The 57,671-nt window shown below is 61.1% G+C and carries 45 protein-coding genes (1 of these 45 running past the window's edge); 3 read left to right on the forward strand and 42 right to left on the reverse strand.

Going from position 1 to position 57,671, the window contains the following annotated elements:
• From Q0367_RS09840 to Q0367_RS09920, 17 genes are all read right to left on the reverse strand, one after another.
• Positions 1 to 3,057 (reverse strand): LamG-like jellyroll fold domain-containing protein (locus tag Q0367_RS09840; protein WP_298981958.1); only part of this gene is annotated, 3,057 nt, incomplete at its 3' end.
• Between the two features lie 333 nt (positions 3,058 to 3,390).
• Entirely contained in the window at positions 3,391 to 4,740 is a 1,350-nt protein-coding gene (locus tag Q0367_RS09845; RefSeq protein WP_297637014.1) for a long-chain fatty acid--CoA ligase, read from the reverse strand.
• The gene (locus Q0367_RS09850; protein WP_298981962.1) at positions 4,709 to 7,126 is read right to left on the reverse strand and encodes a hypothetical protein; all 2,418 of its coding nucleotides are present in this window, start codon (positions 7,124 to 7,126) and stop codon (positions 4,709 to 4,711) included. Before Q0367_RS09850 ends, Q0367_RS09845 begins: the two co-directional genes overlap by 32 nt.
• Positions 7,127 to 7,137: 11 nt before the next feature.
• Positions 7,138 to 7,839 carry an SDR family NAD(P)-dependent oxidoreductase gene (locus Q0367_RS09855; RefSeq protein ID WP_297637008.1) on the reverse strand — a complete coding sequence of 234 codons (702 nt, stop codon included), beginning with the start codon at positions 7,837 to 7,839 and terminating at the stop codon, positions 7,138 to 7,140.
• Entirely contained in the window at positions 7,839 to 8,159 is a 321-nt protein-coding gene (locus tag Q0367_RS09860; RefSeq protein WP_297637005.1) for a hypothetical protein, read from the reverse strand. Before Q0367_RS09860 ends, Q0367_RS09855 begins: the two co-directional genes overlap by 1 nt.
• A gap of 120 nt (positions 8,160 to 8,279) precedes the next feature.
• Complete coding sequence (locus Q0367_RS09865) at positions 8,280 to 9,860, reverse strand: glycosyltransferase family 39 protein (protein WP_298981970.1); 1,581 nt, start codon at positions 9,858 to 9,860, stop codon at positions 8,280 to 8,282.
• Positions 9,861 to 9,891: 31 nt separating this feature from the next.
• Positions 9,892 to 11,232: an NAD(P)/FAD-dependent oxidoreductase gene (locus tag Q0367_RS09870; RefSeq protein ID WP_298981972.1), complete on the reverse strand. Its 1,341-nt coding sequence runs from the start codon at positions 11,230 to 11,232 to the stop codon at positions 9,892 to 9,894.
• A gap of 136 nt (positions 11,233 to 11,368) precedes the next feature.
• Positions 11,369 to 12,427 (reverse strand): non-hydrolyzing UDP-N-acetylglucosamine 2-epimerase, encoded by a 1,059-nt coding sequence (gene wecB, locus Q0367_RS09875; protein WP_298981974.1) that lies wholly within the window; start codon positions 12,425 to 12,427, stop codon positions 11,369 to 11,371.
• Position 12,428: 1 nt separating this feature from the next.
• Entirely contained in the window at positions 12,429 to 12,803 is a 375-nt protein-coding gene (locus tag Q0367_RS09880; protein ID WP_298981976.1) for an EamA family transporter, read from the reverse strand.
• 65 nt (positions 12,804 to 12,868) lie between these two features.
• Positions 12,869 to 13,693 carry a glycosyltransferase family 2 protein gene (locus tag Q0367_RS09885; RefSeq protein ID WP_298981978.1) on the reverse strand — a complete coding sequence of 275 codons (825 nt, stop codon included), beginning with the start codon at positions 13,691 to 13,693 and terminating at the stop codon, positions 12,869 to 12,871.
• Between the two features lie 13 nt (positions 13,694 to 13,706).
• Complete coding sequence (locus tag Q0367_RS09890; protein WP_298981981.1) at positions 13,707 to 14,744, reverse strand: Gfo/Idh/MocA family protein; 1,038 nt, start codon at positions 14,742 to 14,744, stop codon at positions 13,707 to 13,709.
• Between the two features lie 9 nt (positions 14,745 to 14,753).
• Positions 14,754 to 15,845: a DegT/DnrJ/EryC1/StrS aminotransferase family protein gene (locus Q0367_RS09895; RefSeq protein WP_298981984.1), complete on the reverse strand. Its 1,092-nt coding sequence runs from the start codon at positions 15,843 to 15,845 to the stop codon at positions 14,754 to 14,756.
• Positions 15,842 to 16,483 (reverse strand): acyltransferase, encoded by a 642-nt coding sequence (locus tag Q0367_RS09900; RefSeq protein WP_297636981.1) that lies wholly within the window; start codon positions 16,481 to 16,483, stop codon positions 15,842 to 15,844. Before Q0367_RS09900 ends, Q0367_RS09895 begins: the two co-directional genes overlap by 4 nt.
• Positions 16,452 to 18,110, reverse strand: a complete 1,659-nt coding sequence (locus Q0367_RS09905) for an O-antigen ligase family protein (protein WP_297636978.1) — start codon at positions 18,108 to 18,110, stop codon at positions 16,452 to 16,454. Before Q0367_RS09905 ends, Q0367_RS09900 begins: the two co-directional genes overlap by 32 nt.
• Before the next feature lie 341 nt (positions 18,111 to 18,451).
• Positions 18,452 to 20,155, reverse strand: a complete 1,704-nt coding sequence (locus Q0367_RS09910) for a radical SAM protein (RefSeq protein ID WP_298981987.1) — start codon at positions 20,153 to 20,155, stop codon at positions 18,452 to 18,454.
• Between the two features lie 77 nt (positions 20,156 to 20,232).
• The gene (locus Q0367_RS09915) at positions 20,233 to 21,498 is read right to left on the reverse strand and encodes a glycosyltransferase (protein ID WP_298981990.1); all 1,266 of its coding nucleotides are present in this window, start codon (positions 21,496 to 21,498) and stop codon (positions 20,233 to 20,235) included.
• Positions 21,499 to 21,560: 62 nt separating this feature from the next.
• Positions 21,561 to 22,316 carry a DapH/DapD/GlmU-related protein gene (locus Q0367_RS09920; RefSeq protein ID WP_298981992.1) on the reverse strand — a complete coding sequence of 252 codons (756 nt, stop codon included), beginning with the start codon at positions 22,314 to 22,316 and terminating at the stop codon, positions 21,561 to 21,563.
• A gap of 577 nt (positions 22,317 to 22,893) precedes the next feature.
• Between Q0367_RS09920 and Q0367_RS09925 the strand changes: the two genes are divergently transcribed.
• Positions 22,894 to 23,088: a hypothetical protein gene (locus tag Q0367_RS09925; protein WP_298981994.1), complete on the forward strand. Its 195-nt coding sequence runs from the start codon at positions 22,894 to 22,896 to the stop codon at positions 23,086 to 23,088.
• 213 nt (positions 23,089 to 23,301) lie between these two features.
• Here Q0367_RS09925 and Q0367_RS09930 read toward each other — a convergent pair whose 3' ends face one another.
• The 8 genes from Q0367_RS09930 to Q0367_RS09965 all read right to left on the reverse strand — a co-directional run bounded on the left by Q0367_RS09930 (position 23,302) and on the right by Q0367_RS09965 (position 32,663).
• Positions 23,302 to 23,814 (reverse strand): hypothetical protein, encoded by a 513-nt coding sequence (locus Q0367_RS09930; RefSeq protein ID WP_298981997.1) that lies wholly within the window; start codon positions 23,812 to 23,814, stop codon positions 23,302 to 23,304.
• Between the two features lie 17 nt (positions 23,815 to 23,831).
• Positions 23,832 to 25,529, reverse strand: coding sequence for a polysaccharide biosynthesis tyrosine autokinase (locus Q0367_RS09935; protein WP_298982000.1), 1,698 nt, complete (start codon positions 25,527 to 25,529; stop codon positions 23,832 to 23,834).
• A gap of 26 nt (positions 25,530 to 25,555) precedes the next feature.
• Entirely contained in the window at positions 25,556 to 27,940 is a 2,385-nt protein-coding gene (locus Q0367_RS09940) for a hypothetical protein (RefSeq protein ID WP_298982003.1), read from the reverse strand.
• Between the two features lie 8 nt (positions 27,941 to 27,948).
• On the reverse strand, positions 27,949 to 28,632 hold the full coding sequence (gene gmhB, locus Q0367_RS09945) for a D-glycero-beta-D-manno-heptose 1,7-bisphosphate 7-phosphatase (protein WP_298982005.1): 684 nt from the start codon (positions 28,630 to 28,632) through the stop codon (positions 27,949 to 27,951).
• On the reverse strand, positions 28,622 to 29,212 hold the full coding sequence (locus Q0367_RS09950) for an SIS domain-containing protein (protein WP_297636941.1): 591 nt from the start codon (positions 29,210 to 29,212) through the stop codon (positions 28,622 to 28,624). Before Q0367_RS09950 ends, gmhB begins: the two co-directional genes overlap by 11 nt.
• Positions 29,213 to 29,271: 59 nt before the next feature.
• Positions 29,272 to 30,252 (reverse strand): GHMP kinase, encoded by a 981-nt coding sequence (locus Q0367_RS09955; protein WP_298982008.1) that lies wholly within the window; start codon positions 30,250 to 30,252, stop codon positions 29,272 to 29,274.
• A gap of 117 nt (positions 30,253 to 30,369) precedes the next feature.
• Complete coding sequence (locus Q0367_RS09960; protein ID WP_298982011.1) at positions 30,370 to 31,101, reverse strand: nucleotidyltransferase family protein; 732 nt, start codon at positions 31,099 to 31,101, stop codon at positions 30,370 to 30,372.
• Between the two features lie 59 nt (positions 31,102 to 31,160).
• Positions 31,161 to 32,663 (reverse strand): sugar transferase, encoded by a 1,503-nt coding sequence (locus tag Q0367_RS09965; protein ID WP_298982013.1) that lies wholly within the window; start codon positions 32,661 to 32,663, stop codon positions 31,161 to 31,163.
• Between the two features lie 483 nt (positions 32,664 to 33,146).
• Between Q0367_RS09965 and raiA the strand changes: the two genes are divergently transcribed.
• Positions 33,147 to 33,716 carry a ribosome hibernation-promoting factor, HPF/YfiA family gene (gene raiA / locus Q0367_RS09970; RefSeq protein WP_297636930.1) on the forward strand — a complete coding sequence of 190 codons (570 nt, stop codon included), beginning with the start codon at positions 33,147 to 33,149 and terminating at the stop codon, positions 33,714 to 33,716.
• 66 nt (positions 33,717 to 33,782) lie between these two features.
• On the opposite strand, the gene Q0367_RS09975 is transcribed toward raiA, so the two are convergent.
• From Q0367_RS09975 to Q0367_RS10000, 6 genes are all read right to left on the reverse strand, one after another.
• Positions 33,783 to 34,814: an isochorismatase gene (locus tag Q0367_RS09975; protein ID WP_297636927.1), complete on the reverse strand. Its 1,032-nt coding sequence runs from the start codon at positions 34,812 to 34,814 to the stop codon at positions 33,783 to 33,785.
• A gap of 509 nt (positions 34,815 to 35,323) precedes the next feature.
• A complete protein-coding gene (locus tag Q0367_RS09980; protein WP_298982016.1) occupies positions 35,324 to 37,981 on the reverse strand; it encodes a sugar-binding domain-containing protein in 2,658 nt (885 codons plus the stop codon).
• A 60-nt stretch (positions 37,982 to 38,041) separates the two neighbouring features.
• Positions 38,042 to 38,962, reverse strand: a complete 921-nt coding sequence (locus tag Q0367_RS09985) for a glycoside hydrolase family 43 protein (RefSeq protein WP_298982018.1) — start codon at positions 38,960 to 38,962, stop codon at positions 38,042 to 38,044.
• Positions 38,963 to 39,077: 115 nt separating this feature from the next.
• Entirely contained in the window at positions 39,078 to 39,923 is an 846-nt protein-coding gene (locus Q0367_RS09990; RefSeq protein ID WP_297636918.1) for a carbohydrate ABC transporter permease, read from the reverse strand.
• 20 nt (positions 39,924 to 39,943) lie between these two features.
• Entirely contained in the window at positions 39,944 to 40,882 is a 939-nt protein-coding gene (locus tag Q0367_RS09995) for a carbohydrate ABC transporter permease (RefSeq protein ID WP_297636915.1), read from the reverse strand.
• Positions 40,883 to 41,100: 218 nt separating this feature from the next.
• Positions 41,101 to 42,489, reverse strand: coding sequence for an ABC transporter substrate-binding protein (locus tag Q0367_RS10000; protein ID WP_298982021.1), 1,389 nt, complete (start codon positions 42,487 to 42,489; stop codon positions 41,101 to 41,103).
• 349 nt (positions 42,490 to 42,838) lie between these two features.
• Here Q0367_RS10000 and Q0367_RS10005 point away from each other — a divergent pair, with 349 nt between their 5' ends.
• Entirely contained in the window at positions 42,839 to 43,876 is a 1,038-nt protein-coding gene (locus tag Q0367_RS10005; protein ID WP_298982023.1) for a transcriptional regulator, read from the forward strand.
• Positions 43,877 to 44,200: 324 nt separating this feature from the next.
• On the opposite strand, the gene Q0367_RS10010 is transcribed toward Q0367_RS10005, so the two are convergent.
• The 11 genes from Q0367_RS10010 to Q0367_RS10060 all read right to left on the reverse strand — a co-directional run.
• Positions 44,201 to 45,700 (reverse strand): alpha-N-arabinofuranosidase, encoded by a 1,500-nt coding sequence (locus Q0367_RS10010; RefSeq protein WP_298982025.1) that lies wholly within the window; start codon positions 45,698 to 45,700, stop codon positions 44,201 to 44,203.
• A gap of 125 nt (positions 45,701 to 45,825) precedes the next feature.
• Positions 45,826 to 46,695: a carbohydrate ABC transporter permease gene (locus Q0367_RS10015; RefSeq protein ID WP_298982027.1), complete on the reverse strand. Its 870-nt coding sequence runs from the start codon at positions 46,693 to 46,695 to the stop codon at positions 45,826 to 45,828.
• Positions 46,696 to 46,748: 53 nt separating this feature from the next.
• Positions 46,749 to 47,678: a carbohydrate ABC transporter permease gene (locus Q0367_RS10020; protein WP_297636881.1), complete on the reverse strand. Its 930-nt coding sequence runs from the start codon at positions 47,676 to 47,678 to the stop codon at positions 46,749 to 46,751.
• A gap of 140 nt (positions 47,679 to 47,818) precedes the next feature.
• Positions 47,819 to 49,219, reverse strand: coding sequence for an extracellular solute-binding protein (locus Q0367_RS10025; protein WP_298982029.1), 1,401 nt, complete (start codon positions 49,217 to 49,219; stop codon positions 47,819 to 47,821).
• Positions 49,220 to 49,338: 119 nt separating this feature from the next.
• Positions 49,339 to 50,337 carry a LacI family DNA-binding transcriptional regulator gene (locus Q0367_RS10030; protein WP_298982031.1) on the reverse strand — a complete coding sequence of 333 codons (999 nt, stop codon included), beginning with the start codon at positions 50,335 to 50,337 and terminating at the stop codon, positions 49,339 to 49,341.
• Between the two features lie 585 nt (positions 50,338 to 50,922).
• Positions 50,923 to 52,428 (reverse strand): alpha-N-arabinofuranosidase, encoded by a 1,506-nt coding sequence (locus Q0367_RS10035; RefSeq protein WP_298982033.1) that lies wholly within the window; start codon positions 52,426 to 52,428, stop codon positions 50,923 to 50,925.
• A 3-nt stretch (positions 52,429 to 52,431) separates the two neighbouring features.
• On the reverse strand, positions 52,432 to 53,493 hold the full coding sequence (locus Q0367_RS10040) for an ABC transporter ATP-binding protein (RefSeq protein WP_298982035.1): 1,062 nt from the start codon (positions 53,491 to 53,493) through the stop codon (positions 52,432 to 52,434).
• Complete coding sequence (locus Q0367_RS10045) at positions 53,490 to 54,482, reverse strand: ABC transporter ATP-binding protein (protein WP_298982037.1); 993 nt, start codon at positions 54,480 to 54,482, stop codon at positions 53,490 to 53,492. The genes Q0367_RS10040 and Q0367_RS10045 overlap by 4 nt, the downstream gene beginning before the upstream one ends.
• Positions 54,483 to 54,485: 3 nt before the next feature.
• Positions 54,486 to 55,343 carry an ABC transporter permease gene (locus Q0367_RS10050; RefSeq protein ID WP_298982039.1) on the reverse strand — a complete coding sequence of 286 codons (858 nt, stop codon included), beginning with the start codon at positions 55,341 to 55,343 and terminating at the stop codon, positions 54,486 to 54,488.
• Between the two features lie 14 nt (positions 55,344 to 55,357).
• The gene (locus Q0367_RS10055; protein WP_298982042.1) at positions 55,358 to 56,368 is read right to left on the reverse strand and encodes an ABC transporter permease; all 1,011 of its coding nucleotides are present in this window, start codon (positions 56,366 to 56,368) and stop codon (positions 55,358 to 55,360) included.
• A gap of 89 nt (positions 56,369 to 56,457) precedes the next feature.
• Positions 56,458 to 57,671 carry the 3' portion of an ABC transporter substrate-binding protein gene (locus Q0367_RS10060; protein ID WP_298982043.1) on the reverse strand. Its footprint extends 769 nt past the window's final position, so 1,214 of the gene's 1,983 nt are visible here — the last part of the coding sequence; the start codon falls outside the window, past its right edge; the stop codon is at positions 56,458 to 56,460.

Raw genomic sequence — 57,671 nt, forward strand, 5'->3', positions numbered from 1 at the left:
CGCCGTGTTCGTCGGCGTCGGCGAAGGCCCCGGCGTGGGGGTATTGGTGGGCGTTGGCGTATTGGTCGCCGTGGGCGTGTTCGTCGGCGTCGCCGTCGGCCCCATGTCGGGGAACGGATAGCCGGTCACCCAGGCGGGGTCGGCGGCGTCGGGCTGGTTCGAGGCGCCGAGCGTGGCGTTGTTCGGCGCGCCGGCGCTGTCCGCAGCGCTCTGTCCCGCCCCTTCATCGAAGCGCCACAGATCGACCGTGTTGGCATCCACAGCGTGCGGCGCCGTCGGAACGGCAAAGTTGCCTGTGTAGCGCACAACGTTGGAGATGCGCACATCGTCCAGCGCGCCGGCGAAGGCCGGATAGCCTGCAAACGCGCCCATCTGCACCAGCGGCCCTTGCGTCAACGTCGGGCCGGCGGCGCTGGCGGTGGAAGCCTGTCCGTTGACGAAGGTGCGAATCGCGCCGGCGCCGTAGGTGGCGGCGACATGGTGCCAGACGCCCGCCTGCAACACGGTGGGGTGAGTGTTCGATTGCCAGCCCTGATTGGTGCGCACCCAGAAGACGATGCGCCCGTTCTCCATCTCAACCGACCAGCCGCTGTCGTCGTCGCCGCCCAACACGACGATTCCCGTTTCGTTGGCCGCAGCGGGCCGCAGCCACATCTCAACGGTCACAGGCCCGCCGCCGACCGTGGCGCCTGCGCTCAGGAAGTCGTTCACGCCGTCGAACTGCAGGGCGAAGTTGCCGCCGGGGGCTGACGTGGGCGTCGGCGTTGCAGTTGGCGGGATCGGAGTGGGCGTCAACGTCGCCGTCGGGTCCGGCGTGGGTGTATCCGTAGGGGTCGGCGTTGACCCGCTGAACTGGACGCTGACTTGGCGCACCTCAGGCGACTGAAGCGCGTTGGAGGAGGTCAGGTCCAGACGATACTGGAAGTAGCGCGCAGGTGGGCTGGCGATGACGCCGCCGCTCACCGCCGCCCAGTCGCTCCAGTTGACGCCGTCCACCGAGATGCGCGTGAACGCTGCGACCCCCGTCCCGGCGGGCGTCAGTGCATCGAGCGCCATGGCGCTCCAGGGCGCGCTCTGGCCCGCGTCGAACACGCAGGAAGTGTATGAGCCAGCCGCAGGATACTGCCCGACGCGCGCCCAGTCCACGTTCATGGGGCTGGCGCCGAAAGTCGTCGGCGTCTGATGGTAGATAAACGCCCAGGTGTTGAGCGTGGGCACGCCGGGGATCGTCCCTTGCAACGCGCCGTTGACATAGAAGCGCGATTCAGTCATATCCCACTCGATGCGGAAGACATGGTACTGCGTCAGATCGATGGTGGGAATGTCGACGTCGATGAGCGGCTGCGTCTCACTGCCGTCGCGACCGCGGATGTACGTCGTGTTCGTGTCGCGCGTGACGAAGATGCGCAGCGCGCTGTCCGCCGGGAAGGTGCTGCCGTAGTAAAGCGGCGGCAGCTCTCGATAGAAGCCGATGTCCGGCCAACCGGCGTAGCCGCCGTTGACGCGCTGCTGGGCGCGCACCTCGATGAAACGCGGCTGATACGGCTGAAAGTTGATCTGCGACCGCAGCAACGAGCCGTCGAGCGTCACCACGCCGTTCGAGACCACGGGCGGCGCGGTGTACCAGGTGTTGGCGTAGCCGATCAGCCAACGGTTCGTATCGATGGAGGCGCCGTTGAAGTAATCCTCGACCGTGGCCGGCAGGCGCACTTCGCCGCCGTCGGCGTCGCTGACGCTGACCGTGCTCAAGACGGCGCACGACGCAGCGAACTCGCTCGCAGAGGTCTGGATGAAACCGCCCGGCCCGACAGGGATGAAGGCCGGCGTCGGCGTAAAGGTGGGCGTGTTGGTCGGCGTCGCCGTCGGTGTAGCGGTGGGGGTGTTCGTGGGAGTAGCGGTGGGCGTCGCCGTAGGTGTGTCGGTCGGTGTGCCGGTGGGCGTCTCGGTCGGCGTCTCGGTCGGCGTCGGCGTGTTGGTGGCCGAGCCGACGGGCGCATTTTGCAACGTGACGCTGCGCACCTCCGGCGAGCGCAACACATTGGTCGTCGCCAGGTCGAGTCGATACTGCAGATACCGGCCGGCCGGGCTGACGATGGTCGCGCCGCTCGTCTGCGCCCAATCGCTCCAATTCACGCCGTCGTCGGAGGTGCGCGTCCACGCCGTCACCGCCGCGCCCGCAGGGAGGTCGGCGTTGAGCGTCAGCGTCAGCCAGTCGACCGGCTGACCGGCATCCTGCGCACAGGAGACAAAGCTGCCGTTCGTCGCATATTGTCCGGCGCGCACCCAGTCCACGCGCAGCGGGCTGACCCCGTAGGTCGAAGGCGTCTGGCTGTAGAGAAAGGCGTAGGTGTCGAGCGTGGCCGCGCCGGGCGTCATCGCCTGCTGCACGCCGTTGACGAAATAGCGCGTCTCTGCGCCGTCCCATTCAATACGGAAAAGATGATATTGCGCCAGATCGACGGTGGGCAGATCGACGCTGTAATAGGGGCTGGGGCTGACGCCGTCGCGCGCCGCGACATAAAGAGTGCCGTCGGTGCGGGTGATGAAAAGACGAAACGCCGTCGTCGCCGTCGGCGCATTGGGATCCAGCGGAGGCAGGGCGCGGTAGTACCCCAGGTCGATCGGCCCGATTGCGCCGCCGTCGCTGCGCGCCTGTGCGCGCGTCTCAAAAAAGCGCGGCTGCGTCCCTGCAAAGCTCATCTGGGAGCGCAGATACATGGCGTCCAGCGTCACCGCCCCATTGGCGACTGTCACGGGCGCCGTATACCAGGTGTTGGCGCTGCCGACGAGCCAGCGACTGCCATCCACCTGTGAGCCGTTGAAGTAATCTTCGAGCGTCGCCGCCAGACGCAGCTCGCCGCCGAGCGCGTCGCTCACGCTGACGTTTGTGGCAGTGGCGCAGCTAGGAGAAAAATCGGCGGCAACGTCATGTACGATGACGCCGCTTTGCTGCGCCTGCGCCGTTGCAATTGGCAGGATGCGCAGCCCCACCAACGCTCCTAGCAGCCCCAAGATTGTGGCCAAGGCCCCCAGCTTGCGCATAACGTTCGCGTGCATTGCCACCCTCTTTCCCCAGACAAACATTCTGTTCTGGTCCGTGCGCGCCATGGGTAGATTCCTTCGTTGAATTCGTAAAGGGCGCGGATACGCCTTCGAGTAAAGCACGCGTTCGCAATGCGCCTGTCGAGCAACAGTGAGTTTGAAGAAACGCCGACGCGCCCAATCGGCTCCCACCGATTGTCCGTCACAGCATATCATGAATTCCAGCGTCAACGGCTTACAGTTCGCTGACAGCATGTTGAGGAATCGAGGCGCGCAGATCGGTGCACTTCGGCGAAACGACCTGGCGCCTTGCATGGTTCGGCTTTGCGAGAATGAGAGGAGCGCCCCTCATCGGCGCACGCGTTTATAGCGGGCGTTGAACTGCTCGTCGTCGACGATCTCGACCTTGACGGGAATTTTGTAGGAAGCCAATCGCTCTCGGCAGAAGGCGCGCATGCGTTGTCGAAAGGCTTGCGCCGGCTCGGGCTGCGCCAGGTTGACGCGAGCGGTGACGATGGCGCCGGTGAGCGGGTGCGGCTCGCCGACGACGACGGCGTCCACGACGTTTTCCATCTGCAACAACACGCTCTCCACCTCGGCGGGGTAGACCTTCTGGCCGCCGACGTTGATGATCTCGGTCTTGCGTCCCAGAATGCGGATATACTCGCCGTCCACCTCGACCATGTCGTTGGTGTTGAACCAGCCCTCTGCGTCGAAGGGGCTGGGCGCGTTGAGGTAGCCCAGCATGGCCGAATGCGCTTTGATCCAGAGCACGCCGTCGACGACTTTGGTCTCGAATCCTTCGCCGCCCACTTTGACCCAAAGCGAGCCGGAGTCTTTGGATTTGGAGCGCAAAATGCCCAGCTCCGAAAGACCGTAGGTCTGTTGCAGCTTGATGTGCGGGAAGAGTTCGTGCAGACGAGTCAGCGTGCTTTCCGGCATCACTTCGGTGCCGTAGGTGATCAGCTTGAGCGAGGAAAGGTCATAACGCTCGTACGCGTGCGACATCAACAACAGGTTGAGAAAGGTCGGCGACGTCGGCAACATCTCCGCCTTGTGGCGCTCGATCGCCTGGCAGACGACTTCAGGATCGCGGTCGCGCAGCGAGATCACGACGCCGCCGTTGGAAAGCGTGTACAGCAAGGTGTTGACGCCGCCGATGTGGTCAAGCAGCAAAAAGGTGATGGTGCGCATACGCTGGCGAGGCGTCTTGAATTTTTCGAGCAGCCGCGCAAAATTGTGCAGCGCAGCCTTGCTCTTGCCGGTCGAGCCGGACGAGAAGAGCACAAGCCCGGGGTCGCCCGTCTCGCGCAGCGCAACGATGAGCGCGTTGTCCGCCGTGCGGCCCGTGCGCGTGAACTGCCAGCGGTCCTGCTCGTCGATATGGACGATCGACTCGACCTGCGCAATCTCCAGAAACTCCTCACGGTGCGCCTCCACCGCTTTGGTCAAGGGCACGACGATGACCCCGCGTTCGATCAACGCCAACAACAGAGAGACCGCTGCGGGCGAGTAATCGCCTTCCAGCGTCACCACCTCGCCAGGGGCGACCCGATGCTCGTCCAGGAAAGCGTTCCAAAAACGCACGCGCTCGAGAAGCTCGCCATAGGAGGTCGTGCAATCGTTCCAGATCAGCGCAGGCTCCGTCGCCCACCCGGCCATGCGCTCAATCAACCACTGAATATGCTGCCGGTGCATAAATTTTCTCCACTCGGGTCTCACGCAGCGCAGGCGCCATCCAGGCCGCCACCCCGTAGATCAGCGCCGCCGCAATCAAGGAAACCGTAAAGCTTGACATCATGCTCACAAGGATCACCGCCGTTGAGCCAAGCACAGAAAAGACGCCGTTCATGCCCCACGCCCAGGAGACCAGCGCAGGCGCCGCCTGTCCGACCTCGCGGATGCCGGTGGGGAACGGCATGCCCATGAAGAAGGCCAGCGGCGCAATCAACAGGACGCTGGCGATCACGCGGGCAGCGTCGGACAGCCCCAACAGCGCAGAGAACGCAGCAGGCAACGCCCATACATAGAGCAGAATCAGAGCGGAGACGACCAGGATCATCTTGGGCAATTGCGTCTGCACCCTCAACAGTCGACGCCCCAGCAGGCTGCCGCACGCCGAGAAGCACAACATGCTGAAGATCGTCGTCGTGATCGCCAACGTCGGGTAGCCGATGAAGAGCGTGAAGCGCTGGATCAACACGATCTGCACGAACATGTACGCCATTCCCAAGGCGCTGAAGTAGGCGAGCATTTTGCCGGCGTTGGGCGTCGCCAACCCTGCGCGCTGGTTGCGCCAAAGCGGGTAGACGATGAACAAGATGGCGGCCGCCAGGCTAAACCCCAGCATCGTCAGCAGAATGATGTTGCCCATCGGCACGCGCGCGCTCAAATTGCCGGTGCGCGCCCCTCCTTCCAACAGACGATCCCATTTGAAATAATTGTAGTAGAAAGGATGGTCGTCGGTGACCGGATAGATATTGAAGGGGTAACGCTCCTCAAACACGCGAGGATTGCGCGCCGCAAGATACTGGGCGTAGGCTGTGCCTCGTGGGGTGAAGGGATCGTGCAACACGGTGAAATTGTTTTCCAGCGCCCACGCCTCCAATCGCTCAACCTGAGCCAGGGTGAAAGGCGAGGGCGAGACCAGCAGGTTGATGGCCGACTGCGTATCGTTTTCAATGACGAGAATATGCGCAGCCGGATCGCCGACCCCGCGCCTGCGCAACGCCTCCGCCGCCAGCCCGGTCAGCCGTAGGGTCTCGATCGGCGGGTCGGTGGCCGCACGCGTCCAGGAGAAAACGCCATTGGGCGTCAATCGCTTCAAGGCCAGCTCGAAGGCCTCGACCGTATAGAGATAGGACTCGGAAAGCACATAAGCGCCCGTGTTGAGCGCAGCGATGTTGTCCAGCCCGATGCCCTGGATCACGTCGAAACGCTCGTTTGTGCGGGTGAGGAAGCTGCGCCCTTCGGCGGTCAACACCTCTGTCTCACCGGAGGCCAGGTTGCCTGTGAAGGCGGCGTAGCGATTCACCACCAGATCGACGACATCCGAATTGAGGTCGATCGCCACGATGCGCCGCGCGTTGTGGAGCTTCGCCAGCAGAATGTCGATGCCGCCGCCGACGCCCACCAGCAAGGTCGAGGGTTGAGGCTCGCTCAGCAGGTAGGGTGCGCTGATGATGGCGTGGCGCAGGAAATTGAATTTCGCCAGGTCGCCGTCATACGCAAAAAGCCCCGTCATCGAGGTGCCGTCCAATGTAACGAAGTGAAGCCGATAGGTTGCACCCTCCGGCTGGTGAACAAGGCCCCGTTGACTCACGCCGCCCACGATCATCGGCTCGGTCACTTCGACCGCGCGCGTGACGTCCACGCGCGCCACCGGATTCCAGCGCGTGTATTCCGGTCGCTCGGCGCCGCTGACTTGCAACGCCCAATGCAAAGGTTTGGATTCGGGCACGGGCAGGTAGATCGGTTGAACCAGCGTAGCGATCAGCAACGTCGCCTGCGCCGCCGCAGCAAGGCCGGTTGCGATGCGCCACCGCCTATCCACGTCGAAGAGCAACGCCGCCGCAGCCGCCAGCAGAGCCGTCAGCAGGATGGCGCTCGGCGCGCTCAAAAAATGAACCACCCAGATCACGCCGAGCGTGCTGACGCCCGCGCCCAGCAGATCGGCGAAGTACAGGCGATGCGCGTGATAGGACCACACGCTGAACGCGCCGGCGATCACCAGGCCGCCCAGGGTGAAGGTTGTGAACAGCCCTGCGAAATAGATCGCCAGCCCCGCCAGCGTGCGCGGCAAGTCTTCTATGCGCAAAGGATCGAACTGCACAAAGGAAACGATCGCCAGCATAGCCAGGATGCTCAGGCTGAAGGCCAGCGCCAACGGCCCCAACCGCGCCCGAATCACTTCATGTCGCCACTGCCGCACGGCCAGGAAGACGCCCGCCGCGCCGCCGCCCAACAGCGCCACCCCCACCACCAGATAGGTGAAGTGATGCCAGATCATGATGGAAAAGATGCGGGTGAAGATCACCTGCAACGCCAACACGCTGGCCGAAATTAACGCCACGCCTGCATACATCCAAAATCGCCTCACCCCACACCCCCCAGTGTAATCACCTGACCGGTGATGTAGTCGCTCTCCGGTCGAACAAAGAAGTCGATCACGTTCGCCACATCTTCAAAGCGCCCCAGCCGTTTGATGGCGAGCCGCTCGATGATGGCGTCGATCTTTTCCTTCGGCACATTGCGGATCAGATCGGTCTCGATCGGCGTCGGCGCCACGACGTTGGCGGTGACGCCATAGGCCGCCACCTCGCGCGCCAGAATCTGCGTGAAGGTGACCACGGCGCTCTTCGAGGCGGCATAGAGCGCCTCGCCCTCCAGCCGCAGCGGCACGGCCACCGTACTGATGTTGACGATGCGACCGTAGCGGCGACGCTGCATCAGCTTCACCGCCTCTCGGCAGAGCAAAAAGACGCCCTGCATGTTGGTGGCGAAGATGCGCTCGGCGGTGGCGGCCGGCGTCAGCAGCACATGGTTCATCGACGCAATGCCGGCGTTGTTGATCAGCACGTCGAGCCGGCCGAACTCCTTGCCGATCGCCGCCATCATCTTGCGCACACCCGCCTCGTCGGTGACGTCGACGCAGAAGTGTCGGTAGCGCTCCAGCGTCCAATCCGGCTCGCTGCGACTGCAGCCAACCACCTGTGCGCCGCGGCGGACGTAATGCTCCGCCAGAAAACGGCCGATGCCTTTGCGCGCGCCAGTGACCAACACCACAGAGCCTTCCATCACCCTTGCTCCGCCGCCAGCTGCATCACATAGTCGGCCAGCGTCGCCACCGAGAGGAAGGGGCTGCGCGTCTGCGACATAGCGCGGTCGTCCGCCAGGACGACGACAAGGTCAAAGGCCTCCTCCAGCCGCTGCTCCACCTCGACGATCAAGGTCACCAGCCCCATCGAGTCGAGCGCCGCCGAGCGTCCGATCAGCCGCGTGGTTTCATCCAGCGCAGGCAATTCCGCCACGCCCTGGCTTTCCAGCACATCGCGCAAGGCGGAGAGGATGACGTTCACTACTTCGCTTCGATTCAAATTCACCGTTGTGCTCTGCATAAATATCCTTTGCGTCAATGTTTTCTCTGCGTAAAAAATGATTGCCGCTGTGTGTGGTTTCTCTTGCAGGCGCCCGACGCGCCGCCGACGGCGTGACCTTCGACCAATCGCTGCATCCCGTCATGGGGTGCGGCGGCGATACAGCTCGAATTGCCCCAACGCCTCGACCCGTTCATAGCCGGCCTCCTGCAGCCGCTCCACCGGGTAAACGTTCACCCACCGACCGAACTCGCCGATGAGCACAAAGTCCGGCGCCAGCTCGGTGAAATCGTACAGTTCGGCGACGGGCGTTTCGCCCAGCCACACCTGGCGCACGGCGCGGTTGAGCAGCAACTGCGGCGGGTAGTGATAACGATGGTCGGTCAAAAAGCCCATCTGCGGCTCCCAGGTCTCGACCAGCGCGTCGAGTGGAACCTGCCGGTTCATCACCGCCGCCATCTGCGCTGAATCATCCGGCGGTGCAGAAGCGATCGTCCAGGTCAGCCGCGCCGCCGGCGCTGCAATCATCACGACCAGCCAGAGCAAGGCCGCCAGCCCGCCGTAGCCGACCGCTCGTCGCCCCCGTTGCGCAGCCTGCCATAAGCGTATCGGGCTGAAATTCGCCGTCAGGTCTCGAAACATCCACGCCACAAAGAAGGCGGAGAAAGCCAGGCCCACGAAGGCATAGCGCAGCCAGCTCACCGACGCCACCACATACCAGCTCAGGTTGATAAGCGTAAGCAGATAGAGGATCGCCAGTTGCTGGCGTTGCTCCTGAGACAGATTGACCTTGCCCGGTGGGCGCAGCAACGCGTAGCCGGCGTAGAGCAAGGCGGGGAAGAGCGTCCACAGAAAGCTCTTGGCGCTGAAGAGCTCGCCGAGCGCGCGCATCATCAGCGTCGGCGAGAAGACGGCGGCCGCGCCGGCGGTGAACTCGCGCAGCATCGCCAGGTTTTCGCCGATCGTGGCCGGCCCCAGGTAGACCAGCGTGAACAACTGCCACGCCCCAAAAATTAAAGCAGTGACAATGCCCGGGATCAGAAAGATGCGCTGCGGCAGCTTGAAAAAGAGCCAATTCAGCCCCCAGGCGACCAGCAAAGTGGCGCCCAACACCAGCAAATATTGGTACTTGGTGACGACGCTCAGCCCCAGCAGCGCGCCGACGGACGTCAGCTCCCACCAGCGGCTGCGCCGCCAGCGCGTGAACCATAGGAGAAAACCGGCCGCCATGAAGGCAAGTCCCGGCGCTTCGCCCAGCACCTGGCGACCGTACTCGACCATGCCGATGGCGGGCGTGGCCAATAATAATGCAGTGGCGACCAACGCGCTGCGCAGGCCGAGCAGGTGACGCGCCAACAGAAACATCCACAGCGTCGCCGCCGCCAGGTAGAGCACCATCACCAGCCGCGCCTGCAACAGGCCAATGCCGAAGAAATGAAACGCAGCCGCAATCGGCAACATCACCGTCGGTCCTACGCCGATGGTTGGCCCATAGTGGCGAAGCCCTTCGCTGCTGTAGTCGGCGTAGACGCCCATCGTCACCAGCGCCTTGGGCACGTGCAGGTGCGAGCCTTCGTCGAACCAGGTCTTAGGATAATCGGTCAGGTTGTAGAAAAACAGGAAGAGGATCAAGAGCGCAGCGACGGCGACGGCGAGTCGCTTCGCCCACACACCGATCCGCTCGACCTCCTGGCCAGGCTGCGACGTGGTTGAAGTCATCATGGCAATTCCCCTTGCGCACTCGTCAGCCGACTCAGGCGAACGCCTGGGCTGACTGTTGAAGCAGCCGATGTTGGACGACTTCTGCGGCCGCATGTCCGTGACGGCTCACCGATTCGCCGTTGGTCAGCGCAGGGTAGATCTGCGCGGTCGTCACCAGAAACAGTCGCTCCACCGGCGTCTCCACCTGCGGGATGAGGTGCACGGAGTTCAAGCCATGCAACGGTTCGACGTAGCGCTCGCGGTGCACCAGGAAATAGCGCACCGAGGCCGGATCAAATTGTGGGAACATCACGCGCAGGTGCTCCATCCACATCGCTTTGATCTCTTCATCCGATAGACGAATAAGAGGGCTGTTGGGCGCGGTGTACTTGGGCAGATAGACGAGATGATGGCCACCCACGTATGCAGGATCAATATACGAAGTCGTCTCGATCACGCCGGTGAAAGGAATGCGCGGGTCTGTAATGTTGAGCGTCCAGTAGCCGGTCAGCGGCCGATCCAACACGAGCAGCGGGCAGACGATGCCTAGATACTCGGTCTGCGCAAGAAAGTCATGATATTCCTGCGGCGCAGAGGGGATCAGACGTCGGAAGATGGGAACCTGGGAAGTGACCACCACGCCATCGCAGCGATGGACGCCACCCGTCAGACGCACGCCGGTCGCGCGCGGCGCAGCGTCTCCTTCGATGCAAACTTCCTGCACAGGCGTCGAAAGGTGAATGCGCCCGCCGTTGGCTTCGATGCGCCGCGCCATCGCTTGAATCAGCGTGATGTAGCCGCCGATGAGGTGACCGGCCATCTCCTTCTGGCTGGCGCCCTGTCGCGTCGACTTGACGCGCACCAGCCGCGACCAGATCCACGTGGCGGGCACGTTGCGAAAATCGCCGTCAAACTTGGCGGCCAACATCGGACGCCAGATGTTTTGATAAGTGTTTTTTCCGCTGAGCCGGATCAACCACTCTTCGACGCTGACGCCCTCCAGCTCCCGCCAGTCTTGAATGCGCTGCGCCGCCAGCACAGTCAAGCCCAGGCGAAAGCGATCGATCCAGCCGAGAGGGGGGAAGCGCAGAAACTCGATGATGTTGTTCATCGAATAGAGGGCGCCGTTATGATAGAAGCCGGTGCGCGTCTCCCGAAAGCGGAGCTGATCGGCGACGCCCAGCTCCGTGCACAACGCGTGCAGATGCGCATCGCTCGATAGGATGGCGTGATAAAAGCGATCGACCTTCACCCCGTCGGGCAAGGTCAACGGCCCCGCCAATCCGCCGAGGGTGGACGACGCCTCGAAGACGTCGACGGCGACGCCCTCTTTGCTCAGGTAGTAGGCGAGCGTGATCCCCATGATCCCGCCGCCGACAATGGCAATCTTCAACGTTCCTCCAGACATCTTGCTCTTTCCAGGGACGGCGCCTGTTCGGTTTGTCGCGTGGTGCGTGTTCCGCGCAGCGCACCATTGTGTGACGCAACACGGAACACACCATCCCATCAAGCGCATCCCAGGCTGGCGCTCAGCCTTGTTTTCCCAGGATTTCTGCGATCTGCTCCGCCGCAGTCCCATCGCCGAGCACGGGCGGATGCTCGGCGGGCGGCTGAAAGGTGCGCCAGGCTGCAACAATCTTACGGCAATCGGCGCCGACGAGGAGGTTCCAACCCACCTCCACCGTCTCGGTCCATTCGGTCTCTTCGCGCAGGGTGAGGCAGGGTTTGGCGAAGTAATACGCCTCGCGCTGCACGCCGCCGGAGTCAGTGGCGATCAGGCGGGCGTTTTCTTCGAGCACCATCATGTCGTAATAGCTGGCCGGCTCCGTAAGCAACACATGCGGCGCAAAGCGGGCGTCGATGGCCTGCAACGCTTTACGCGTGCGCGGATGCACCGGGAAGACGATCCGTTCGCCGACTGCGTTGAGCGCCTCGACGATGCTGCGCAGCCGCTGCGGGTCGTCGGTGTTGTGGGCGCGATGCACGGTCACCAGGGCATAGCGGCCCGGTTCGAGCCGCAAACGTTCGAGGACGTTGGACTTTTCACGCGCAAGCGCGCGATGGTGCAACGACGCGTCGAGCATGACGTCGCCGGTGATGTGCACCCCTTCCACGATGCCCTCGCGCGCCAGGTTGGCGGCGGACTTGCTGCTCACGCAGAAGCAGAGGCTGGCCAGATGGTCGGCGATGATGCGGTTGATCTCCTCCGGCATCGTGCGCACGAAGCTGCGTTCGCCCGCCTCGATGTGTACGACCGGAATGCCCAGCTTGCTCGCCGCCAACGCGCCCGCCACCGTGGAGTTGGTGTCCCCGCGCACGATGACCGCATCGGGCTTCTCCTTGAGCAACACCTCCTCCATGCCCACCAACATGGCCGCCGTCTGGCGGGCGTGCGTGCCGGAGCCGGCCTCCAGGTTATAATCCGGCGCTGGCACGCCCAGCTCGTCGAAAAACGCCTGCGACATGGCGTAGTCGTAATGCTGGCCGGTGTGCACTAAAATTTCGGTGTGCGTTTTGCGCAACGCCCAACTGACCGGCGCCGCCTGGATGAACTCCGGCCGCGCGCCGACGACGGAAACAAATTTCATCTTACGATCCGCTGCGTGAAATCAGAAAGACGCCCAGCATCACCACCAACGTGCCCGCCAGACGCAACGGCGTGATGTTCTCGTTGAACAGCAGCCAGGAGGCCGTCAACATCACCACATAGCTGAGGCTGGCGAACGGATAGGCGAAGCTCAGATCGACGCGGGAAAGTGCAGCCAGCCAAAAGACCGTGCCGCAGACGTACAGCGTCAACCCGCCGATGATGAAGGGGTTGGTGAAAATCTTCCAAAGCGTCGGTCCGATGTCGTGCAGGCTGAGCGTGATCTGGCCGGTGAGGCTCATGCCATACTTCAACGTAATTTGACCGATCGCCCCTGCGATCACGCTGACCAGAATGTAGCCGATGGCGATTGTCATGATCTGTCTTCTCCCGCTGAGCATCTCTGATGATGTCGTCTCCATGATTGTCCCCGATTTCCTCTTCAATGGACGGCGAGCTCCCGTCTGTCGCCCGCCGCAAGCGGTTGCACCGCCGGCGCCAGCCGCAGCCGACGCAGCAGCACGTTGCCCTGAAATGCTAAATGCGCCCGAATCGTGCGCAAAATTTTCGCCTTGGAGGCGCCGAAAGCGCGCGAGTAGAGCGTCGTCGGATACTCGGCCACCTTGTAACCGGCCAGCATGGCGTTGACCATCAGCTCCGTTCCGGCCAAAAAGCCGTTCGATTCAAACGGAATGCGTGTGATCACCTCGCGGCGATAGGCGCGGAAGAGCGCCGTGTAGGTGTGGATGTGCGGATCCACCAGCAGCCGATAGAGCAGCGACGAGCCTTTGCTCAAAACGATGCGATAGCCGGGCACGTTGGCGATGGCGCCGCCGGGCGCGTAGGGCGACGCCGTAACAATGCTCACGCCCGGCTTCAGATGGGCGAGCAGCGCCGGGATCGTCTCGAACCGATAGGTGCCGTCGCTGTCGGTGGTGACGATCACCTCGCCCGCCGCAGCTGCAAAGCCGGTGCGCAGCGCAGCGCCCAGCCCCCGGTTGACCTCATGCCGCTCAAAGCGAAAGGCGACGCCCGGCGCATCGACCCCGCCAAACGCAGCCGTCAGGGCGGCGTAGGTGCCGTCTTTGCTGCCGTCGTCGACGAAGATCACTTCCACCCCTTTGACCGTCTCGCCGGTTGGCAGCGCCGTCCCCATCAACCCCTGGGCCACCGGTAAAAATTCGGTCAACAGCTTGTCTACGTTGTCCGCCTCGTTGTAACAGGGTATGACGATCGAAAGCAACACGGCGTTCAATGTCCTTTCCACTATGCAATCCCTACTATGCAATCACTGCGCTCGCAACGTTGGGCGCCGCGGCCGCAGTGCGGCCATACGCAAAGCGGGCGTCTAACATCCGCTGCCGAATCTGTTCCCGAATCGTCTCGGCCAGGCGCAACGTGCGCAGCCCATGTTCGGCGGTGACGCGCGGCTGTTGGCGCGTACGCACGCAATGGACAAAATGGTCCAACTCTGCATGCAGCGGCTCGGCGATCGGCACATGGATGCGCTCCACGACGCTCTCCTGTCGATACTTGACGCCGCCGTGGTTGTGATGAATGTATTCGCCGACGGTGCGATAGTGCACCTGGATCGACTTGTTGAGCAGGTCGCCCTCGATATACGCCTCCAGTGCGGTGACGTCGATGGCGCGCACTTTCTGCTCCGTAACGCGCGACGCAGTCAACGTGAGCAGCGGCCAGCGGGCGAAGCGCAGGGTGACGCTGGCGTAGTCGATGGCGCCGCTGAAGACGGTGAAGCCGTCGGCCTCGATCTGGATCGGGTCTGCGCCCGCCAGATCGAGCGCCAGGTCCAGATCGTGCACCATCAGGTCGAGCACGACGTCCACATCGGTGTTGCTGCCCACATAGGAACTGAGCCGTCGGAAGTTGACGACCAGGGGCGACATGTTGTCGAGCACATGTTTCAGCTCACCGTAGGCCGGGTTGAAGCGCTCGATATGCCCCACCTGCACGATGCGCCCCGTCTCTTCCACAAGCTTTGTCAGCGCCTGGGCCTGCATCCAGGTCTCGGTGAACGGCTTTTCGACGAACACGTCCAGCCCGCGCTCCAGGCATGTCTTCACCAGTTCAAAATGGGTCGGCGTCGGCGTGGCGATGCTGACGGCGTCCACCTGCTCCAACAGGGCGTCGAGGCTCTCGAAGGCGGCGACGTCGTACTGCGCTGCGACGCTGCGCGCCGCATCGGTCGCAGGATCGTAAACGCCCACCAGGTCGGCGTAGCGCAGCGTCGAAAAGACGCGCGCATGGTTGCGCCCCATGCGCCCGGCGCCCAGCAGGCCAATTCGCGTTCGTTCCATCTTTCCCTCCTATGTCAAAACAGGCTCTCGCGTCGCCGCAATCACGGCGTCGGCCACCGCCTTCACGTCCGCTTCCGTCAACGCGGGATGCACCGGCAAAGAGAGCACGCGTGCGCTCGCCGCCTCGGCGACCGGCAGCGCATCGCTGTAGCCGCGCGCTTGATACACCTGCTGTCGGTGGATCGGGATCGGATAGTAAATGCCGTAGCCGACGCCCCGCTCGGTCAGTGCAGCGATCACCCGGCCGCGAGACTCCACCGCCACCGTGTATTGATGAAAGACATGCAAAGCGCCTGGGCGCACCTTGGGCGTCTCCACGCCGGGGGCGTCGGCGAGCAGCGCCGTCAGCAAGGCGGCGTTGCGTCGACGTTGCTCGTTCCAGCCGTCCACCCGCCTCAATTGCACCAGCCCGATGGCGGCCTGCATGTCGGTCATACGGAAGTTGTAGCCCAGCGTCTCGTGCACGTAGCGCTGACGCATGCCGTGCTCGCGGATCATGCGCATGCGCTCCGCCAGCGCCGGGTCGTCGGTCGTGATCATGCCTCCTTCGCCCGTGGTCATGTTTTTGGTCGGGTAGAAGGAATAGCAGGCTGTTCCCCAGGAGCCCATCGGCCGGCCGTTGAGCTGCGCGCCGTGCGCCTGGCAGGCGTCCTCGATGATGGTCAGGCCATAGCGTTCGGCAATCGCAGCGATGGCGTCCATGTCGCAGGGTTGGCCGAACAGGTGCACCGGGAGGATCGCCCGCGTGCGCGGGGTGATCTGCGCTTCAATGGCGGCCGGATCGATCGTGTAGTGCTCCGGCTCGATGTCGGCGAAACGGGGCGTTGCGCCGGCGTACACGATGCAATTGGCCGAAGCGATGAAGCTGAACGGCGTGGTGATCACCTCGTCGCCAGGGCCGACGCCATGCGCAAGCAGCGCCACATGCAACGCCGTGGTGCCGGAGCTGACGGCCACGGCGTAGCGCGCGCCGACCCAGGCGGCGAAGCACTCCTCGAACTCGCGCACGCGGCGCCCCTGCGCCAGCTGGCCGGAGCCTAACACTTCCAGGACGGCGGCCTTCTCCTCTTCGCCGATCAACGGTTTTGCAATCGGGATCATCTTGTCTCTGTTTCCCTTTCCGCCGCCCCGATCTCGATCTCCCTCTGGCAGCGGGGGCAGCGCCCGCGGCCATGGTCGTCGATCTCCAGCCGAGCGCCGCAGGCGCACACATAGCCCACCAACCGCGCCGGCGCGCCTAAAACCAAGCCATAGGCCGGCACATCGTGCGTCACCACGGCGCCGGCGCCCACCATCGCAAAACGTCCGATCTCCACGCCCGTCACGATGATGGCGCCTGCGCCGATCGAGGCGCCGTAGCGCACCACCGTCCGCCCCACCTCCCAATCGTCGGCGCCCTTGAGAGAACCGTCGGGATTGATAGCGCGCGGATAGCGATCGTTGGTCAGGCACGCCTGCGGACCGATAAAGACGCCATCCTCGATGACTGCGCCGTGGTAGATCAACGCGCTGTTCTGAATCTTGACGCGGTTTCCGATGTGCACGTCGAAGTCGATGTACACATCTTTGCCGACGTTGCACTGCTCGCCCAGCACGGCTCCTTCGCGCACCTGCGCGCGGTTCCAGATGCGCGTGCCCTTGCCGATGTGCGCTCGCGGCGAGACATCGGCGGTCGGATGCACGAAAAAGTCTGCTGCGGCCTGTGGCTCACCGGAGCCGTTGATAGGCGCGGATTGCATCGTTCAACCTTTCCACTTGCTCAGGCTTGCCCAACGCCTGATACCACCATTCACGCACCATCAGTTGCCCCTGGCTGAAATCCAGCCCCTGCCACATTCGCACTGCGGCGTCGACGTCGCCTTCCAGCGCGTAAATTTCCCCCAGCATCTGGCGCGTCGCCCGGTCATGGGGCGCGGAAGCATAGGCGGCGAGCAAATGCGCTTTGGCCAGATCGAACGCTCCCTGCGCCAATGCAATGGCCCCAAGCCGACGGCGCGCCGTGGGCTGCCAGGGATCGAGCGCCAACGCCGCTTCAAAATGGAGCTCCGCCGGCGTCAGCTCTGCGCGAAGCTGGCGCCGCACCTCGTCCTGAAACGACCAGGGTGGGCGCTGATATGTCCCCAACTCGACTCGCGTTTGCAGCACGGCGCCGAGATTGGCTTCCCAACGGGCGGCGCCACCCGACATCAGCGTCGCCAGCAGAAACGGCGTCGCGAGGCCAAAGACCAGTCCACCCCCGATCGGCGCGCTCGAAAACAGCACAGGCTGAACGCCTTCCATGGCCGCCTCGTAGGCCGTGGAAGCGCTCCAAAGCAGAAGCGCGGGCGTGAAAAAGACAAATGCAGCCAGCGAGCTATAAAACAGCTCCGCCTCGAACAGACTATGCACCAGAAAGGCGCCCAGCCCCGCCAGCCCCCCGATCAGAAAAATGCGAGTGGCGCGCTCGGCGATGCGTAAGGCGGCGACAGCGTAGGTCACCGTCGTTGCGATGAGGCCCAACCATGCAAACAACGCCACCACCCCTTGTTCGAGGGCCAGATGCAGATAAAAATTGTGGGCGTGATAGAGGTAAGGCACATGGACCAGATACGCATACGTCGCATAGACCATCACGGCTGCGCCCAGGCCGCTGCCGGTGAAGTAGTAATCGGCGATCAACGGCAGCGAATTGCGCCAGAGGTCCAATCGGCTGAGCGCCGATGCATCCTGAATGCCCAGTTGCGCATCCAGCCTTGACGAAGCGATGACGGCGAGATAAACCAACGCAGCGCCGGCCGCGCCCAACAATGCGGCGCCATCGAGCAGCCAAAGCCACCTGCTCTGAAAACGACGCTTCAGCGCTCCGCGCAGCCAGCCATAGCCCACCGCCGCGCCGGCGGCGCCCAGCCCCAGAAACGCCCCCCGCGAGCCGGTCAACGCCAGCGCCGTCAAACTCAACGCAAGCAACCCGCCGACCAGCAAAGCGGCCCCTCTGCGTTTTCGCGTCCATGCAATCCACAATACAGCTCCCAGCACGGGGACAGTCATCGCCAACAGTTGAGCGATCAGATTGGGATTGGGAGTCGGCGGCCATGTCGCCGCCATGTTCCATGCACGGCCCCCTGCACCCACAAACTGGGCCAGATAAATCGCAGAGACGAACGCCCCCATTAGCGCGGCCGCTCCTCCCAGAATTCGGACGATCATTTGCGTCGAACAATATTTGCCCAGCAGCGGCGCCGCCAATACAGCCACAAAACCACCCAGTAAAAAGAAAAAGCGCTCGATCGCTCTGCCTTCGTCGTATGCGACCCAAACTGCGACCACCGTCGCCGCAAACAGACTCAGAATGAAGCCGTAACTCGCCCCTAAAATAGCGCTCTGCAACCTTACGAAAGCCTCGGGAGCGAAACTTCCGCCTTGCTCACCTGCTCTTTTTGCATCGACTCGTGAAGCCATGCGCTGAATCCGCCTTTGCGATGCGTCTGTATGTTTACACGAACTTCTACAGACGGTTTCGGCCAACATCCCTGGCAAATCTGGAAAAATTATAGCACCCGCACAACCCTCCATAACTTACAATGTGCTGACAGCCGGTGACGCTCTTCTCTGGACAAACCTCCGACGAGGCTTGGGAGGCGACATAATCTCAATGCAACAGAAAAGGGTGGTCGTCTGACCACCCCTTTTCTCCGTCTCCGCGCGGCGGCGCAGGTGACTGGGTCTGCTTACGTCTTCGAGAACTGCAACATCTGCCATCCGACGTTCACAGCGCTCTTGGCGCCTTCCCATGTATTCAGCCCTTTCAGGAAAGTCAGAATCGGGCCAGGGCGCAGCGACCATTCGCGCGTGGCGCGCTTCTGCCAGTATTCCAGCTGCTCCGCCGTGAGATTCTCGTAATCGAGCACGGTCGATTGATCCATATCGACCTCCTCCCACTTGGTGCCGGGGCGGAACCAGTTGTTTTCGACCACCTCGTAGAAGAACGGCGTGCCGGGATAGGGCGCAGCGATGTGGAAGAGGGCGATGTCGAGCGGCAGCGCTTTGGAGTAGGCGATGGTCTCCTGGATCGTCTCCTCTGTCTCCCCCGGAAGGCCGATGATGAAGTATCCCCAATTTTTGATGCCGGCGGCCTTCGCCCACTTCAACGCCTTGAAGGCCTGTTCTTTCTTATATCCCTTGCGCGCTCGCTTCAAGATCATCTCGTTGGCGCTCTCGATGCCCCAGGAGATGAGCCAGCAGCCGGCCTTGCCCATCAGGGTCAGCATCTCCTCATCCACGTAATCGACGCGGCTGTTGCACGTCCAGCGAATTTTGAGGCCGCGCTCGAGGATGAGGTTGCAAAGGCTGACCACGTGGTCGCGATTGACCGTGAAGAGATCGGCGTACATGTGGATGTTGGTGATGCCCAGCCGGTTGAGATACTCCAACTCCTCAACGATGTTCTCCGCCGAGCGCACGCGCACCGAGTTCTGATAGCTCACATGCTTAATGCAGTATTTGCAGCCGGCCGGACAGCCGCGGCTGGTGACGATGAAGGTGAACGGCCCTTTGATCATCGGCATGCGCTGCTTGTCGAGCGGCAGCATCTCGTGCAGCGGGATGGGCAGATCGTCCAGATTCGGGATAAACGGGCGATCGGGGTTGATGACAATCTCGTTCCCGTTGCGCCACGCCAGCCCCAGGATGCGGGCGCAGGGGTTGTCGCTCTCCTTGACCGGAAACTCGTCCACGACCTCTTGGGAGCCGATGCGCCGTCGCTGCGGCATGCTGGTCTCCGCCAACATTTTCGCCACGCGCGGGTTGGAGGGCTTCTTGCCCTCAAACGCGTCGATCAGCTCGCGCAGCGTCATCTCCGGCTCCCCGCGCAGCACGAAATCCAGCGCCGGGAAAGGCTGCATCGTCTCCAGCGTCATCGGCGTCACATGGGTGCCGAAGGCGATGGTCTTGGCGCCCAGCGACTTGGCCAGAAAGACGCCATACATGTCGTTGCGCAGCGTGGGGGCGGTCACTTGCGTCATGTAATACTTGGGGCGCAGCTGATCCAACCGCTTCTCGAATTCTTTCCACCCCATGCGCAGCGCGTTGGCGTCGATGATTTCCACTTTATAATCAGGCGCCAGAATCGCCGCCATTTGCGCCAGGCTGACCTGCGGCCAGATCATGTTCTCGCGCGAGCGCCGCCCCACGCGATGCTGGCTGCGAATCCAGATGGCGCCGTCGGGCGTCGGCGGGTTGACGAGCAGCACATCGACCGATCCGGGCGGCCGCGTCGATGAGGTCAGCGTCTGCACGCTGGCGCCGGCGTCTGGGAATTGAGAAGGGCGCAGCGGCGGGATGCGCCGCGTGCCCAGATTTTCGCGAATGTCCTCCGAAAGCTCGATGTTCGGCTGTTTGCCGTTGACATCGTGCTGGGTGAAATGGGCAGTCATTCAGGTTCCTCCATGAAAAACAATTGTCTTCCAGGAAGCGCCAAAGCTGCCTGGAAGACGCCACGCAATCGATAGCCTCATGGCTGTGGTTGGAGACGTTCGCTGCGCACCGACACCGGCCCCGCTGCGACGGGCTTCATGGTCTCCTTGCCCAGCAGATCGCTGGCGGCCAGGTCCTCGCGGATGCGCAACGCCTCCAGCGTCTGCATCTGCAGCCAGGCGACGAGCAGTTGCAGCCCCATCAGGCTGAAGACCGCGCTGCTCAGGAAGTACAGCCAGAGCTGCATCAACGTTGCGCCCATCAACGCCGCCGTCAGGCTGCCGATGGCGAAGCCAATGCCGATCAGCAGAACGACCAATCCCGCCCAGCCAAAGTGGTGCTCCCAACGCACATTGAAGAGCGGTTTGCCCCATAGCCCCTGGCGCACCGGCGTTTTGTGAAACAGGGCGACGAAATAGTTGAAGCTGAACCCCAGCGCGATCAGCATCACGCCGCCTACGGCGAGCACCAGCGCCGAGAAGAGGGCGAAGGCGCCCAGCGGGCTGACCGTCTGCACACCTTGCAAGCGCACCCAGATCAACCCCAGCCCAATCAACGCCGCAATTGCAAAGCTGACCATGCCGATCAGCCCGAAAGGCCGCGCCGGGTTGTAATTGAGCGCCGTCCACACGATCGATTGCCCAAAGCGCATGCCATCGCGCACCACGCTCAGTTTGGAGCGGCCGATGCGTTCGCTGTAGGGAATCGGCGCTTCGACCATCTTCAGATTTTCATGCAAGGCGCGCGTGCTCATGACAGGCGTCAAGTTCAAGCCATCCGGCAGCGGATAGAGCTGCGAAAGGATCGACTTTTTGAAGACGCGCATCCCGCTGGCGGAATCGGTGATGTTGGATGCGCTGATAAGGTTGACAAGCCGGGCGAAGATGAGATTGCCGATGCGGCGCATCAACGGCATCTGACTCTCTGCGCCGGCCATGCGCGAGCCGATCACCAGGTCGGCGCGCTGTTGCTGCGCCGCCTGCAACAGCGCTGGGAAATACTCCGGCGGATAGGTGCCGTCGGCGTCCAAAAAGCCGATCCACTCGCCGGAAGCGGCGGCGAAACCGGTTTTCAGGGCTGCGCCATAGCCGCTGTTGCGCGCATGCTGCACCAGGATGGCGCCAGGCTGGGCGCGCACCAGCTCCGCCGTGCGATCTTTCGACCCATCATCGACTACGATCAGCTCCAGCTCGTCAAACCCGACCTCGCGCAGCTTCTCGCGCGTCGCCAGCACGCGCTGCATAATTTCACCGATGCCGTCTTCCTCGTTGTAGGCCGGAATCACCACCGAAAACGTCGCCATACACTTGCTCTCCTTCCATTCAACCGCCCATGACGGCCTGCTCTGACGCGGGAAAGCTCCCACTACAAATAAACTTGCTTCGAAGGATCGCGTCGCTGCGTCCCATCGATCTTGCGCAGCGCCTTCGCCGGAACGCCGCCCACCACGGTGTAGGGGGGCACATCCTGCGTCACAACGGCGCCTGCTGCGACGACAGCCCCTTTACAGATGCGCACACCATCCGTTATAATGGCGCCAGCGCCAATCCAAACATCATCTTCAACAACAATGCCTTCGGCCGTAATGCCTTGCTCGACCATGGGCCGCGTCGGGTCATCGAAGACATGGTTGACGGCCAGCATCTGCACCATCGGCGCAGTGTAGACGCGGTCGCCAATCGTGATCCCCCCTTGCCCCCGAAGAACGTTCAATTCCCCGATCAGGCTGTTGGCGCCGATGTGGATGAAGGCGTGAGGTAAATCGCGAAAATTGTAAACGTGCAGCACCGAGCCATGCATCACGAAACTGTTGTCGCCGATCCGGATGCCCCTGGGGCAGGCGTGCAGATAAACGCCCTGATCGATATAGACGTTGCGGCCGAGCGCAACATTGTCGGCGAAACGGATGCGCACGCCGCTTTCAATGGCGGCGACTCCCTCCATCCGCAGAATCAGGCGGTAGGCCAGCGCGCGCAGCCCAATACCGATCACCGTAGGAATCCACCCAAACAACGACAGAATCGTTTGCTCGACGATGTATTTTTTCAGGCTGCTCGCCTGTCTATGAATATAGAGAGACAGTCCTTGTCCGGCGTCGCCGGGAACGTTCATGCGAGCCATGAATCACAATATCGTCGTGACGCCTCTGCGCTTTTATGCTGATTGAGAGGCTGATTCCTTTCTGAAGGTATCCTACCAGCTATTTCTCACGCTGGAGCTTACACTTGGCTGACAAGTGCCCATAAGAACAGAAAATTCTGAAAACGACGATGTCCAGACATTTGCCCAACGTTTCGTGGTGGATTGACCAATGGAGACGTCTCGACCGTTGCTCATCAACTAAACACACCCCAAAAAAATTGCATCCGTAGGACAGGCGTTGAGCAATGCGCGGTGATTTTGCTTAAAGTGAATGCACGTCGAAACCAAGAGACCGTCGCCTGCAGGATGAAAGCAGAGCTCCCTATGAATTTCGACGCTTTAAATCAATCTTACAGCCACGAATCTAAAAAAGCTTACTATGTAAAATAGGTCTTTTGACAGTGGATAAACGGACGCCTTTTTGTCATGCTAAAGTCAAAGCGCAAAGACGCGAGGAAAAGTTGTTCACCTCAGCAGAGCATGTGGAGACAGGTGAATCACCGGAGCGGACGGAATCATCAGAAGACGGAATCGTCAGAAGAGGAAAAGGTGAGGCATGTTGATTGGGATCACAGCGGCAATTCTCATTGCGATTAGTGCGGGTGCATTTGTCATCCTCCTGGCAGCGGCGGCGATGACCCGGCGCACTGTAGAGATGGAGCCGGCGCTGGAGGAGCAACCGCTAGACCGCTGGGCGCCATCCGCCGGCGCGTTCAGCGCACAGACGACCACGCAGCTGCGCACACTCTAAACAGACGCTATCTCGGAGGGCGTTGTAAACGAAAAAACGTCGCTGAGCACACAAAGCTTTCCCACTTTTTTGCGCCCTTGCATCTCTGTTGCTCTGCGTTGAATCTACTGTCGCATCAGACGAGTCGCCGCTTTTCTATCTGAAAACCTCTATCGCACCACCCCCTCCCGTGAAAAAGCTGTAGCGAATTCGATCCCAAGCGATGATAAATTCTCACTGGTGCGTTTCTATCCCCAGTCGCTTCAACAGCTGAGGCCAGCCCTGTTCCAGCAGTTCATCCACCAACGCCGCCATCGACAGATACTCCTCAAGTCCTGCGCCATGAGGGTCGTCGATCTCTTGATAGCGTCCGGCCAGCTCGCTGAGCAGAAAAATCTTCGATAAAGCCCCGGGCAATCGGTAAAAAAGCAACTGGCGGTGCGCCTCCTCCATGACCAACACCAAATCCGCCTTGCGCAGGTCGTCTTCCACCACCGGCTTGGCGTACTGATCCGCCGGCGGGATCTGTCGCGCCTCCAACATCGCCCGGATCGTCGGGTCGACCTCACGGCCGGGCTGCGCCTGCACGCCCGCCGATTCGACGCATATTCGATCGTCTAACCCCGCTGCTCTGATTCGCTGTTGCAGCAAGGAGGCCACATAGGGCGATCGACATACATTGGCGGTGCAGACCACCAAAACGCGTTTTTTGAAATCTGCGCAGGAATGGTCAGCGCCAGCAGCCATGGATCGTTACGCCGGAGCTACTTCACAGATTTCGGCCGGCCGGCGCGCTCGGTTTCGAGTGGAGCGCCATTCGTGATCGAGGCGCGGGAAACAGGCTGAGGCGACACCACGGCGGCGGTCTCCGCAGCCGCTTTCGTATGGCGTCGCGAAGCATAGTAGCCGCTGTAGTAGCGGTCGCGATAGCTCTTGTGGTACGAATAGTAGTAGCCGTGTTCGCTGCTCGTGACCCGATTCAACACCACACCCAGCATGTATGCGTTCACCTGCCGCAAGGCGCCCAAGGTCTTTTGCGCGATGTCTCGATTCATCTTCTCCCTGGCGAAGACGAGCAGCACGCCATCGGTGCGACTCGCCAGGGCGGCGGTGTCCGAAACCACGGTGACCGGGGGACTGTCGATCACCAACAGGTCGCAGTCGCTGCGCAGACGTTCCAACAACTCCTGCATGCGACGCGAGCTGAGCAACTCGGAAGGATTGGGCGGCAGTGGGCCTGAGGTCATCACGCGCAGCTCCGGCACGACGGTCTGCTGCAGCGCGGAGGCGAAGCCATCCAGGTTGCTGACCAGCGCGCTGGTCACGCCGACGTTGTTCACCAACCCAAAGGCGCGATGAATCGTCGGTTTGCGCAAGTCGGCGTCCACCAGAATCACCCGTTGGCCGGTCTGCGCAAAGGCGATCGCCAGGTTAGACGCAACAAAGGATTTGCCTTCTCCGGGCGTAGGGCTGGTGACGACCAGCGCGCCCAAGCCGCGATCGACGGACGCGAAGAGCAGATTGGTGCGCAAAACCCGAAACGCCTCGGCGTCGGGCGTATGGGGTGCGCTCAACATGATCAGCGGACGTTCCGCCGAGTCTATATTGGATTCGGGCAGAACGCCGAGCGTCGTCAGCCCCGTCGCCCGCTGAATCTGCTCTACGTTTTCCAACCGATCATCGAGCAATTCAAGCAAGTAGGCGCCTGCCACAGCCACGCCGGCGCCGAGGATGGCGGCGACCGCCACCAGCAGCCACCATCGATTGGGCACCGGTTGGGTGGGCACCGCCGGCGGGTCGAGAATGTTGATGGTGTTGGTGGAGCCTTGATCGGTGTTGGCGAGCAGGCCGACGTAGGTGGACTGCAACGTCGCCATCTTGGCTTCGAGCGCAGCGATCTGATCCTCCAACTGACGAATCTGACGCGCGCTGAGCGCCGCCGAAAGCTCCGCCCGGCGACGGCCGATCTCCTCCTCTGTGTCGCGCATGCTCTGCTCTAGTTTGCGCAGTTGTTCCTGGATGAAGATTTCACGTTGTTGCCGCTCCTGCCCCCCGGGGCTGAGCAGGATCAGCTGATTGATCAATTCCGTGGCTACGGCGTAGGCGCGCTGTGGATCGACGTCGGTGACGTTGATCTCGATCAACTGGGACTCGGTGCGCACCGTGTACTGCGGCAGCCAATCCATGCCGAGCGCCTCCATCGTCGCCCTCTTGATCGAAGGGCGCTGCATGATTCTGGCGTAAGTCTGCGCCAGCCCCTGCGTTAAGGAGAGCTGTTGGCTGTCCGGGTTGCGCTCTTGAATGGCGGTGCCGACCATGACCGTGCCGCTGGCGATGTAGACATCCGGTCGCATGCGCGCAAAAATGTAGGCGGACGTCCCCGCCAGCGCCATGGCGAGCAGGATCAACCACCACCATCGCAGAATCGGACGTAAATAAGCCTGAAGTTCCCGTTGATTCATTCTCTGTATACCTTACCACAGACGCGCTAGCGCGTCCACACCGGATACATGTCATCGAACTCGCTGACGAGCAGCCTGCGCTGATTGGAGCCATCGGCGTTCATGATCCAGAGCTGCGTGCGCCCCACTTCCCGGTTCGAGAAAAAGACGATTTGCTGGCCGTCGGGCGACCAGGTCGGATGTTTGTCCCATTCCCAGTTGTTGTACGTCAGTCGCTCGACGATGCTGCCATCCGGCGTCACCCGATAGATCTCGTCGTTGCCCGGATTGCTGGAGACGAAGGCGATCCACTCGCCGGTGGGCGACCAGGCCGGGTCGTAGCTGTCGCGGCCAAAGGATGTGATCTGCCGCGAGCGGTCGGAATTGATGTTGCGAACGTGAAGTTGCGCCACGCCGTTGGAATCCCGACGCACAAACACCTCCTGCTGACCATCGGGCGAAAGCGTCAAGGTCTTTCTGGCCAGCGGATAGATCCAATCGCGCGTGATCAGGCCGGTTTCGCCGGTGGTCGGATTCAGCACCCAAATCTGCGCGCCGGGTCCGGAGCCGCGTTGGAAGAAGATCAGGTTCTTAAAGGCGTCTGGCAAGGCGTCTGGGATCACCTCGGTGGGCGTGGGCGGCGGCGTCGGCGTGAAATCGCGCTCCAGGATCAGCGGCGGCGTGGTCGGCGTGGCGGTCGGCAGCGGCACCGGCGTCGGCGTAATCACGATCCAGTGGAACGGCGTCGGCGAAGGCGGCCCATAGGTCTCCGCTTCTGCGGTCGCCGCTAAAGCGAGCGCCGCCGCGGTCGCCACGTTCTGCGGCGTCGGTGTGGCGATCACGTATTCGCCGATCACGGCGTTATAGGGCAGCGGCGTAAAGGTTGGCCCACCGGCCCTGGCCGTAGCCGTGGCGGCGACGATGCGCGCCACCACCGTCGCCACATTCTCGGCGGGCGGTGAAGGCGGCACCACAAAGGGCGTCACGTACTCGGTGGGCACGGGCGTGAAAGTGCCGGTCGTCAGCGCTACGGCGGTGGCGTAGGCGGCGTAGGCGGTGGCCGTTGCAGCGTTGGCCGGCGTCGGCGTTTCGACCACGACCGCAGGGAGGCCGGCCAGCCGCGCCGCAGCCTGCACCGTAGCCAGATTTTGTGGATAGGGCGTCGGCGTCACAAAGGGCGGAACCGGCGTGTAGGTGCCGGTGGTTGCGGCGACCGCCGTGGCCGTCTGTTGCAGCGCAACTGCGGTCAACACATTCTCCGGAACCGGAGTGAAGGTCGCCACCAGATATTCGAGGGTGGGCAAGGGCGGTGGAGTCGCCGGCGGCGGGCCGACCTCCAACACCAGCGCCGGCGCAACGCCCCCCGTCTTCTGACCGTAGCCACTGTCCCATGCGAACAACGTGTCGCCCGTCCCGTTGGTGGAGGCGGTGATGCGCACGATGACGGATTCGGCGCCGTCGAGACGCTGCTGCTCCAACCAGCGCAGCGTCTCCGGCTCCAGCGTCCAGGTGTTGAGGCGGTCGCGTCCCAGGTCCTGCGTGCGCAGCTCGCGCAGCGTGATCGGCGCGGCGGCGCTGTAGACCATCATAAAATTGGCGCCGATCAGGCTGGCAAGCTCATTCTCCGGGATCAATTGCACGCGCCAGATGCCGTCGGCCTCTGGATTGAGGCGTTCGTCGGACAGGCCGTTCAGCTGCAGCGCGCCGCTCAGGATCGGCGCGCCGCGCGGGATGCGACCGAGATTGAAGCGAACTGCGCTGAGCAGCGAACGGTCGCTGAAGACGCCTGCATATAAGAAAGAGTCATTCAGGCCGACTTGCACCTCCTCGGAGCTGTCCCACCAACCCACGCCGCCGCTGGGCGGCGTCAGGACAATGCGCTGCGTTTCGCTTGTCGTTACGACGGAGGGCGTCGCCACGTCGGCCACTGCGACCAGTGCAGGCGTCGGCGTGGGCAGAACAAGTGCGGGCAGCGTTGCGGTGGGCGCTGCGGTCGGCGCGTCCTCCCGGGGTGTGGGAGACGGCGCAGCCGTGGGCGTTGACGTGGCGGTGACGGTCGCCGTCGCTGTGGCGGCCAGGGCCGCTTCGGCGGGCGGCGTTGGGCTCGGCAAAAGAATGCCGAACGAGCCGTTGACGGCGAACATGGCGCCCGCCGCCAGCGCAGCGATCATCAGAACGGTTGCGAAAATCAACGCGCCGCCAGCGCGGCGTCTCGGTCGTTTGGTCGCAATCTCGATGCGCCTTCCGCCATTTTGCTTCGTCGCCAGGTAGTACGGACAGCGGACGTGGGCGTCGCTCAAGCAATAGTTCGCCTGATGATCGGTCGAGGGAGACGTGGCAGGCTTGGTTCCAAAACAACGATGCGCCGGCGTTGGCTCGCTCAGCATGATCGTTTCGTCATCGAAGAGACCCAAATATGGGCATGCACACATAGATGTTCTCACCTCTGCCGCGCTGCTTGAGACGACGAATGCGCCTGTGCAGCCAACGCACGCTCTCCTGAATTCGCCTTCATCCACCGCTCGAGCCAGTCGACGGCGGCGCTCAGATCATCCACCAGCACAACATCGGGGTCTTGATGAGCAAGTTCGTCCAGTTGCTGCGCCTGCCTGCCGGTGCGCACCAGGATCGGCTGACAACCGACCGCGCGCGCAGCCCCCAGATCAGCCATACTATCGCCGATAAACGCGCAACGCGCAAGATCGAGCCGCCAATCATTGGCCGCCGCCAACAACAACCCTGGCTTGGGCTTGCGACATTCGCAGCCTGCGTCAGGAGGATGCGGGCAGAGATAGACGGCGTCGATGCGTCCCTGCGCAGCGTGCACCATCGAGCGCAGATGATCATGGATCCTCTCCACTTGATGATTGGAAACGATGCCACGACCGATAGCAGATTGATTGGTAACCAAAATGAGGGGGAGATTTAAGGCTGCGAGCCTGGCGAGCGCATCCAGCACGCCAGGCAGCAGGATCAATTCATCAACGGATTTGACGTAGTCGGCGCGTTCGACGTTGAGCGTGCCATCGCGATCGAGAAAAACTGCTTCCACCACACGCTCTGGGCGCGGCTCTTCAAAGGCTTGCGACGGAAGTCGTCGCAAGCCCCGGTCGTTATCTTGCATGTTTTACCGCCTGCTGCACCAGTTGGCGCACACTGGCGGTCACCATATGTTCGAGAATCATGTGCACGTCCTCGATCTGTTCGATCGAATGATTCTGCACCACCACAGGGATGTCCACCAATGCGGCCAGCTTTCCACCATAGTAGCCGCTGAATCCGATCGTCGTTGCGCCCAGCTCACGCGCGGCGGTGACGGCGTTCAAGACGTTCGGCGAGTTGCCGCTGGCCGAAATCGCGATCACGACATCGTCGGCGTCGACGTATGTGAGCACCTGCTCTCGGAAGACCTGATCATAGGAGGCATCGTTGCCCAGCGCAGAGAAGAGCGCCATATTGTCGTTGAACGAGACGGCGCGCAGCCGCGGATAACCGGGCACGGCTGTGTTCTTGCTCAGGTCGGCGGCCATATGCAACGCTGTCGCTGCGCTGCCGCCGTTGCCCATGATGAAAACCGTCCTGCGTTCGATCCAGGCTGTAAACAAGGCGTCCACCACCTCGCTGATGGCGCCCCACGGCAGGTTGAGCAGAGTCTTCTGAAGTTCGCCTGCATAGGTTTGCAGGAATTGAGCGCTGTTGTACATGGCCTCCTCCTCGACCGAATTCTGTTGCTCGAATCGTAAGCTGACCGGCGAGCGTCGGTTCAGCCGCGGCGATAGTTGAAAATGATCTTGGTTCCGTCCCGCTCGAGATGAAAGGGCAACTCGCGCAGATGATGGAGGGCGCTGCGCACGTCGTCCTGCTTTTCGCGAGGGCAATAGAGCAGCAAAAAGCCGCCGCCGCCTGCACCGGTGATCTTGCCGCCCAATGCACCGGCGCGAATGGCTGTATCGTAAATTTCATCGATGGCGGAGTTGCTCACTTTGCTGGCGAGCTGTTTTTTCAACTGCCAGGCCTCATGCAACAAAAGTCCGAAGTCATCCAGCGCTCCTTCTTCCAGCGCAGCCTTGCCGAGAAGCACCATGCGCTTCATTTCCCGCAACACCGGCCGCCGCTCCTCGATGTTGCTGCGCTGTTCGGTCAGCACGCTTTCGGCCTTACGGGTCATATTGGTGTAAAAAAGCATCAAATTCTGATTGAGGCGCCGCGCTACATTCGGCTCCATGGCGATCGGCTGCACCTGCACCTCGCCATCTGGACAGAACTGCAAGACGCGTTGCCCGCCAAATGCGGCGATGTACTGATCCTGCACCCCGATCGGTTTTTTGAGCACATCGATCTCGATTTCACAGGCTTCACGCGCCAGCGCCGCATGGTCTTTGGGCGTTCCCAGGTACATGTACATGGCGTGCAGCAGCCCCACCGTCACCGTGCTGGAGGAGCCAAGCCCCGATCCCTCGGAAGGGATGTCGCCCATGGTGTTGATCTCGACGCCGTGGGTGATGCCGGTGCGACGCAGGCTCTCGCGCACCAGCTCATGCTCCAGCTCATCGATGCTGTCGACCAGCTCGGTGCGCGTGTAGCCGACGCGAATCTTGTCGTCGAAGCGCTCTTTGATGATGACGAAGATATATTTGTCAATGGCGGAGCTGAGCACCATGCCCGGCTCCTGGGCGTAAAAATCGGGAAAATCGGTGCCGCCGCCAAAAAAACTGATGCGCAAGGGTGTTTGTGAAATAATCATCCTTTGTTCTCCTCACATTGGGCTTGCGACGTCTCGGGTGAACGTCTAGCGCAATGCGGCGTCATTCCAGACCGGCGCCCGGATAGATGCACCGAAATTGCGCAACGGCGCAGCCGATCACATCGGAAGCGCGGTGTGGCTCGCCTCCTGCGCCCGGGCGTAGCCGGCGGGTGTGCCGATATCGATCACGAATTCTTCGGGCAAAATGGGCGCGCCCCAGACGGGCCACCCAAGCGCCAGCATCTGGGGCAACAGGTCGCGACCGAAGTCATAGACGGCGTTGGCCGGCGCCAGGGAAAGAATCGAAGGCTCGCAGATCAGAATGCCGGCGTTGGCCAGATCGGTGAAAACCTGGTCGGCGGGCGGCTTCTCGACGAAGCGACGCACAGCGCCGAACTCATCCACTTCGACCAACCCACACTCGGTGGGGTTGGGAACCCGATACAGCACGATCGTCATGCCTTTGCCGCTCGCTCCAACCCTCGCCTCATGAAACGCAATGATTCTGGCGAGGTCGACGTTGGTGAACACATCGCCATAGACGACGACGAAGCGTTCGTTGAGGAAAGGTTCCAGGCGCTTGGCTGCGCCGGCGGTGCCCAGCAGCTCCGGCTCGAAGGAATAGGTGAGCGTGACGCCAAAGGCGCTTCCATCTCCCAAATAACTCTGGATAACATGGGCGGCGTGATGCAAATTGATGGCAATTTCGGTCACCCCGTAGCTGCGCAGCCAGCGAAGATGGTGACCAAGCAACGGCTGGCCGTTGACCGCCAACATCGGTTTGGGAAACTCAGCGGTGAGGCTTCCCAATCGCGTCCCTTTGCCCGCCGCCAGAATCAACGCCTTCATGCTCGCCCTTTCTTCATCTGCTCGCCGCCCAGGGTTGCGTGCGCTCACTTTCCGCTTGTTCAATAGGCGCCGCGCCCCTTGACCACGGCCGGCAGCGTCTGGAAGACAAGAATCTGAATATCCATCCAGATGCTATAGTTGCGAATGTAAAACATATCGAGCCGCACCCGCTCTTCGTAAGAGAGGTCCGAGCGGCCGGAAACCTGCCACAAGCCGGTCATGCCCGGCTTGACGGTCAGCAGATTGAGCTTCATCCGCCCGTAGCGGCTGTGCTCCGCCGGGCTGATCATGCGCGGACCGACCAGGCTCATCTGCCCCAACAAGACGTTAATCAACTGCGGCAGCTCATCCAGGCTGGTGCGGCGGAGAAATCTGCCGACGCGCGTGATGCGCGGGTCATTTTTCAATTTCTGATTCTTTTCCAGCTCCAGTTTCAACTCAGGATGCTGCTCCAGAATCTCATTGCCGTTGACGTGCATGGTGCGAAACTTAAAGGCGTCGAACGGTTTACCGCCGACGCCCAGCACGCGACGGCGATAGAGCACCGGCCCTGGCGAATCGAGCTTAATCAGCAGGCTGATCCCTAAAAAGAGCGGCAACAAAAACGGCAGCGCCGCCAAAATCACGGTGTAATCCAGGATCGTCTTCAACAAGGCTTCGCCGCGAGTCAGCCGCAGGCGCCGCAAGCTTGTCAGAGGAACTGCATTGCGCGTGGTCACTTCCATCCCCGTTGTAAACACCTCGTATAGACCGGAAGAAAGCCGCATGCGAATGTCCGAACGCTCGCTTGTCAGTTGCTCGGAGAGCGCCACGAGCTGCTCGCCATCGATCGCCGTCGTGGCGATCACCACCTCTTCCACGTTGTACTCATCCAAAATCGCAGGCAGGTCTTGCAAGGCGCCCAACACCTTGAGACCATGCACCTGATCGCCGGGCGCGTAGGCGTCCTTGCCGTTGACGCTGACGAAACCGGCGATCTCCATGCCCGAGCCGGCGGAGTCGCGCAGCTGGTCAGCCAGGGCGACCGCCTCTTGGTTGGCGCCGACGATCACCGTAGGCGAAACGAAATAGCCGTACCGTCGCGCGCGGTAGGCGATGCGTCGCATCGTGAGACGGAAAACGCAGAGCAGCAAGGTGGAAAACACCCAGGCGTAGAGCAGCCATGCGCGTGCGATGACAAACTCCGGGTTCAAAAAGCTATAGACGATGACCGCCATGATACCCCACGTCACGGCGTTGAAGACGCGCCCATACTCCGCAATGCCGCCGAGCAGAATGTTAAAATCGTATAATCCGACCAGCGCGAAGATCGCCAGCCAGGTCGGCACGAGCAGCAACGAGAGGAACAGATAGTCTTGCGGGTTCGGCACGATGTCCTGCGAAATCGCCAGACCTACGGAGAAGCGCAGCCAATATGCCAATGCAAACGCAATCATCAGGACGAAGGCGTCCCCCAAAACCAAAAAAAGGCGATAGCGACGCCGCTGCGAACGAAGCGTTTGACGAGATTGAGACTCAATTTTTTCTGAACGGCCAACCACAACCTTGGCGTTTGCAGACATAAGCTGACCCCACACGCGGATGACTTGCACTGTGCGATTGGTTATATTTACTGCGCTCATTGTAGTTGAAAATCGTTTCTCATTTTCTTACAATCCGCTGACAAGTCATCCTACGCTTGGAACAGACGCTCTCATCGCCAACCGCAAATCTGCGCCTGGATTTTTGGATGGTCCTTACTCCTTCCCTAAATGGGTCTTTCGGTCATTGACAATTTCAGCAGACATGACTAGAATCGGATTATGGATGACGCTTTCGGATTTTCTCCTTTGCCATACCGATTTTGTGCTTCGACAGTTGCACAAAGGTTGGGAGACGCAAAGTCGGCTCATCCCAACCCGTCAGACTCCACCCGCAACGATGGAACTCCAAAGCACGCGCAGGCGTTTTCCATGAAACAGACGCGCATCGGGCGCCATGTTTCATGTTTCCATCCAATCTTCCTCTATCGCTAACCAGGACTTTTGTAGAAAGGAGTAGGGACCATGAAAGTGATGGTCAACGGTCGCAACATCGAGGTGACGGATTACATGCGCGAGTATGTCACCAAGAAAGTCGGCCGCCTCGAACGCTACCTCCCTCAGATCGGCGAAGTGCGCGCCGACCTGACCCAAAATACGACCCGCTCTGCGGATGACCGCTTCACGGCGCAGATCACCATTTGGGCCAACGGACAAATTCTGCGCGCCGAAGAGTCAACCAGCGATGTCTTCGCCTCCATCGACGCCACGGTGGACAAAATCTCCAGCCAGATTCGGCGCTTCAAGGGGCGCCGCTTCGATAGCAAGCGCCGCGCCACACAGGCCGCCATGCGCGAAGTGGAACGCGTCGAGGCGACGATGCTCGAAGAAGCTGAACCCGAAGAGGCGCCGGGCGTGATCATTCGGCGCAAACAGTTTTTGGTGACGCCGATGGAAGAGGAGGAAGCGTTGGAGCAGATGGAGCTGCTCGGGCACGATTTCTTCGTCTTCTACAATCCGCAGACGAGCAGCATCAACGTCATCTATCGTCGCAAAGATGGCAACTACGGTTTGCTCATCCCTGTGATTGCCTGAGTGAACCCAGCGCTTTCATAAGACAAAAAAACCGGCGCCGCCTTGGCGCCGGTTTTTTTCGCCGTTTCACGCCCATCCTTCCAGCCACTGCTCGATCGGATCCGTCGAGCGAACGAGATGCATCCCCGCCGCCGCAAATCGCGCAAACGCCGCCTCCGCCGCCTCGGTGTAGTCGACTACGCCCGGCACCACCACCGGCGACATGCAGTCCAACAGCAAGTAAATTTTCTGCAACTGTTCCGGCGCGTCTTGCTGATAATGCTCCAACAGATCCTGCACCGTCCAGGCGACGCAGTGGCTCTTCGCTTCTCCGGCCACGAGAATGGCGTCAAACGTGCGTAGACGATCGAGCAACTTCTGGTTCACGGCGCCGATCGGGACGCCCCGATGGTCTGCTCGCACCTCCGGCTCAATCGCAGAATAGTTCTCGGTCAAGGGATGATTGCCCTTGATTTGAACGTCAGGCTGGCTGCTGCGGACGACGCTGTGGAAAAAGATTGCTTCCTCGAAGGAGGCCACCAACGCATGCCCGATCCCGCCCAGCATGGCGTGATAAGGCCACACCGTCAGGGCGTAGTGCCCGGACGCCGCCAGCGTGCGTGTGTAGTGCAGGAGATGGGCCTGCACATACGCCGGCTCCAGCCCCAGCGTCGGCCCCAGCGCAGGGTTGAAACGCCAGACGCCGCGCTCGATGTCGTCCACCGTAATTTGCGTGTGCGGCGCCGGATGCTCGCCGGCCTCGTTCACGAAGAAGAGAGGATGAAAAATCTGCGCAGCCTGGTGGGTGTCCATCGTCGGGAAGATTTGGGTAATGACATCCAGGTTGCGATAGATGAACTCACAGAGCCGACGGTTGTCCTCCACGGCGCCCAAGCCGGAGCGTCCGCCTACGAAAAGCTCAAAATCGGGAATGCAAAAGGTGTTCTGCACGTCGATCGCCAGTAAAGCCACGCGAAAACGATCTTCGCCGGCCAGGCGCAGGTTATGCCGCCTCGCCCAATCCTTCGCCTCTCTCGCCCGCTCCGCATAGGGAACCCGCCAAACCTCGCCCACTCGCTGCGGATCGTAGTGAGGAGGCAACGGCAATGATGTGCGCATTTTTTCCCTCCGCCGAACTGCTGTCTGCTCAACCCGGTTAATGTAGATTCAACACTAACCCAATCTTAGCATACCTCTGTCTGACTTGTCCAGCGGGATCGACGCAAAGGGAATTTGACGAACGATTTTGGCGCTTTGCAGGCGCCGCTCGTAGCTGTGCATCCTCGCATTCCCCAGGACCTTGCGGGACATTAAGAGCGTGCGGCTGGGAGCCGCACCTACGATGAAACCGACGTACTCTCGTAGGCGCACCCTCTTCCCCCTCTCCCAACATTCGGAGAGGGGGGTGGGGGGTGAGGGCCTCCGCTCCGGCTCCTGGGTGCGCCTGGGGTGTGCGGCTGGAAGCCACACCTACGGTGAATCCAGAGAATTCGGGGCTGCGCCGGCGCTTTCTCCCCCTCTCCCAACATTGGGAGAGGGGGCCAGGGGGTGAGGGCTACCATCGTCGCCGGATCATTTTGGAAGATTGATGGCGCTTGGTGGAAGGGGGCAACTACGGAACATCTATCTCAAGAAAGCAGTTGCAGCGCACCGGCCAGAACCGTTTGCGCCACCACGTCGTCGGCGAGCGTGCGTGCGTTGAGCTTGAAGGTAGTGATCCCGATCCGCCCGCGTCCATAGGGCATCTCCGCCAGCAGCGAAACCGGCCTGTGGATCCATCCCAGCGCCAGCCCCGCCCAGCTGTGCGTGCGATAGGCCCAGGAAGGCAACCCCACCAGCACATAGTCCGGCATGATGGGAGCGTATTCCATCTCTAACAGCGGACTGCCGGGCAGCGCAGCGAAGGGGCCCTGCTTCTTAATCCAGGCGAAGGAAGTCGCCCAGTCCCCCTGCCAGTGGGTGCCTTTGCGGGCGACGACGGCGCCGGCGGGCAGACGGAGTGCGTCGGGACCCTCGCCGCTCCCCTCCTCGGCGAGCAGCAGGAGGCGGGCGCCGGCCTGCACCGCCCGCTCCAACGTCGAGGTGTAGCGTCGAGCGACCAGGATGGCGCCTTCCGCTTCGACAGCCCCTTCCTCGACCCGATAGCCCAACCTGCGCAGCGGCTCGACCAGCGTCGGATCGTCCACGACGCGCAGCCATTGCTCGGTGCGCGGCGGGGAGACGCAGGCCAGCTCGACGGCGTTGGCGGCGATCTCTCGACCGTCCGCCGCCAGCCAGCGCGCTTCCAGCCGCGCCATGCCGGGAGTGGTCAGCGGCGCGTGCACGACGCCGCCGGGCGCAGGAAGCTGTCCGCTGTAGTCGCCGACGCGCCAGAAGATCACGCCGTCGCTGCGTTCACCGTCGACGCCGAAGCAGCGCATCTCCACCGGAACGGCGTCGCCGGGACAGCCGCTCCAGCGCTGAGGGCGCAACGCCACTACATTGTCCTGATTCAGCGGGACCAGAATTTCTTGCAGCCCCTGTTTCACCTGCCGTTGCATCGTGAGCAGGCCGTTGCATTCCCAGTGGACATCGGTGAATTCGGTGATCACGTAGCCGGCGATGGTTGGATGGAGGCGCATGGTGGTGATTTCGTAGTGTAGACTGCGCGCCATGTGCTCCTGAGAAGCCCGGATGAACGCCTGAAACGATCCAAACACAGCCTCCAGGCCATGGTCGTGAAAGCGCAGCGGCATGGCGTGGGGATAGACGATGCCCTCTCCCCACTCGTGGCCCGTCTCGAACCACCACGGCTCGCGGCCTTTTTCCTGGATCGTTGCAGGATCGGGCAAGCCCCAGTTGCCGAACTCCGACACGAGGAGCGGCAGGTCGGCTCTGCGCTCATGGAGATAGTCCTGGGCCCAGACCCAGTCATTGGCGCGGCTGGCGAAATCGCCCACCCAGGCGTCCCACTCTGCGGCGTGATCGGGAATGGCGCGATAGTGATGGAAATCCTCCAGGTCGCCCGCAACGTGGAAATTGTCGCAGCAGGCGGAGTTGTCCACGATCAGCCGCGTGGAATCCACGGTTTTGGCGTAGTGATAAAAGTCCGCCAGCCAGCGGCGATGCTCCGGATTGCGCGGCAGGTCGGTCCCCCAGTTTTCGTTGACCAGCGTCCAGGCGATGATCGATGGATGATTCCAGTCGCGCTCGACCATGGCCCGGAAGGTTTCCTTGATGCGGCGATCGGCGGCTTCGGTCAAGAGCACCCAGTTGGGAATTTCCGTCCAGATCAGCAGGCCCACCCGGTCGGCCACGTCATAATACCGTGGGTCTTCGATCTTGATGTGCGTGCGCAGACAGTTGAGGCCGAGCGCCTTGGCTTTGCGCGCCTGATCTTCGAGGAACTCCAGGCTCGGCGGCGTGTAGATCGTTTCCGGATAGTAAGCCTGGTCGAGCGCCCCGCGCAGGTAGATCGGCTCGCCGTTCAGATAGATGCGCCCGTTTTTCGCCTCCACCGTGCGAAAGCCGCAGGTGGCGGCCAGGCGATGGTGCACGGCGCCGTCGAGCATGATGGCCGCTTCCACCGTGTAGAGGTGGGGCGTCTCCGGGCTCCAGAGGAGCGGCGCATCATTGAGTGCGACGCGACCTGCGCCGGTTGCATCGAGGACAGTTTCGGCGATGCGCCGCCCATCCGGTGCGCGCACGGCGACGCGCACTTCGGCGGAGGAGGGCAAGACTGCGCTGAGAACGGCCTGAACCTCGATCGCCCGCTCGGCGGGGAGAGGCGTCAGCCGCAGACGCACCAGATGCAGCGCCGGTCGCACCTCCAGCCAGACGCTCTGCCAGAGGCCGCCGATGGGGCCGTACCAGCTTTGTTTGCCGTGTGGAATTTCACTGAAAGGATGGTCCGGAAAGCGGCTGCGGTCGTCGTCGGGGTCGGCGACGCGCACCACGAGCACATTTTCGCCTGTGCGCAGCGCCGGGGCGACGTCGAACTCAAAGGGGAGATAGCCGCCCTCATGTTCGCCGATGCGTTGGCCGTTGAGCCAGACGACGGCGTGGTAATCTACGGCGCCGAAGTGAAGGATCGCAGCCTTGCCGGTCAGATCGCCCTGCCAGTCGAAGCGCCGACGATACCAGGCGACGCCGCTGTAATGGCGCAAATCATCGAACTGCGCCTGCCACGGGGCAGGCACGCGCGCGGTGCGCCACTCTTGAATCTGCGTCGCGTCGTCGCCGCCGGCCGGATCAACCTGAAAATCCCACAGGCCGTCAAGAGACATTTTGAATGTCTGGTTCGTCATAACGAGGCTAATCCTTTTTGTTTTTGATGGAAATTTGGAACGATAAACTGGAATGCGACTTTATGGCTCCGCTTCGGGTCTCCGAAAGACCGGTTTCCCTGCGTCAAAATCCACCTGCGCCAGATAAAGCCGTCGCATGCCGGCGGGGTATCCCACATAGGGCTCGCGCCAGGCATGGTACGCAACCCACAACTTGCCGCCGGCATCGCGGAAGAAGGAGGCGCCTCCGGGGCCGACGTGCCGACCGGCGCTGGCGAGCACAGGTTCGTTCTGCGGCTTGACGCACGGGCCAAGCGGCGTCTCGCAGATGGCGTAGCCGACGGCGTAATTGCGGCTCTCCCACCAGTTCCCGGAATAAATGAGATAGTATTTGCCGTCATGAGCGACCATGCTAGGGTTCTCGATCAACGGTGTCTCCCACTCCTGGTCATAGGCGATCAATCGCACCGGCTCTCCGAGCAGGCGCAAACCGTCTTCGCTTAACGGTTGGGCGTAGATATAGATCGGAAAACCACAACAGTTTCCGTCATTTTTCCAGAGCAGATAGAGCGCGCCGTCGTGATCGACAAACGGTTCAGGATCGATAGAGCCGCCTTCCTCCAACTGGCAAACAAAAGGCGTCTCGCTGGAATCCACAAAAGGGCCTTCTGGGGAGTCGCTGACGGCGTAGCTGATGCATTGACGCTCGGCCGCCGCCAGTCGCGTGGTGTAATAGAGCACAAACTGACCCTTGCGAGCCAGGACGCTCGGCGCCCAGGTGAAGGATTTGCTCTCCTCCGCCCAGGCGGGCAACTGCGGGAGCGCTTCCCCGCGAACGCCGGCTTCCTTCCAATTCACCAGATCGGCGGACTTGAGCACCTGGATATGGAGCCCTCTGGCATTGGTGGCATAGGCGTAGTACTGGCCGTTCACATACAAGACGAATGGATCGGGAAAATCCAAACGATAAACCGGATTTTGATATTCCATCGGCGGAACCATTGCAGGCGGCGCCTGAATCGGGGTGCAGGCGGAAAGTAGGATCAAAAACAGAGCGATCGCAAGGGTGCGTGCGCCGGATCGACGCGCGCCAGACTTCCAACGGCTTCCCATAGACCTATCGTCCACCCATCCCGGTCAGCATGACGCCTTGGATGATGCGACGCTGGAAAATCGCATAGAAGAGGAGCACCGGCGCGCTGGCGATCACTGTGCCGGCCATCACGAGCGCCCTCTCCTGGATGTAAGTCCCCTGCAGCACGGTGAGACCGACCGGCAGAGTTCGCAGCTCCAGGGAATTGAGCACCACGAGCGGCCAGAAGAGGTCATTCCAGGCGCCCAGGAAGACGAAGATCGTCAGCGCCACAATAGCGGCCCGGCTGAGCGGCAGCACGATTTGCCAGTAGATGCGGAAACGCCCTGCGCCGTCCATCAACGCCGCCTCTTCCAATTCTTTGGGCACAGAGGTGAAAAATTGGCGCAAGAGAAAGACGCCGAAGACGCTGACCGCGCCTGGCCAGATGAGCGCATGATAGGTGTCGAGCCAACCCAGGCTGCGCACCAACAGAAACACCGGGATCAGCGTGACCTGTCCGGGAACCATGAGCGTAAAGAGCAGCAGCAGAAAGATAGTGTTGCGACCGGGAAATTCAAGGCGGGCGAAGCCATAGGCGGTCAGGCTCGAAAGAAAGACGCAAAGCACGGTGATGATGGTGCTCACCACGACGCTGTTGATGAACCATCGATCGACCATGAGGTCTTGGCGGGTGAAGACGGCGCGATAGTGCTCAAGCGTCGGGTTGGCCGGCCAGAGCTGCAGGGGCCAGCGATAGACCTCCGCCGCCGGCGTGATCGAAACGACGAGCATCCAATAGATCGGAAAGCCGACAACGATCGCCAAAGCGATCAACACGGCGTAGTGCAGGGTTCTCATCAAGAAGCGATAGACGCGGTATTGGTTCATCTGCTTTTCTTCGCCTCTCCTCAATACTCAATGACGCTGCGTCGCCCAAAGATTCGGAATTGAATCAACGTGAAAAACAAAATCACGAGCGCCAGTGCGACGGCGATGGCGGCGCCGTAGCCCATCAGGAAATAGCGCCAGGCGGTCTGATACAGGTAGATGATCACCGTGTAGGAAGAGCGCCCGGGACCGCCGCCGCCCGTCATAATGTAGGGTTGACCGAAGACCTGGAAATGGGCGATCAACTGCGTGACAAAGACAAAAAAGATGGAAGGCATCATCAAGGGGATGGTGATGTGACGAATGGTCTGCCAGGTGTTCGCCCCATCGATGCGCGCCGCTTCATAGAGATGGTCGGGAATTCCCTGCAACCCCGCCAGATAGATCACCATCGGGAAGCCGAAGCCCCACCAAACGGTGGCGAGGCTCAACGAAGGGATCACGAGATTGGGATCCGCCAACCATCGCACAGGCGGCAGGCCAAGCCAGACGAGAAAGTAATTGATAATGCCAAATTGCGTGTTCATCATCCAGCTCATGATGATGCCCATCGCTGCGACCGAAAGCACCACCGGCGCGTAGAAGACGAACCGGAAAAAATCGCGGCCGCGTATCGGCGCATTGACCAGCATGGCCACGACCAATGCAAAGATGGTGTTGATAATGGAGGTCAGAAAGGCGAAATAGAGGCTATTCCTGAGCGCGATCCACCAGATGCCGTCTCGCATCAGGTTGATGTAGTTGGCAAGCCCGATAAACGGCTGCTCTCTGGCCAGAATCTTCCAATCATGGAGGCTGATCCAGAAGGAGTAGAAAATCGGGCCGGCGACAAACGTCACAAAAAGAATCAAAAACGGCAGGATGAACAGGTAGTTTGTCAACGTATACATCGGCGTGCGCCAGGTGCGCCGATGCTGATGGGCGGTGTGCCCTTGGGTCGTTGAAAGCTCGGTCGCCATGCTCCTCCACAGATTGATCGCTAGCTGAATCGCGTTCTATTCGTCACAATCTTCCAGGAAGCTTTGAGGTTTCCTGGAAGATGAATGCTTTGCTGAAGGTCGACAGACAACCTCACAGTTGACTCCGGATCACGGACTCTCCGGCGGAGTCCGTGATCCGGAGCGTTGGAGAATGTCCTACGCGAGGCGGCGAACAAGCGCAGGCGCCTTGTGCGGATTTACCGGCAGCGGTCCAAAATATCCTGGACGCGTGCGTTGGCGTCCGCCAGGCCCTGCTCCACCGTCTTCAGGTTGTTATAGATCGCATCGAACTCCGGCATGTACCCCTGATCGATGACCTGTTGGATGCAGGGGTGGGCAAAATCGTAGCGGCCGATCTCCTGGAAACTGGTCCCCAGCACGATCGCCGACAGGTAGCGGTCCGGCGTCAACGACTCGAACTGCGAGATGCGGGCCGGCGGCTGACCCGAAGTCGCCCATAGCGCGCCCTGCTCCGTGAGGAAGCTGATCAGACGCTTGGCGGCTTCCAGCTTCTCGCCGGCGAGCGTCGGCGGCGTGTAGATGACGTGAGAGCTGATCCAGGTGACGTGCTCATCGCCAATCTTCGGGAACGGGCAGACGCCCCAGTTGATCTCGTTGTCGTTGGCGAAGTTCAGGAACCAGCTACCCTCCGGCAGCATTCCCAACCGGCCGGCGGCCATGGTCTGCCAGGTGTCGAAGCCGGCCGGCGGCGGCGCCACGTGCTCGACGTAGATCAAGTCATACCAGAACTGCACGGCCTTTTTCACGGCGTCGCTGGTCAAGGTGGCGTTGCCCGCGCGATCGCTCCAGTCGCCGCCGAACTGCCACATGGTGGAAAGCGTGGTCGGCTTCTGCCAGCTCACCGCCGTGCCCCACTGCTCGATCTGGGTCGGATCGAATCCTTCCTCGCCCGCGCGCTTGCCATTGGCGTCCTTGGTCAGCTTCCTGGCGGCTGCGACAAACTCCTCTGCGGTGGCCGGGCACGTCTCCGGGTCCAGCCCCGCTTCGACAAAGAGGTCCTTATTGTACCAAAGCCCCCAGCCATGGATGTCCAGCGGCACGCCGTAGCGAGCGCCGTCCAGCTCAAGCGCCTTCAACACCTGCGGGTAGATGTCGCTCACCGGAACCGGACCGCCGTGGTCGTCGTAGTAATCGCTCATGTCGGCCAGCACGCCCTGCCCGGCGAACTGCGGGATTTCAAATTCGTGGAGCAGGAAGAGATCGGGCGGGCTGCCGGAGACGAGCGAGGTCAACAGCTTGTCGAAGTAGGTGCCCCACGGCATCATCTCGACGCGCACCGAGACGTCGGGATTCTCTTCGGTGAACTTCTGCACCATTTCCACCATCGTCACGCCGTCGCTGCCGGTGAGGCCGTTCCAGTAAATGAGGCGAGTGGCGCCCGCGCCAGCCTCGGCGACGATGGGCGTGGCGGTCGGCGTTGGCTCCGTCGGCGCCGCCTCCTCAGCAGCCGGAGCCTCTGCGGCAGGCGCTTCCACGGCAGGCGGCTGGCTCGGCGGAGGTGCACATGCACCGATCAGCAGCGCAACGATCAACATGCCCACAACCCAGAGACGCATACGTTTCATTTTTCTTCCTCCTTCATCGTTGAACTTTTTGGAGAGCGTTGAACTTTTTGGAGAACGTTGCAAAGAAAACCCGCGCAAATTCTGCGGACTTCACGAGCTTGCGCCAAACCTGCATGGCAAACGCTCCTCTCCCGTTGTGCAGGAAAGACGCCGATCGAAACCTGTTGTCAGCCGAGAATTTCATAATTTACTGTAACAGAAATCGTCAAAACCGTCAAGGATTTTCATAAAAATCCGAAACGCATGTAAAATCTCATCTAGCGATTCATGATGTTCTGCAAACAGATGACTTCCTTTGCGCTTCCCAGGTGATGCTCAGAATCTCACTGACTCTTTACAAGGAGCGACGATGAACGAAGAAACCTCGAGCTTGCAAGAAGCCGTCGGAGCGTTGCGTCTGTTGCGCCTGAGAACGGAGCCTCACGAACGCGAGCACGCCATCGCTGTGCTCAAAGCCCTGGGTTCTCAGCCTCGCATGGCGATCCTGGACTTCCTGGAGCGAAAAGTGGCCAACGTCTCTGAGATTGCACAGGCGCTTGATATGCCGTTGTCTACTGCCAACCTGCACGTGACTGCGCTCGAGGAGGCGGGGCTGATCCGTTCGGAAGTCGTGACGGCAAGCCGGGGCGTGCAGAAACTCTGCGCGCGCCTATACGACGTCGTTCTCCTTCTCCTTCCTCAGGCGCCTCCTACGTCGATGAGGACGGCGACCATCGAAATGCCGATCGGCGCCTTCTACGATTGTGAAGTGACGCCCACCTGCGGTCTGGCTTCGACGGAAGGGCTCATCGGCCACCTGGACGACGCGGCCTCCTTTTTCGAGCCGGAGCGCATCCACGCCCAGCTTGTCTGGCTGACGAGCGGTTTTCTGGAATATCGCTTTCCCTATCGCCACGACCCGGAAAGCCCGGTGCATAGCCTGACGTTGAGCGCAGAGATCTGCTCCGAGGCGGCGCCCTTTGCATTGGACTGGCCTTCGGACATCTTTGTGGAGATCAACGGCAAACTGATCGGCGTGTGGACGTCGCCTGGCGACTTCGGGGGCGAGCGCGGTGCGCTGACGCCGGCCTGGTGGGGAGAGTGGAACAGTCAATATGGGCTTCTGAAGACCTGGCGCGTCGACGCCAACGGCAGTTCCATCGACGGCGCGCCCTCCTCGCCGGTGCGCATCGACGACCTCGAGCTTGACAAGCGCCCCTACATCGCCGTGCGCATCGGCGTCAAGCCCGACGCCGTCAACGTGGGGGGAATGAATTTGTTCGGCAAGGGGTTCGGCAATTACGCACAAGACCTTGTTTTGAAGATCACCTACGCTCCTGTATCGCGAGAAAATAGCGACGCCGAGGGATGGACGGAAGGCGTTTCCGGCGCTCCACGTGAGATATGAATTCTAACCGAAACCACGAAGACGCCAAGAAAAGCATTTCCTTGTAGCTGCGGCTCATAGCCGCAGTTCTGACAGACAGCGCGTAGCCGCAGGTTCTGACAGACAACTACGTCGCCGCCAGAGGCGATAACCTCCTGAGTCGCCTTTCGCCGAGAAAAAAGGTGCGGTTGGGAACCGCACCTTTTTTCTCGGCGGACGCAGGACTTTGAGCGAATCAGGGAAGCGCAGCTGCGCCGAACGCTCTAAACAATCTTCGTTTTTGGCGTCATCTTCAATGACGCCTTTCCGTGAAGCGACGATTCGCGAGTCGTTCTTGCTATTCTTCTACCGTGGAGAGAGTCGCAGCGCTGTGAACGAAAGCGGCGGCAGCTGGATCGTCGCCCGGCCGTCGCTGACGCGCGGCGGGGCAATCGGCTTCGCCACCAGGTGATTGGGATTCTCCCAGGTGTTGAGCGCCTTGGGGTCGTCGCCGGCGAGCTGCCAGGCCTCGCATACGGTTGGGTTGCGGCCATCCTGCCAGACAAAATCGGTGACGACGCTCTCGCTCAGGCTGCGGTTGACGATGAAAATGGCGCCCTGGCCGGTCGCCTCGTCGTGAGAGGCGGAGACGTCCAGCACGGGCACGTCGCCGTATTTCTTCGTCTCCACGCGCGGGGCTTTGACCAATACGTCCAGCGCCTGCCCGCGCGCGTAGTTGCTGACCAGCTGGAAGACGTAGAAAGACGGATGCTTGAGAAGCTCGTCCCCGCGCGTGTGCAGCCAGGAGATCACGTTGACGATCTGCGCCACGCAGGCGATCTTGAGCACATGGCTCTTGCGCAGGAAGACGTTCAGCCACTGGCCGACGACCAGCGCATCCTCCAGGTTGTACATCTCCTCGGCCAGATGGGGCGCTTCGGTCCAGTTGCCCTGCAGCGGGTCGCCTTTATACCAGACTTGCCATTCGTCCCAGGAGAGATAGATGTCGTGTTTGCTGCGCTTTTTGGCTTTGACGTAGCGCAGCACACCCTCCAGCGTATCGACGAACTGTTCGAACTGCACGGCGCTGGCGAGAAAGCTGGGTGTGTCGTTTTCGCGGTTGCCGGCGTAGTAATGCATGGACAGATAGTCCATGTGCTCCCATGCCTCTTCCAACGCCACGCGGTCCCACTCCGGATAGGTGGGCATCTGGTCGTTCGAGGAGCCGCACAACACGGTCTTGATCGACGGGTCCATCCACTTCATGAGCTTGGCGGCCTCGCGCGCCTTGGCGCCGTATTCGTGCGCCTCCAGGTGCCCCATCTGCCAGGGGCCGTCCATCTCGTTGCCCACACACCAATATTTCACCTTGTGCGGCTCCGGGAAGCCATGCTTCGCGCGCAGGTCGGACCAGTAGGTGCCGGACGGCGTGTTGCAATAGTCGACCAGATCGCAGGCGCTCTGAATGGTGCCAGTGCCCATGTTGACGCCCAACATTGGCTCGGCGTTGATGGCTCTGCAGAAGAGCATGAACTCATTGGTGCCGAACTGGTTGGTTTCGATGGACTGCCAGGCCAGCTCGCGGCGTCGCGGTCGCAGCTCCTTGGGGCCGACGCCGTCCAGCCAGTTATAGCCGCTGAGAAAGTTGCCGCCCGGATAGCGGATGGTGGTGTATCCTTGCGCGCGCAGGGCGTCGAGCACATCGCGGCGCAGGCCGTTCTCATCGGCGTGCTTCGACTTGGGATCGTAGACGCCCTCGTAGATGCAGCGCCCCATGTGCTCGGCGAAGCCGCCGAAAAGCAAGGGCGAAATTTCTGCAATCGTGCGGTTGGAATCCAGAAAAATTTGTGCTCTCTGTTGCGTCATAAGAAAGTCCCTATCGATGTTCGTCAAAAAGATTGATAAATTTGCAATTCAAACAATAGAAAATGCTGCGTCGGCGAATTAGCTCGATTGGCGCGCTGCAAGGCGAGCGCTCAACCGACGACGCGTTATCGCCCGGCCAGCCCTGCGGTCACGATGCCGGCGATAATTTTGCGCTGGAAAATGGCGTAGAAAATCAGAACCGGCATCGAGGCGATGAAAGCGCCGGCGAAGGCCAGGCCGCGCTGGATGTAGCTGCCTTGTTGAATCACCAGCAGGCCGACCGGCAGCGTCAACGCTGCGCGTTCGCTAAGGACGATCAACGGCCAGAAGAGATCGTTCCAGAGGCCCAAAAATGCAAAGATGAACAGCGCCACCATGGCCCCGCGCACCAGCGGTAGACAAATCTGCCAGTAAATGCGAAAACGACTGGCGCCATCGACGCGGGCGGCGTCTTCCAGTTCGCCGGGAATGGAAAAGAAATGCTGCCGCATCAAAAAGATGCCGGTCACGGAGGCGGCGGCGGGCCACCAGATGGCGTGGTAGGTGTTGAGGAGCTTCAGATCGCGCAGCAACAAGAAGGCCGGGATCAACGTCACCGCGGAAGGAATCATGAGGCTAAAAATCAACAAGGAGAAGAGAAACCCTTTGCCTGGAAACTCCAGGCGTGCGAATGCATAGCCGCTCAACGAAGACAAGAACACGATGATTGCCGTGCCGACCGTTGCAACCAACAGACTGTTGATGAACCAACGCACGATGGGCAATTGCGGGTCTACGAAAATCTTTTGAAAATTGCTCAACGTCGGCGGGTTCGGTATCCACTCGATCGGGAATTTCATCTGATTGGCTTCGAGGGTGAAGGCCATTGAAATCATATACAGCACCGGCACCACTACGATCAGCGCCAACGGCAAAAAGCACAACCACAGGAACAAAGAGCGCGCCACATAGCGGCCCAAGCGCCGTCGCTCTGGATATACGATCGTCTGATTCATTGCAAATCTCCTCTTTCTGCTCCTTGCACCCACATCCTGTCGCCGGGGCCGGCTCAATATTCCGTCCGCCGCCGCATCAGCGTGAAGAGAATCACGGTGACCACGATCATGATCAGGGCCAGCACCACCGAGATGGAGGAAGCGTAACCGAAGCGGAAGAATTTCCAGGCAGTCTCATAGAGGTACATCGTAGCCGAGCGGGAAGCGTTGCCGGGACCGCCTCCGGTGATGATGTACGGCTGAGCGAAAACCTGCATATGCGCAATGAACTGCGTGACCACCACAAACAACATGGTCGGCATCAATAACGGCAAGGTGATATGCCGAAACGTTTGCAAAGGGCCTGCGCCGTCGATCTTGGCGGCCTCATACAGAGGTTCGGGGATGTTGTGCATGCCTGCAATAAACACCAACATCGGAAAACCGAACGTCCACCAAACCGTGGTGACGGCCAGCGCCGGAATCACCATGTCCGGATTGCCCAGCCACGCGATGCGCGGGCCGCCCAGCATCGTTGTGATGAAATAGTTCAGAATGCCGATCTGTGTATCCCACACGCGGATCCCGATGATGCCCAGCACCGACACCGACAGGATGCCCGGCGCGTAAAAAAGGACCCGCAGGAAGTTGCTGCCGATGAAAGGATGCTTCAAGCCGGTCGCCACAAACAGAGCAAGAAGAACATTCATGACGACCGTCAATGCGGTGAAATAGGCCGTATTGCTGAGCGTCTGCCAGAAGATTTTGTCTTGCAGCAGCGCCTGATAGTTGGCCAGACCGATGAAGGCCTGATCCTTAAGCATGATCTTCCAGTCGTATAGGCTGATCTGAAGGCCGCGGAAGATCGGATACAACAAAAAGACGCTGAAGAAAAAGAAATGGGGAAGAATAAACAAATAATTGGGAAGCTGTTTGCGCAGCCTCTTCCAACGCTGATTCTGCGCCGCAGCAGTGCGCGACGACGATAGTGTGGAGGTGGCCATGAGTCTAATTGCTCCGTATCCCACAAGCTGCGGACGGCCGATCTCTCAGAGCTGCAGAATCCGCCCGCTCGCTCCAGGTGACCGATGGCGTGGGTTTGGACGAAATCGCCCAAACCCACGACGACAAAACTGGTTGAACATTACGGACGATTCAAGATCGCCTGCACCTGCTCGGCGCCCGCCTTCAATGCCGCAGCGACATCCGAGGTGGGGCTGGCGAGGGCGTTGCCGACCGCCGTCTCCCACGCCGTTTGAATTTCGATGAAAGATTTGTGCGCCAGGTCGGTGCGGCCGATCTCGTTGAACTGGCGAGCCGCCGTGGCGACGGACTCGATGGCCTGCACTTCCGGCAACGCCTGCACCGACTTGAGCGCCGGCACCTGGCCGGAGGTCGCCCAGTAGGCGCCATTTTCGACCAGGAAGGTCATCAACCGCTTGGCCTTGGCGATGCCATCCTCGTCTACGCCTGTGGGGATGGACATGATGTGAGAGTCGAACTTCACAGCCTGCTTGCCATCCGGCGCCAACGAATTGATGTACGCAGTCTTGGTCACCGCTGCAATGTCGGGGTTGTCGCGCATAAAGCCGCCCGTCCAGGTGCCTTCCCACATGAAGACGAGCTTGTTGTTCTTGTACAGGTCGCCCGCCCACATTTTACCAGGGATCGCCGGCGGAGCGACATAGTATTTATACATCAGGTCATGCCAGAACTGCACGGCAGCGATGGACTCCGGGCTGTCCAAAATCGCGGTCTTGCCGTCTTCGCTCACGACGCCGCCGCCAAACTGCCACAACGTGGTGGGAATGGTGTAGCGCGGCCAGGTGTAGTCGATGGCCCAAACGTCGACATTGTCCTTGTCGAATCCTTCCTCGTTCGGGTGGCGGCCGTTGACGTCCTTGGTGAGCTTCTGCGCCATCTCGATAAATTCAGCGCCGTTCTTGGGCAGGACGTTGGGATCCAACCCCGCCTCCTCCATCAGCTTGGTGTTGTACCACAGCAGCCAGCCGTGATTGTCAAAAGGCACCGCCATGGTCTGGCCGTTGACGGTGATGGCGTTGATGAGGTTTTCGTTGAAATCTGATTTGTTGAGCGTGCCGTCATTGAAGATGATGTCGTCCATCGGCATCATCAGCCCTTCAGACGCCATCTGGTTGACTTCCGCTGCATGAAAGATCACCATGTCCGGAGGCGTGCCCGCGGCCACAGCGGTGGGATACTTCTGGAAGAAAATGTCCCAGGGATACCCCTCGGAGTTCAGACAGAGGTCGGGGTTGGCGTCGACGAACTGCTGCAACAGCTCGGCGAAGACAGCGCCGTCCGAACCGGTCAGACCGTGCCACAGGATGAGCGGATCGCTGCATTGGCCGAAGTTGTTGACCACCGGCGTTGGCTCCGCAGCAGGCGCGCTGACGTCCGCCGCGGCGCCGGCGTCCGTCGCGCCTCCCTCTGCGGGTGCAGCCGCCGGCGCGCCGCCTCCACACGCGGCGAGCAACAACGCCATCACCAAAACAAGCGTGAGGCCGAATGAGAACTTGCGCATTTTCTTCTCCTTTTGTGTTTACCAGGAAACAAACAGGGAACAATCTTTTGTTGAACGACGCAGCATGGACTGCTGCGTTGCAACCGAAACGCCAAGCGAGATGCTTTCTTTCTCTGCACTCATACGGACTCTCGAATCACCAGCCGACAGGGCATCTCAAAACGCCGTCCTGCGCCGGTGTACTCTTTTTGAATGCGCTCAAAGAGCGCTTCGGCCATTCGGCGCCCCATTTCAGCCGGATACTGCGCCACCGTGGTCAATCGCGGCCGCACCCATGTCGCCTGTGGAATGTCGTCGAAGCCGATCACCGCCATCTCGTCCGGAATGCAGATTCCCTGCGCCTGCGCCGCCTCCATGGCGCCGATGGCCATCAGATCGTTGATGGCAAAGACCGCAGTCGGCGGCCGGGTCAGAGATAAAAATTTCTGCACGGCGCGCGCGCCGCTTTCCACCGACCAATCGCCGATCTCAAACAATTCAGGTTCGATCGGCAAATGCGCCTGTTGCAGAGCTTTGAGAAATGCAGCCTTGCGCCGCGCGCCAGCGGAAAATTCCTCCGTCACGCCGATGAATCCGATGCGCCTGTGGCCTTTTTCCTGAATCAGCCAGGTGGTCGCCTCGAACATGGCGCGATCATCCCGTCCGAATACGACGTCAACCCGTGGATGTCGGATCTGCTGACCCAACACGACGACCGCTGCGCCCGTGCGTTCGATAAGAAGCTCCAGCTCCTCTTCCCCCAGGTGATACGGCACCATGATCACACCATCCACGGGACGCCGAATCACCGACTCAAGGAACATCTCCTCACCTTCACGCGTGTGGTCCGAGTTGGCGATCATCACATCGTAGCGATGGACGTGCGCCACATCCTGAACCGCCCGCACCATGGGGTGATAGAAGGGATTGCCGATGTCTGCAATCATCATAGCGATCATGAAGGTCTTTTGCCCGCGCAGGCTGCCTGCGTGAAGGTTTGGGTAATAGCCAAGCGTCTCCACCGCCTCCAACACGCGGCGACGCGTCTCTTCGCCAATAGGGATGCCGCCCTCCACCCCGCTTAACACCCGCGACACCGTGCTCTGCGAGACATTCGCCATGCGAGCTACGTCTCGCATGGTGACGTTTTTTTTAGGACTCGAACTCGAACGCGGCATCAGAACCCTTCTGGATACAAGTTAAAAAAGAGTTACGCAGTTAGGTGAAATTCTGCGCAGAACACGACCTTCCTGGAAGCTTAATGAAATTCAATCGATAATTCTGGCAACCCGCAGGCGCAGTTCGTAGCTGCGCTTCCTTGATCCACCCCGAATCTTGCAATTCACCGCAGACGTGCGGTTGGGAGCCGCCGCTAATTATCACCGCCGGCGATTTGCTCAAATCCGCTCTATCGATTGTCAGGCCTATCGATTGTCAGGTTCAACTGCGTAGCATGAGTTAAAAAGTTCTTCGATAGGTTTTATGCAATCGTATGCGGTAATTCGTAATATAGCATACGAAATTACGCTTGTCAAGCCCTATTCAATTGAAAAATTTTAATAAAAAACTTTGGGACGGATATGAAGCAGCGTTCGGCGCATCGGTGAGGGCGAGCGGGGTGGCTTGGCGACGTTGATGAAGGCCCCGATAAACGCCGCCAAAGGCCTTCCAGGAAGCTACAGGCTTCCTGGAAGGCGGCTAAACTGCGCAGTCTTCATAATCGACTATTCTACATCCAGCGCCACCACCGACATCTTCGGCACGATCAGCGTCATCCCTTCGGATGTGATCTTTGCGTTGTAAAACGGCTGAGGCCGAACTGCGTGGGGCTGTTCAAAGGTGTTGTGGGCGTTCATGGCGGCTGCGCACAGCACGCGGCCTTCCCAAACGCCGACCGTCATGCCGCGGATCAGCACCTCCACGGCAAGGTCGCGCGTGGGATTGGCGTTGCTGACGGTGAGATGGAGTTTTCCCTCGGCGTTGATGGATGCCGAGGCGGAAAGGGCGGGCACGCAATAGTCTCCCAGGTGATAGGACTCGCTGCAAATATCGATCGGCACGAGTGTGGCGTCCTGGTGCGCAGCATAGAGGTCGAACACATGGTAGGTGGGCGTCAGCAGCATCTTTTCGCCCTGGGTCAAGATCACCGCCTGCAATACATTGACCGTCTGCGCAATGTTCGCCATGCGCACGCGGTCGGCGTGGTTGTTAAAAATGTCAAAGGTCACGGCGGCGACGAGCGCGTCGCGCATGGTGTTCTGCTGGTAAAGGAAACGCGGATGCGTGCCCGGCTCCACTGCGTACCACGTGCCCCATTCGTCGACGATCAACGCCACCTTTTTCTCCGGATCATATTTATCCATAATGGTGCCGTGTCGGCGTACAAGCTCTTCCATGTAGCGCGCTTTGGCGATGATCTCGATCCAGCCGGACTCGTCGAACATCGTCGCCGACCCTTCGCGTGAGCCGTCGGGCAGCCGCTTGACCGACGTGTAGTAGTGGAGCGCCAGCCCGTCCATCTGCCGCCCGCGTGGGGTGCGAGCGTCGCCGGCCTTGGCCATGAGCACTTCGGTCCAGTGGTAGTCGTCGCCGGCCGGGCCGCAGGCAATGCGAAAGAGCTTGTTGTCGCCGTAGTCGCGCGCATAGAGGGCGTATTGGCGGTACAGGTCGGCGTAGTACTCCGGCGTCATGCGGCCGCCGCAGCCCCAGTTTTCGTTGCCGACGCCGAAATATTTCAACTTCCACGGCGCCGCGCGGCCGTTGGCCTTGCGCAGATCCGCCATCGGGCTTTGGCCGTCGAAAGTGAGGTACTCCACCCACTGCGCCATCTCTCGCACCGTGCCGCTGCCCACATTCCCACAGATGTAAGGCTCGCAGCCGACCTGTTCGCAGAGATCCATGAACTCATGGGTGCCGAAGTGGTTATTCTCGATGACGCCGCCCCAGTGGGTGTTGACCATCGTGGGACGTTGGTGGCGCGGGCCGATGCCGTCCATCCAGTGGTATTCGTCGGCGAAACAGCCGCCCGGCCAGCGCAACACCGGCGCTTTGATCTTGCGCAGCGCCTCCACGACGTCGGTGCGAATGCCGCGAACGTTCGGGATGGGCGAGTCCTCGCCCACCCAGATGCCTTCATAGATGCATCGTCCAAGATGTTCGGCGAAATGGCCGTAGATGTTGCGGTCGATTTTGGTTTTGGCAAGTTTGACGTCCAGCGTGATTTCGTTCATTGTTCACAACTTTCCACTTGATAGGTTTCCACTTGATAGGTTTCCACTTGATCGAGAGGATGGGTTCGATTGTGCGGCGTCCTCGCCGTAGAGATAGCACTTCACCGCCCTGCCTTCCACTTCTAGAGTGGGCGGCTCGGCGTGTTTGCAAATCTCCATCACGTGAGGGCAACGGCCGGCGAACTTGCAGCCGACGCGGCCGTACTCCTTGACCTCCATGGCGCCCAGGTTGATGGGCCTGGCCCACTGCTCGCGCTCCGTCACGACCGGCTTGGGCACCGACTCTTGCAGCAGCTTGGTGTAGGGATGCAAGGGATTGCCCAACACCTTTTCCACGGGGCCAGACTCCACCACGACCCCGCGCAGCATGATGGCGATGCGGTCGCTGATGTAGTAGGCGGTCGCCAGGTCATGGGTGATGTAGACGACGCTCACTTTCTGTTCATCGCGCAATTTCTTGAAGAGATTCACGATCGACATGCGCAGCGAGGCGTCCACCATCGACACCGGCTCGTCCGCCAGGATTAGGTGCGGTTGGGGAATCAGCGCTCGCGCCACCGAAACGCGCTGAATTTGGCCGCCGGAGAGTTCATGCGGGTAGCGCTGACGCACCTCTTCCAGCGACAGCCCCACCTGATGAAGCGCCTCGTCCACGATCGGCGCCGCCGCGCGGCGGTTTTTGGCGCGACCGAACTGGATCGCCGTCTCAAACAGGTAGTCCTCCACGCGGCGCAGCGGGCTGAAGGTCTCGAAGGGATTTTGAAAGACCGGCTGCACCTTGCGCATGAACTCCATTGCGTCGCGACGGCGCTTGATCGTGGAAAGATCGCGGCCTTCAAAGACGACCCTGCCTTGCGTCGGCTCCAGGTCATGCAGCAGCACGCGCGCCAGGGTCGTCTTGCCGCTGCCGCTCTCTCCGGCGACCGCGAAGATTTCCGGCCTTTCTGCATCCAGGGAAAACGACACATTGTTCACCGCCAGCAGACGCCCTCCGGCGATAAACCCGCCGACGTGGAAGGAAACGGTCACCCGATCCACCTGAAGCAATTTCTTCTCCCCGTTCATTCGGCAGCCTCCGTCACAAGATGGCAGGCGACGCGGTGTTGATGGGGCAGGCGCACCATGGCCGGCGTCTCCGTTCGGCAGCGATCGAAGGCCAGAGGGCAACGCGGGTGAAAGCGACAGCCGCTGGGCGGGTTGGCCAGGTTCGGAGGCGCGCCGCTCAGGCTCTCCTTCACCGACTTGTCGCCGATCATAGGCAAGGAGCGGATCAAATGCTGGGTGTACGGATGACGCGGCGCGGTGAAAATGATCTGCGTGGGCGCCTCCTCGACGATGCGGCCGGCGTACATGATGCCCACGCGGTCGGCTACGTTGGCGTGGATGGCCAGGTCATGGGTGACGAGCAACACGGTGTTTCCGCTTTCGGCTTGAATCTCTTTGAGCATTTGCAAGACCCCGCGCTGCACGACGACGTCGAGCGCCGTCGTCGGCTCGTCGGCGATGATGAGGCTTGGCTGGAAGATCGTCGCCAGGGCGATGGCGACGCGCTGGCGCATGCCGCCCGAAAGCTGATGGGGATACAGATTCAAAACGTCCGGCGGCAATCCGAGGCGCATGACATGGTCGCGCGTCTGCTCCAGAAACAATTTTTTGTTCGGAATGCCCTGATGGGTGCGCACGATGTCTTCAAAGGTGCGGATGATCTTGCGCACAGGGTTCAACACGCTCATGGAGCCTTGCATCACGTAGGAAATTTCCTTCCAGCGCACGGTCTGGCGCAGCTCCTCCGGGTCGATCTTCGTCATGTCCACTTGCAGCGCGCCGAAATCGTAGAGCACGTGGCCGGATTCGATGCGGAGCGGCGGCTTGACCGTCCCGGAGATCACCTTGATCAACGTCGTCTTGCCGCAGCTCGACTCGCCGGCGATGCCGTAGATCTCATTCTCGAAGAGTTCCAGTGATACGTCATCCACCGCGCGCACCGATCGCGAGATGCCGTAGACCTGGGTGCGATAGTATGCGCGCAGATTTTCCACCTGTAACAAGGGCATGGGTTATGCTCCAATCCGTCTGAGGCGCGTGCGGGGGTCGATGAATTCGTTGACGCTGGAGAACAGGAGGTACAGGCCGAGGAACAAGACCACGGCGACCAGAATGGGCGCGGCCAGCCACCACCAAACGCCCGCCACCAACGCCTGATGTTGATTGGCCCAGAAGATGGTCGTTCCGATCGTCGGCACCGTCACGTCCGAAAGGCCGAGCACGCTCAACGTCACCTCCATGCCGATCGACCAGAGCATGTTGTTGATCGTCGTGGCAAAGACGACCGGCAAGACGAACGGAAGGTGCTCGCGCAGCGTCAGCAACAGCGGGGGCGTGCCGGAATAGACGGCGGTGCGCGTGAAGGCGCGCTCTTTCAGGCTCAACACCTGCGCGCGGATCAGCCGCGCGTCCCACGGCCAGCCGAACAGCCCTAGCAGCAACGCCAGCGTGACCAGGCTCAGTTGCCCCTGCAGCAAGAAGCTCAGCAAGACCAGGATCGGCAACACCGGCAACACGACGAAGCTATCGTTCGCAGACATCAGCGCGCGGTCGATGAATCCCCCGCGGTAGCCGGAGACCAGGCCGACGAAGATCGCGATCAGCCGCGACACGACGGCGGTGATCACGCCCAAAATCAACGAATTGCGCACGGCAAAGGCCATCCACCAGAGCAGATCCTGGCCGCGGGAGTTGGTGCCGAAGGGATGCTCCAAAGAAGGCGGCAGATCCTGCGGCGTCATAAAGGTGCGCGTCGGCGGATAGGGAGAAAACCAGGCAAGCGCGGCCAGCAGCAAAGTGAGCATCAGAAAAAGGGAGGCGACGCGAAAACGCCCATCGTATCGGAGCAAATCGCGAAAAACAGCCAGCATAGCTTCATCCAATCTTATTGATGGCGGACTCTGGGATCGAACAGAGGATAGATCAGGTCCAGGATCAACACCGCCGTCGCCACGCCGATGATGGAAAGCAACGTAATGCCCATGATCAGCGTGTAGTCGTTCGCCATAACCGCCTGAAAGGTGAGCGTTCCCATGCCCGGATAGCCGAAGACCACCTCCATGATCAGCGCGCCGCTGAAAATCAGCCCTAACTGCAACGCCAGGCCGGTGATCTGCGGCAGCATGGCGTTCGGAATGATGTATTGACTCAGGATGCGCTTTTTAGGAAGCCCCGTGACTTCGGCGTAGACGACGTAGTCCTCGGAGATGATGTTGGAGGTCAACGATTTCATGCCGACGAACCACCCGCCGACTCCAAGCAGGATCAGGCTGAGCAAGGGCAGGATCGAATGGCGCAGCACGGTCCAGGCGAAGCTCCAACTGAACTCGACCCGCGTGCCGGGCGGATAGGCGCCGCTGAAAGGGAAGATCGGAATCCAATAGGCGAAGACGGCGAGCATCACCAGAGCCACAATGTAATAGGGGATCGGGCGGATCGCCTGGCTGAGGATGTCGACGATCTGGATCGCCCGGTTGTTCTCATAATAACCGGCGATGGCGCCCAGAACGTTTCCAACAATCCAGGAGATCAGGATCGCCGGAATGAGCAGGCCGAACGTCCAGGGCATCGCCGTCGCCAGGAGCTGGATCACAGGCGTGGGAAAGGAAGAAAGCGACGGCCCCAAATCGCCCCGCAGCAGGCGTCCCCAGAAGGCGAGATACTGCTCCCACACGCTGCCCGACAGACCGTACATCTCGGTCAGCGCCTCGCGCATGGCGATGATCGCCTCCGGGCTGACGTGCGAGCCGCTCATCATCAGTTGGCTGACCTGCCGCTCCACCGGATCGTTGGGCGAAAGACGCGGAATGATAAACGTCAATGTGACGCCCAGAAAGATCACCAAAATGTATTGCGCAATGCGAGGAACCAGATAATTCAACACAAACTTGCGCACGTCTTTTCTCCATGCAATGAAATGACCGTGCAGTGAAATGGCCGCCCGCTGCGGAGGCGAGCGCTTTCGGAGCGGGCGGCCATGCCAATTCACGCCTTCGGCTTGATCTTCACATACATGTACTTTGTATTCGCCCAGTTGGCCACGGGATTGGTGTATGGATTCTCCGCGGTGGGGAAGCCTTCCCAGTAGCGCTCGTCGCACACGGAGAAGACGTTGTAGGACATGATCGGCGTGATCGGCATCTCGTTGACGGCCAGCTTGATGAACTCTTGCCCCAGCTCGATGCCCTTCGGATCGTCGAAGTCGAGCCGCTGAATCGCCTCGATGATGCGATCCAGCTCCGGATGGCGCCATCGCATCCGGTTGCGTCCGACGGCGTTTTCGCCCGTAGGCCGATAGAACGAAGAGTGCCAGGACTCCAGGAAGAAGAAGAGGTCGGGGTGGCCGCCCCAGGTTTCGACCGTCCAGCCAAACTCGGCGTCCATTTCGCCCAACAGCGTCAAGCGAGCGCGCGTGGCGTTGTCGCGCACGTCCAGCGAGGCGTCCACGCCGAACTCCGACCAGTTTTCGACGATCATGGCGGCTCCGCGGTTCATGACCGGACGCGTGTCGCCTTCGGCCATCAGCGCAATTTTGAACACCTCGCCGTTAGGCAACACCCATTTGCCGGCCGCATTGCGCGTGCAACCGGCCTTCAACATCAGCTTTTCCGCCGCCTCCAGGTCATGCTTCCACCACCCGTAGCCGATGGCCTTGCGAATTTCGGCGAGATCGGTGGGCACCATGTCGCCGAGCGACTTGCGCGCCTCCTCGGCGATGCGTTGCGCAGCGTCGGGGTCGTAGGGCTTGTACTGTTCGCCGTTGCCCAGGTCCAACGTGAAGTTGTTCAGCCAATCCTGCATCGGCTCGAAATAGTAGCCGGGGTAGAGCCCCGTCGGCGGCACGTGGATGGCGGAGATCGTCGCCGCGCCGCGGTACGAAGCCATCGCCACGCGCACGATGTCGATCGCCAACGTCAGCGCCCAGCGAATGTCGCGGTTGTCCAGCCCGGGCTTCTCGTTGTTGTAGATCACGGAGGGCAGCGTCGGGTCCGGGTGCGCCCACGGGAAGGATTTGAACCAACCTTTCGAGGTGGGATTGGTGCGCGCCAGGGTGATCATCCCTTCCGGCGCAATGTCGTGGATCACGTCCAGCTCGCCCGATGTCTGCGCCATCACCTTCTTGTCGCTGGGGCCGGCGTTGATGTACATGGCGTATTTGGGGGCCGGCATGCCGAAACGCGCCAGCGTCGTGCGCTGCC

Origin of the sequence: uncultured Caldilinea sp. (genome assembly GCF_937128415.1) — a bacterium.
In the GTDB taxonomy this organism is placed as follows: Bacteria; Chloroflexota; Anaerolineae; order Caldilineales; family Caldilineaceae; genus Caldilinea.

Coding starts and splice junctions, on each gene's coding strand:
- Q0367_RS09845 (WP_297637014.1), bottom strand. CDS start 4,740: ATGCACCGGCAGCATATTCAGTGGTTGATTGAGCGCATGGCCGGGTGG.
- Q0367_RS09850 (WP_298981962.1), bottom strand. CDS start 7,126: ATGTATGCAGGCGTGGCGTTAATTTCGGCCAGCGTGTTGGCGTTGCAG.
- Q0367_RS09855 (WP_297637008.1), bottom strand. CDS start 7,839: ATGGAAGGCTCTGTGGTGTTGGTCACTGGCGCGCGCAAAGGCATCGGC.
- Q0367_RS09860 (WP_297637005.1), bottom strand. CDS start 8,159: ATGCAGAGCACAACGGTGAATTTGAATCGAAGCGAAGTAGTGAACGTC.
- Q0367_RS09865 (WP_298981970.1), bottom strand. CDS start 9,860: ATGATGACTTCAACCACGTCGCAGCCTGGCCAGGAGGTCGAGCGGATC.
- wecB (WP_298981974.1), bottom strand. CDS start 12,427: ATGAAATTTGTTTCCGTCGTCGGCGCGCGGCCGGAGTTCATCCAGGCG.
- Q0367_RS09880 (WP_298981976.1), bottom strand. CDS start 12,803: ATGACAATCGCCATCGGCTACATTCTGGTCAGCGTGATCGCAGGGGCG.
- Q0367_RS09890 (WP_298981981.1), bottom strand. CDS start 14,744: ATGGAACGAACGCGAATTGGCCTGCTGGGCGCCGGGCGCATGGGGCGC.
- Q0367_RS09895 (WP_298981984.1), bottom strand. CDS start 15,845: ATGATCCCGATTGCAAAACCGTTGATCGGCGAAGAGGAGAAGGCCGCC.
- Q0367_RS09900 (WP_297636981.1), bottom strand. CDS start 16,483: ATGCAATCCGCGCCTATCAACGGCTCCGGTGAGCCACAGGCCGCAGCA.
- Q0367_RS09910 (WP_298981987.1), bottom strand. CDS start 20,155: ATGACTGCCCATTTCACCCAGCACGATGTCAACGGCAAACAGCCGAAC.
- Q0367_RS09915 (WP_298981990.1), bottom strand. CDS start 21,498: ATGGCGACGTTTTCGGTGGTGATTCCGGCCTACAACGAGGAAGACGGC.
- Q0367_RS09920 (WP_298981992.1), bottom strand. CDS start 22,316: ATGGCTCGCATGAACGTTCCCGGCGACGCCGGACAAGGACTGTCTCTC.
- Q0367_RS09925 (WP_298981994.1), top strand. CDS start 22,894: ATGTTGATTGGGATCACAGCGGCAATTCTCATTGCGATTAGTGCGGGT.
- Q0367_RS09930 (WP_298981997.1), bottom strand. CDS start 23,814: ATGGCTGCTGGCGCTGACCATTCCTGCGCAGATTTCAAAAAACGCGTT.
- Q0367_RS09935 (WP_298982000.1), bottom strand. CDS start 25,529: ATGAATCAACGGGAACTTCAGGCTTATTTACGTCCGATTCTGCGATGG.
- Q0367_RS09940 (WP_298982003.1), bottom strand. CDS start 27,940: ATGTGTGCATGCCCATATTTGGGTCTCTTCGATGACGAAACGATCATG.
- gmhB (WP_298982005.1), bottom strand. CDS start 28,632: ATGCAAGATAACGACCGGGGCTTGCGACGACTTCCGTCGCAAGCCTTT.
- Q0367_RS09950 (WP_297636941.1), bottom strand. CDS start 29,212: ATGTACAACAGCGCTCAATTCCTGCAAACCTATGCAGGCGAACTTCAG.
- Q0367_RS09955 (WP_298982008.1), bottom strand. CDS start 30,252: ATGATTATTTCACAAACACCCTTGCGCATCAGTTTTTTTGGCGGCGGC.
- Q0367_RS09960 (WP_298982011.1), bottom strand. CDS start 31,101: ATGAAGGCGTTGATTCTGGCGGCGGGCAAAGGGACGCGATTGGGAAGC.
- Q0367_RS09965 (WP_298982013.1), bottom strand. CDS start 32,663: ATGTCTGCAAACGCCAAGGTTGTGGTTGGCCGTTCAGAAAAAATTGAG.
- raiA (WP_297636930.1), top strand. CDS start 33,147: ATGAAAGTGATGGTCAACGGTCGCAACATCGAGGTGACGGATTACATG.
- Q0367_RS09975 (WP_297636927.1), bottom strand. CDS start 34,814: ATGCGCACATCATTGCCGTTGCCTCCTCACTACGATCCGCAGCGAGTG.
- Q0367_RS09980 (WP_298982016.1), bottom strand. CDS start 37,981: ATGACGAACCAGACATTCAAAATGTCTCTTGACGGCCTGTGGGATTTT.
- Q0367_RS09985 (WP_298982018.1), bottom strand. CDS start 38,962: ATGGTTCCGCCGATGGAATATCAAAATCCGGTTTATCGTTTGGATTTT.
- Q0367_RS09990 (WP_297636918.1), bottom strand. CDS start 39,923: ATGAACCAATACCGCGTCTATCGCTTCTTGATGAGAACCCTGCACTAC.
- Q0367_RS09995 (WP_297636915.1), bottom strand. CDS start 40,882: ATGGCGACCGAGCTTTCAACGACCCAAGGGCACACCGCCCATCAGCAT.
- Q0367_RS10000 (WP_298982021.1), bottom strand. CDS start 42,489: ATGAAACGTATGCGTCTCTGGGTTGTGGGCATGTTGATCGTTGCGCTG.
- Q0367_RS10005 (WP_298982023.1), top strand. CDS start 42,839: ATGAACGAAGAAACCTCGAGCTTGCAAGAAGCCGTCGGAGCGTTGCGT.
- Q0367_RS10010 (WP_298982025.1), bottom strand. CDS start 45,700: ATGACGCAACAGAGAGCACAAATTTTTCTGGATTCCAACCGCACGATT.
- Q0367_RS10015 (WP_298982027.1), bottom strand. CDS start 46,695: ATGAATCAGACGATCGTATATCCAGAGCGACGGCGCTTGGGCCGCTAT.
- Q0367_RS10020 (WP_297636881.1), bottom strand. CDS start 47,678: ATGGCCACCTCCACACTATCGTCGTCGCGCACTGCTGCGGCGCAGAAT.
- Q0367_RS10025 (WP_298982029.1), bottom strand. CDS start 49,219: ATGCGCAAGTTCTCATTCGGCCTCACGCTTGTTTTGGTGATGGCGTTG.
- Q0367_RS10030 (WP_298982031.1), bottom strand. CDS start 50,337: ATGCGAGACGTAGCTCGCATGGCGAATGTCTCGCAGAGCACGGTGTCG.
- Q0367_RS10035 (WP_298982033.1), bottom strand. CDS start 52,428: ATGAACGAAATCACGCTGGACGTCAAACTTGCCAAAACCAAAATCGAC.
- Q0367_RS10040 (WP_298982035.1), bottom strand. CDS start 53,493: ATGAACGGGGAGAAGAAATTGCTTCAGGTGGATCGGGTGACCGTTTCC.
- Q0367_RS10045 (WP_298982037.1), bottom strand. CDS start 54,482: ATGCCCTTGTTACAGGTGGAAAATCTGCGCGCATACTATCGCACCCAG.
- Q0367_RS10050 (WP_298982039.1), bottom strand. CDS start 55,343: ATGCTGGCTGTTTTTCGCGATTTGCTCCGATACGATGGGCGTTTTCGC.